51 protein-coding genes (1 of these 51 running past the window's edge) are annotated in these 57,671 nt (G+C 70.9%); 33 read left to right on the forward strand and 18 right to left on the reverse strand.

Translation table 11 applies throughout. The features are described from left to right. The first annotated feature begins 170 nt into the window (after nucleotides 1-170). The gene (locus Vlu01_RS16420) at nucleotides 171-980 is read left to right on the forward strand and encodes a serine/threonine-protein kinase (protein ID WP_204000117.1); all 810 of its coding nucleotides are present in this window, start codon (nucleotides 171-173) and stop codon (nucleotides 978-980) included. Here Vlu01_RS16420 and Vlu01_RS16425 read toward each other — a convergent pair. Beyond that, the gene (locus Vlu01_RS16425; protein WP_239095942.1) at nucleotides 961-1,596 is read right to left on the reverse strand and encodes a hypothetical protein; all 636 of its coding nucleotides are present in this window, start codon (nucleotides 1,594-1,596) and stop codon (nucleotides 961-963) included. The genes Vlu01_RS16420 and Vlu01_RS16425 overlap by 20 nt on opposite strands. After that, nucleotides 1,586-2,209, reverse strand: a complete 624-nt coding sequence (locus Vlu01_RS16430) for an RNA polymerase sigma factor (protein WP_239095943.1) — start codon at nucleotides 2,207-2,209, stop codon at nucleotides 1,586-1,588. The genes Vlu01_RS16425 and Vlu01_RS16430 overlap by 11 nt, the downstream gene beginning before the upstream one ends. Before the next feature lie 116 nt (nucleotides 2,210-2,325). Between Vlu01_RS16430 and dnaE the strand changes: the two genes are divergently transcribed. Together dnaE and Vlu01_RS16440 are read left to right on the forward strand one after the other, a co-directional pair. Next, on the forward strand, nucleotides 2,326-5,859 hold the full coding sequence (dnaE, locus tag Vlu01_RS16435) for a DNA polymerase III subunit alpha (protein ID WP_204000121.1): 3,534 nt from the start codon (nucleotides 2,326-2,328) through the stop codon (nucleotides 5,857-5,859). A 191-nt stretch (nucleotides 5,860-6,050) separates the two neighbouring features. Further along, the gene (locus Vlu01_RS16440; RefSeq protein ID WP_204000124.1) at nucleotides 6,051-7,088 is read left to right on the forward strand and encodes an aminotransferase class V-fold PLP-dependent enzyme; all 1,038 of its coding nucleotides are present in this window, start codon (nucleotides 6,051-6,053) and stop codon (nucleotides 7,086-7,088) included. A gap of 123 nt (nucleotides 7,089-7,211) precedes the next feature. Here the strand turns inward: Vlu01_RS16440 and Vlu01_RS16445 are convergent, their stop codons facing one another. The 7 genes from Vlu01_RS16445 to Vlu01_RS16475 form a co-directional block, all read right to left on the reverse strand. Next, entirely contained in the window at nucleotides 7,212-8,069 is an 858-nt protein-coding gene (locus Vlu01_RS16445; RefSeq protein ID WP_204000127.1) for an SPFH domain-containing protein, read from the reverse strand. A 139-nt stretch (nucleotides 8,070-8,208) separates the two neighbouring features. Then, on the reverse strand, nucleotides 8,209-8,907 hold the full coding sequence (locus Vlu01_RS16450; protein ID WP_204000130.1) for a DUF3618 domain-containing protein: 699 nt from the start codon (nucleotides 8,905-8,907) through the stop codon (nucleotides 8,209-8,211). Between the two features lie 16 nt (nucleotides 8,908-8,923). After that, the gene (locus Vlu01_RS16455) at nucleotides 8,924-9,325 is read right to left on the reverse strand and encodes a phage holin family protein (protein ID WP_204000133.1); all 402 of its coding nucleotides are present in this window, start codon (nucleotides 9,323-9,325) and stop codon (nucleotides 8,924-8,926) included. Next, nucleotides 9,322-9,996: a F0F1 ATP synthase subunit B family protein gene (locus tag Vlu01_RS16460; protein WP_204000136.1), complete on the reverse strand. Its 675-nt coding sequence runs from the start codon at nucleotides 9,994-9,996 to the stop codon at nucleotides 9,322-9,324. Before Vlu01_RS16460 ends, Vlu01_RS16455 begins: the two co-directional genes overlap by 4 nt. Nucleotides 9,997-10,187: 191 nt before the next feature. After that, on the reverse strand, nucleotides 10,188-10,637 hold the full coding sequence (locus Vlu01_RS16465; RefSeq protein WP_204000139.1) for a DUF3618 domain-containing protein: 450 nt from the start codon (nucleotides 10,635-10,637) through the stop codon (nucleotides 10,188-10,190). Then, nucleotides 10,634-11,065, reverse strand: a complete 432-nt coding sequence (locus Vlu01_RS16470; protein WP_204000142.1) for a phage holin family protein — start codon at nucleotides 11,063-11,065, stop codon at nucleotides 10,634-10,636. Before Vlu01_RS16470 ends, Vlu01_RS16465 begins: the two co-directional genes overlap by 4 nt. A gap of 77 nt (nucleotides 11,066-11,142) precedes the next feature. Then, on the reverse strand, nucleotides 11,143-11,379 hold the full coding sequence (locus Vlu01_RS16475) for a hypothetical protein (RefSeq protein WP_204000144.1): 237 nt from the start codon (nucleotides 11,377-11,379) through the stop codon (nucleotides 11,143-11,145). Nucleotides 11,380-11,639: 260 nt separating this feature from the next. Between Vlu01_RS16475 and Vlu01_RS16480 the strand changes: the two genes are divergently transcribed. Then, entirely contained in the window at nucleotides 11,640-12,353 is a 714-nt protein-coding gene (locus Vlu01_RS16480; protein WP_204000147.1) for a DedA family protein, read from the forward strand. Nucleotides 12,354-12,367: 14 nt separating this feature from the next. Here the strand turns inward: Vlu01_RS16480 and Vlu01_RS16485 are convergent, their stop codons facing one another. After that, nucleotides 12,368-14,287, reverse strand: a complete 1,920-nt coding sequence (locus Vlu01_RS16485; protein WP_204000150.1) for a helix-turn-helix domain-containing protein — start codon at nucleotides 14,285-14,287, stop codon at nucleotides 12,368-12,370. Nucleotides 14,288-14,304: 17 nt separating this feature from the next. Beyond that, nucleotides 14,305-15,087, reverse strand: a complete 783-nt coding sequence (locus tag Vlu01_RS16490) for a 3-hydroxybutyrate dehydrogenase (protein WP_204000153.1) — start codon at nucleotides 15,085-15,087, stop codon at nucleotides 14,305-14,307. Nucleotides 15,088-15,278: 191 nt separating this feature from the next. Between Vlu01_RS16490 and ruvC the strand changes: the two genes are divergently transcribed. From ruvC to Vlu01_RS16530, 8 genes are all read left to right on the forward strand, one after another. Beyond that, complete coding sequence (gene ruvC, locus Vlu01_RS16495) at nucleotides 15,279-15,806, forward strand: crossover junction endodeoxyribonuclease RuvC (protein ID WP_204000156.1); 528 nt, start codon at nucleotides 15,279-15,281, stop codon at nucleotides 15,804-15,806. Beyond that, nucleotides 15,803-16,405, forward strand: a complete 603-nt coding sequence (ruvA, locus tag Vlu01_RS16500; protein WP_204000160.1) for a Holliday junction branch migration protein RuvA — start codon at nucleotides 15,803-15,805, stop codon at nucleotides 16,403-16,405. Before ruvC ends, ruvA begins: the two co-directional genes overlap by 4 nt. Nucleotides 16,406-16,520: 115 nt before the next feature. Next, the gene (gene ruvB, locus Vlu01_RS16505) at nucleotides 16,521-17,591 is read left to right on the forward strand and encodes a Holliday junction branch migration DNA helicase RuvB (protein WP_204000163.1); all 1,071 of its coding nucleotides are present in this window, start codon (nucleotides 16,521-16,523) and stop codon (nucleotides 17,589-17,591) included. 138 nt (nucleotides 17,592-17,729) lie between these two features. Then, entirely contained in the window at nucleotides 17,730-18,068 is a 339-nt protein-coding gene (gene yajC / locus Vlu01_RS16510; protein ID WP_204000166.1) for a preprotein translocase subunit YajC, read from the forward strand. 266 nt (nucleotides 18,069-18,334) lie between these two features. Then, the gene (gene secD, locus Vlu01_RS16515) at nucleotides 18,335-20,233 is read left to right on the forward strand and encodes a protein translocase subunit SecD (RefSeq protein ID WP_204000169.1); all 1,899 of its coding nucleotides are present in this window, start codon (nucleotides 18,335-18,337) and stop codon (nucleotides 20,231-20,233) included. 1 nt (nucleotide 20,234) lies between these two features. Beyond that, nucleotides 20,235-21,425, forward strand: coding sequence for a protein translocase subunit SecF (gene secF, locus Vlu01_RS16520; RefSeq protein ID WP_204000173.1), 1,191 nt, complete (start codon nucleotides 20,235-20,237; stop codon nucleotides 21,423-21,425). A gap of 105 nt (nucleotides 21,426-21,530) precedes the next feature. Next, nucleotides 21,531-22,097: an adenine phosphoribosyltransferase gene (locus tag Vlu01_RS16525; protein ID WP_204000175.1), complete on the forward strand. Its 567-nt coding sequence runs from the start codon at nucleotides 21,531-21,533 to the stop codon at nucleotides 22,095-22,097. Between the two features lie 195 nt (nucleotides 22,098-22,292). Then, nucleotides 22,293-24,728, forward strand: a complete 2,436-nt coding sequence (locus Vlu01_RS16530; RefSeq protein WP_204000422.1) for a RelA/SpoT family protein — start codon at nucleotides 22,293-22,295, stop codon at nucleotides 24,726-24,728. A gap of 197 nt (nucleotides 24,729-24,925) precedes the next feature. Here the strand turns inward: Vlu01_RS16530 and Vlu01_RS16535 are convergent, their stop codons facing one another. Then, a complete protein-coding gene (locus Vlu01_RS16535) occupies nucleotides 24,926-25,759 on the reverse strand; it encodes a peptidylprolyl isomerase (protein ID WP_204000177.1) in 834 nt (277 codons plus the stop codon). A gap of 64 nt (nucleotides 25,760-25,823) precedes the next feature. Then, nucleotides 25,824-26,765 (reverse strand): peptidylprolyl isomerase, encoded by a 942-nt coding sequence (locus tag Vlu01_RS16540; RefSeq protein ID WP_204000179.1) that lies wholly within the window; start codon nucleotides 26,763-26,765, stop codon nucleotides 25,824-25,826. A gap of 244 nt (nucleotides 26,766-27,009) precedes the next feature. Between Vlu01_RS16540 and Vlu01_RS16545 the strand changes: the two genes are divergently transcribed. Further along, on the forward strand, nucleotides 27,010-27,729 hold the full coding sequence (locus tag Vlu01_RS16545; protein WP_204000181.1) for an MBL fold metallo-hydrolase: 720 nt from the start codon (nucleotides 27,010-27,012) through the stop codon (nucleotides 27,727-27,729). A gap of 91 nt (nucleotides 27,730-27,820) precedes the next feature. Beyond that, complete coding sequence (hisS, locus tag Vlu01_RS16550; protein ID WP_204000183.1) at nucleotides 27,821-29,149, forward strand: histidine--tRNA ligase; 1,329 nt, start codon at nucleotides 27,821-27,823, stop codon at nucleotides 29,147-29,149. A gap of 97 nt (nucleotides 29,150-29,246) precedes the next feature. On the opposite strand, the gene Vlu01_RS16555 is transcribed toward hisS, so the two are convergent. After that, nucleotides 29,247-30,077: an SGNH/GDSL hydrolase family protein gene (locus Vlu01_RS16555; RefSeq protein WP_204000186.1), complete on the reverse strand. Its 831-nt coding sequence runs from the start codon at nucleotides 30,075-30,077 to the stop codon at nucleotides 29,247-29,249. 246 nt (nucleotides 30,078-30,323) lie between these two features. On the opposite strand from Vlu01_RS16555, the gene Vlu01_RS16560 reads away from it, so the two are divergent. The 6 genes from Vlu01_RS16560 (at nucleotide 30,324) to Vlu01_RS16585 (ending at nucleotide 37,097) form a co-directional block, all read left to right on the forward strand. Further along, complete coding sequence (locus tag Vlu01_RS16560; RefSeq protein ID WP_204000189.1) at nucleotides 30,324-31,376, forward strand: S1 family peptidase; 1,053 nt, start codon at nucleotides 30,324-30,326, stop codon at nucleotides 31,374-31,376. A gap of 102 nt (nucleotides 31,377-31,478) precedes the next feature. Next, nucleotides 31,479-32,120, forward strand: a complete 642-nt coding sequence (locus tag Vlu01_RS16565; protein WP_204000192.1) for a hypothetical protein — start codon at nucleotides 31,479-31,481, stop codon at nucleotides 32,118-32,120. 197 nt (nucleotides 32,121-32,317) lie between these two features. Beyond that, nucleotides 32,318-34,123, forward strand: coding sequence for an aspartate--tRNA ligase (gene aspS, locus Vlu01_RS16570; RefSeq protein WP_204000195.1), 1,806 nt, complete (start codon nucleotides 32,318-32,320; stop codon nucleotides 34,121-34,123). Between the two features lie 118 nt (nucleotides 34,124-34,241). After that, nucleotides 34,242-35,051, forward strand: a complete 810-nt coding sequence (locus Vlu01_RS16575; protein WP_204000198.1) for an SDR family oxidoreductase — start codon at nucleotides 34,242-34,244, stop codon at nucleotides 35,049-35,051. Between the two features lie 67 nt (nucleotides 35,052-35,118). Beyond that, nucleotides 35,119-35,706: an ArsR/SmtB family transcription factor gene (locus Vlu01_RS16580; RefSeq protein ID WP_204000201.1), complete on the forward strand. Its 588-nt coding sequence runs from the start codon at nucleotides 35,119-35,121 to the stop codon at nucleotides 35,704-35,706. Next, nucleotides 35,703-37,097: an MFS transporter gene (locus Vlu01_RS16585; RefSeq protein WP_204000203.1), complete on the forward strand. Its 1,395-nt coding sequence runs from the start codon at nucleotides 35,703-35,705 to the stop codon at nucleotides 37,095-37,097. Before Vlu01_RS16580 ends, Vlu01_RS16585 begins: the two co-directional genes overlap by 4 nt. On the opposite strand, the gene Vlu01_RS16590 is transcribed toward Vlu01_RS16585, so the two are convergent. Continuing rightward, the gene (locus Vlu01_RS16590; protein ID WP_204000205.1) at nucleotides 37,055-37,789 is read right to left on the reverse strand and encodes a GNAT family N-acetyltransferase; all 735 of its coding nucleotides are present in this window, start codon (nucleotides 37,787-37,789) and stop codon (nucleotides 37,055-37,057) included. The genes Vlu01_RS16585 and Vlu01_RS16590 overlap by 43 nt on opposite strands. 170 nt (nucleotides 37,790-37,959) lie before the next feature. Between Vlu01_RS16590 and Vlu01_RS16595 the strand changes: the two genes are divergently transcribed. The 8 genes from Vlu01_RS16595 to mltG all read left to right on the forward strand — a co-directional run bounded on the left by Vlu01_RS16595 (nucleotide 37,960) and on the right by mltG (nucleotide 48,019). Beyond that, nucleotides 37,960-38,169: a hypothetical protein gene (locus tag Vlu01_RS16595; protein WP_093404409.1), complete on the forward strand. Its 210-nt coding sequence runs from the start codon at nucleotides 37,960-37,962 to the stop codon at nucleotides 38,167-38,169. A gap of 75 nt (nucleotides 38,170-38,244) precedes the next feature. Beyond that, nucleotides 38,245-39,771 (forward strand): replication-associated recombination protein A, encoded by a 1,527-nt coding sequence (locus tag Vlu01_RS16600; protein WP_204000207.1) that lies wholly within the window; start codon nucleotides 38,245-38,247, stop codon nucleotides 39,769-39,771. Nucleotides 39,772-42,026: 2,255 nt separating this feature from the next. Beyond that, nucleotides 42,027-42,683 carry a hypothetical protein gene (locus Vlu01_RS16605; protein ID WP_204000426.1) on the forward strand — a complete coding sequence of 219 codons (657 nt, stop codon included), beginning with the start codon at nucleotides 42,027-42,029 and terminating at the stop codon, nucleotides 42,681-42,683. A gap of 139 nt (nucleotides 42,684-42,822) precedes the next feature. Continuing rightward, nucleotides 42,823-43,284 carry a DUF948 domain-containing protein gene (locus Vlu01_RS16610; protein WP_204000209.1) on the forward strand — a complete coding sequence of 154 codons (462 nt, stop codon included), beginning with the start codon at nucleotides 42,823-42,825 and terminating at the stop codon, nucleotides 43,282-43,284. A gap of 26 nt (nucleotides 43,285-43,310) precedes the next feature. Continuing rightward, nucleotides 43,311-43,616, forward strand: coding sequence for a hypothetical protein (locus Vlu01_RS16615; RefSeq protein ID WP_099846514.1), 306 nt, complete (start codon nucleotides 43,311-43,313; stop codon nucleotides 43,614-43,616). Further along, entirely contained in the window at nucleotides 43,613-46,291 is a 2,679-nt protein-coding gene (gene alaS / locus Vlu01_RS16620; RefSeq protein WP_204000211.1) for an alanine--tRNA ligase, read from the forward strand. The genes Vlu01_RS16615 and alaS overlap by 4 nt, the downstream gene beginning before the upstream one ends. 73 nt (nucleotides 46,292-46,364) lie before the next feature. After that, entirely contained in the window at nucleotides 46,365-46,823 is a 459-nt protein-coding gene (ruvX, locus tag Vlu01_RS16625) for a Holliday junction resolvase RuvX (protein ID WP_204000213.1), read from the forward strand. Further along, nucleotides 46,823-48,019, forward strand: coding sequence for an endolytic transglycosylase MltG (gene mltG / locus Vlu01_RS16630; RefSeq protein ID WP_204000215.1), 1,197 nt, complete (start codon nucleotides 46,823-46,825; stop codon nucleotides 48,017-48,019). The genes ruvX and mltG overlap by 1 nt, the downstream gene beginning before the upstream one ends. A gap of 31 nt (nucleotides 48,020-48,050) precedes the next feature. Here mltG and Vlu01_RS16635 read toward each other — a convergent pair whose 3' ends face one another. Then, entirely contained in the window at nucleotides 48,051-49,316 is a 1,266-nt protein-coding gene (locus tag Vlu01_RS16635; protein WP_204000217.1) for an endo-1,4-beta-xylanase, read from the reverse strand. Nucleotides 49,317-49,361: 45 nt separating this feature from the next. Between Vlu01_RS16635 and Vlu01_RS16640 the strand changes: the two genes are divergently transcribed. Then, nucleotides 49,362-50,225, forward strand: coding sequence for a shikimate dehydrogenase (locus tag Vlu01_RS16640; protein WP_275409356.1), 864 nt, complete (start codon nucleotides 49,362-49,364; stop codon nucleotides 50,223-50,225). A gap of 57 nt (nucleotides 50,226-50,282) precedes the next feature. Here Vlu01_RS16640 and Vlu01_RS16645 read toward each other — a convergent pair whose 3' ends face one another. Beyond that, nucleotides 50,283-51,323: a hypothetical protein gene (locus Vlu01_RS16645; RefSeq protein WP_204000219.1), complete on the reverse strand. Its 1,041-nt coding sequence runs from the start codon at nucleotides 51,321-51,323 to the stop codon at nucleotides 50,283-50,285. 3 nt (nucleotides 51,324-51,326) lie between these two features. Next, nucleotides 51,327-51,914, reverse strand: coding sequence for a hypothetical protein (locus Vlu01_RS16650; protein WP_204000221.1), 588 nt, complete (start codon nucleotides 51,912-51,914; stop codon nucleotides 51,327-51,329). 257 nt (nucleotides 51,915-52,171) lie between these two features. Here Vlu01_RS16650 and Vlu01_RS16655 point away from each other — a divergent pair, with 257 nt between their 5' ends. From Vlu01_RS16655 to Vlu01_RS16670, 4 genes are all read left to right on the forward strand, one after another. Further along, nucleotides 52,172-53,878, forward strand: a complete 1,707-nt coding sequence (locus Vlu01_RS16655) for a glycosyl hydrolase (RefSeq protein ID WP_204000223.1) — start codon at nucleotides 52,172-52,174, stop codon at nucleotides 53,876-53,878. 234 nt (nucleotides 53,879-54,112) lie between these two features. Continuing rightward, complete coding sequence (locus tag Vlu01_RS16660) at nucleotides 54,113-56,047, forward strand: hypothetical protein (protein ID WP_204000432.1); 1,935 nt, start codon at nucleotides 54,113-54,115, stop codon at nucleotides 56,045-56,047. Between the two features lie 93 nt (nucleotides 56,048-56,140). Further along, nucleotides 56,141-56,683, forward strand: coding sequence for an acyltransferase (locus Vlu01_RS16665; protein WP_204000224.1), 543 nt, complete (start codon nucleotides 56,141-56,143; stop codon nucleotides 56,681-56,683). Then, a protein-coding gene (locus tag Vlu01_RS16670) for a lipopolysaccharide biosynthesis protein (RefSeq protein WP_204000226.1) crosses the window boundary here: on the forward strand, nucleotides 56,676-57,671 show its 5' portion. Its footprint extends 603 nt past the window's final position; only the first 996 of its 1,599 coding nucleotides appear in the window; the start codon lies at nucleotides 56,676-56,678; its stop codon lies beyond the right edge, outside the window. Before Vlu01_RS16665 ends, Vlu01_RS16670 begins: the two co-directional genes overlap by 8 nt.

The following is a 57,671-nucleotide window of genomic DNA, read 5'->3' on the forward strand; positions in this document are numbered from 1 at the left end:
CCGCCAACACGGGACCGCCCGCCAACACGGGACCGCCCGCCAACACGGGACCGCCCGCCAACACGGGACCGCCCGCCAACACGGGACCGCCCGTCGGTACGGGATCGCCCGTCGGTACGGGATCGTCCACCGGCACGGGACCGCCCGCCAACACGGGACCGACCGCCGATGTGCCGCCGTCCGCCGTCACGCCGCCTGCGGTGGCGGCGGTGCTGCGTCGGGCCACCGCGACCCGTCCGGACGACAGGTACCCGGACGCTCAGGCGTTCCGCACGGCCCTGCTGGCGGCGGTGCGGCAGACCAGCGATCCGGCCGACTCCGGTGCACGGCCCGCGTCGGTGCCCACCTCCCGTACCACCGGCAGCCCGGGACCGACTTTGGTCTCGGCGGATTCGGGTGCGTCGACCGGGGCGAGGGTGGGTACCGCCCGCAAGCCCTGGTCACGCGCGGTCGCGCTGACGGTGGTCCTGGTCGCGGCGACGGGCGCGGTGGCGGCCGACTCGGCGACGCGCAGCGGTACGGCGGCGAGTGGCCCGCTGACTGTCGTGCTGCCTGACGGTTGGCGGGCCGCCGGATCCGGGTGGGCCGGACGGTACGACGAGTCCGGCCGACTCGAACCGGCGTTCGTGATCTCACCGGAGCCGCGTCGGTGGGCCACCGATCCGAGGGTGCCGGGCGCCTTCGTCGGATTGTCGGCGACCGCGCGCCACACCGATCCGGCGGCGTTCGTCGCCGCCGCGCCCCACGCCGACTGCGTCGCCGCACCGGCACGGCAGGTACGGCGGGGTGGCCTGGACTGGGTGGTCGCCCGCTTCGACTGCCCGCAGGGACGTCCGGTCCTGGTGGAGGCCGCCGCCCGGGTCAGCGCCGGCATGCTGTACGCGCAGGTCGTACCCCCGCCCGGGGCCGGTGACGAGTTCGTCGACGCGTTGCTCGACGGGGTACGGGTACGCCGACCGGTCATCGCACGACCACCGTGATCACCTCGGTGCTCGCCGTGCGGGGGACGGACACCTCCACCGTGCCGGCCCGGACGAAGCGGAGGTCGACCACGCCGGCCGCGTACTGGCTCTCCACCAGATCCTCGCGGTCGACGGTGACCTCACCCGGGCCGATGCCCTGAAGCCGCAGCACCCCGCCGGTGGCGAAACAGAGCGACGAGGGCAACGGCCCGGGATCGGACAGCGGCAGTTCGTAGCGGACCGCGCCGAGACAGACCTCGGACGTGGTCGCGCTGGGCGACGGACTGTGGGTGCTGCGCTGCGAGGTGGGGGCCCGACGCGTCGGAGGCGGTGGCGCGGGAGCGGTCGTCACGACAGTCGGCGGCGGAACTGTGCTGCTCGGCGGGGAGGGGGTTGCCGGCGACGCCGAGATGGTGGTGCCGGGCGGGCGTACCGGCAGCGGCGCGACAGGCTCGTCGGCGCAACCGGCGGCACCTGCGAGGAGCACGACGGCCATGGCCAGCACCGCCGTCCGGCCGACCTGGGCCAGCGCCGCCGGCCGACGCCGGCCGGGCAGGCCCAGCGCCGCGTGACGACACCGGCCGGGCAGGCCCAGCGCCGCGTGACGACGCCGGCCGGGCAGGTCAGTCGGCATCGGAGAGCCGCAGCCGGACCTGCCGGCGGGCCTCGTGGATGCGGGACTTGACCGTGCCCTCGGGCACGTCGAGCAACCCGGCGATCTCGCGGTAGTCGAGTTCGAGCACGTCACGCAGGGTCAACGCCTCGGCCAGTTCGGGGCGGATCGCGTCGAGGGCCTCCAGCAGGTCCAGTCGGGTGCCGGCGACCACGCTGGTGCGGCGCGGGTCGGGCCGCTCCGGCAGCGCTTCCCCGGCGGCCTCCATCAGCCACCGTCGGCGCAGCGCCCGGTAGGTCGAGCGGGCCCGGTTGGCGGTCAGCCGGTACAGCCAGGTACGCAACGACGAGCGCCCCTCGAAGCGGTGGATGCCCTGCGCCACCGCGAGCAGCGCGTCCTGGCAGGCCTCCTCCGCGTCCTCCCGGTTCGGCAGCAGCCGGCCACACAGCCGCAGCACCTCCGGGCGGATCGCCGTCAGCAGGGCCTCCAGGGCCGCCCGGTCGCCGCGCGCCGCGGCACCGGCCAGGTCGTCGATCCCGTCCGCGAGGGTCATCGCGCCGTCCCGTGCTCGCCCGGTGTTGCGGTGGGCGTTCAGGCTACGCCGGGTCAGCCGCCGTGTCCGCTCCGTGTCCACCAGTCGACACCGCACCCGGCGTCGTACGGGGGCCGCGCGGCGTGCGGAGATCCCCGGCGTCGACGGGGTTAGGGTTAGCCCGACCGACTCGATCATTTGACCCGGGGGCGCCACGCATGGGCGATTCGTTTGCGCATCTGCATGTGCACACTGAGTACTCCATGCTCGATGGTGCGGCCCGGCTCAAGGACCTGTTCGCCGAGGTCAAGCGGCAGGGCATGCCGGCGGTGGCGATGACCGACCACGGCAACATGCACGGCGCGAACGACTTCTACAAGCAGGCGATGGCCGCCGGGGTGACCCCGATCCTGGGCATCGAGGCGTACGTGGCGCCGGAGTCCCGGTTCCACAAGCAGCGGGTGCGCTGGGGTCGGCCGGAGCAGAAGAGCGACGACGTCTCGGGTAGCGGTGGGTACACCCACAAGACGATCTGGGCGCGTAACCGGACCGGTCTGCACAACCTGTTCGCGCTGACCTCGCGCTCGTACACCGAGGGTTACTTCGTCAAGTGGCCCCGGATGGACACCGAACTGCTGGCCGAGTACGCCGACGGCCTGATGGCCACCACCGGTTGTCCGTCCGGCGAGGTGCAGACCCGGCTGCGGCTCGGCCACGACGCGCAGGCTCTCGAAGCCGCCGCCAAGTACCAGGACATCTTCGGCAAGGAGAACTACTTCCTGGAGCTGATGGACCACGGCCTGGACATCGAGAAGCGGGTCCGTGACGGGCTGCTGGAGATCGGCCGCAAGCTCGGCATCCCACCGGTGGTCACCAACGACTCGCACTACACGCACGAGGCGCAGTCCGAGGCGCACGACGTGCTGCTGTGCGTGCAGACCGGCAGCAACGTCGCCGACCCGAACCGGTTCAAGTTCGGCGGCAGCGGCTACTACATCAAGTCGGCCGACGAGATGCGCGGTGTGGACGGCTCCGACGCCTGGTTGGAGGGGTGCCGCAACACGCTGCTGGTGGCGGAGCGGGTCGATCCGAGCGGGATGTTCGAGTTCCACAACCTGATGCCGCGTTTCCCGGTGCCCGAGGGCGAGACCGAGGAGTCCTGGTTCCGCAAGGAGACCTTCGCCGGGCTGGCCCGCCGCTACCCGGAGGGCATTCCCGAGGGGCACGTGGTGCAGGCCGAGTACGAGCTGGGCGTCATCATCCAGATGGGCTTCCCGTCGTACTTCCTCGTGGTGGCCGACTTCATCCAGTGGGCCAAGGCGCAGGGCATCGCCGTCGGCCCCGGCCGTGGTTCCGCGGCCGGTTCCCTGGTCGCGTACGCCCTGGGCATCACCGACCTGGACCCGATCCCGCACGGGCTGATCTTCGAACGGTTCCTGAACCCCGAGCGGGTCTCCATGCCGGATGTCGACATCGACTTCGACGAGCGTCGGCGCGGTGAGGTGATCAAGTACGTCACCGACAAGTGGGGTGAGGACAAGGTCGCCCAGATCGCCACCTTCGGCACGATCAAGGCGAAGGCCGCGATCAAGGACTCGGCCCGGGTGCTCGGCTACCCGTACGCGGTCGGCGACCGGATCACCAAGGCGATGCCGCCGGCGGTGATGGGCAAGGACATCCCACTCACCGGCATCTTCGACCCGAAGCACCCGCGGTACGCCGAGGCCGGCGAGATCCGCGGCCTGTACGAGTCGGACCCCGACGTCCGCAAGGTGATCGACACCGCCAAGGGCATCGAGGGTCTGATCCGGCAGACCGGGGTGCACGCCGCGGGCGTCATCATGTCCGCCGAGCCGATCATCGAGCACATTCCGCTGATGCGCCGCGACGCCGACGGGGCGATCATCACCCAGTTCGACTACCCGACCTGCGAGTCGCTCGGGTTGTTGAAGATGGACTTCCTCGGCCTGCGCAACCTGACCATCATCGACGACGCGCTGAAGAACATCGAACTCAACCACGGCCGCAAGGTGGACCTGCTCAAGCTGCCGCTTGACGACAAACCGACGTACGAGTTGTTGGCCCGGGGCGACACCCTCGGCGTGTTCCAGCTCGACGGCGGGCCGATGCGGTCGTTGCTGCGGCTGATGAAGCCGGACAACTTCGAGGACATCTCCGCCGTCCTGGCGCTGTACCGACCCGGTCCGATGGGCGCCAACTCGCACACGAACTACGCGTTGCGCAAGAACGGGCTCCAGGAGATCACCCCGATCCATCCGGAGCTGGCCGAGCCGCTGGAGGAGATCCTCGGCCCGACCTACGGCCTGATCGTCTACCAGGAGCAGGTACAGCGCGCCGCCCAGGTGCTTGCCGGCTACAGCCTCGGCAAGGCCGACCTGCTGCGCCGGGCGATGGGCAAGAAGAAGAAGGAGGTCCTCGACAAGGAGTTCATCCCGTTCCGCGACGGGATGCGCAGCAACGGCTACTCCGACGAGGCCATCAAGACCCTGTGGGACATCCTCGTCCCGTTCGCCGACTACGCCTTCAACAAGGCGCACACCGCCGGCTACGGGCTGGTGTCGTACTGGACCGGCTACCTCAAGGCCAACTACCCGGCCGAGTACATGGCCGCGTTGCTGACCTCCGTCGGTGACGACAAGGACAAGATGGCCATGTACCTGTCGGAGTGCCGGCGGATGGGCATCCAGGTGCTGCCACCGGACGTGAACACCTCGGCCGGCCCGTTCACCCCGGTCGGTCGGGAGATCCGCTTCGGTCTCGGCGCGATCCGCAACGTCGGCGCGAACGTGGTCGCCGCGATCATGCGCTGTCGCGAGGAGAAGGGCGAGTACACCGACTTCTACGACTTCCTGTCCAAGGTGGACGCGGTGGTCTGCAACAAGAAGACCATCGAATCCCTGATCAAGGCGGGGGCGTTCGACTCGCTGAAGCATCCCCGCAAGTCCCTGCTCGCCGTGCACGCCGACGCCATCGACGCGTACGCGGACGTCAAGCGCAAGGAGGCCGTCGGGCAGTACGACCTGTTCGGCGCGGGCTTCGGCGACGCCGATGCGGCGACGACCACCACGGTCATGCCGACCATCGCCGAGGGGGAGTGGGACAAGCGCGACAAGCTCGCCTTCGAGCGCGAGATGCTCGGTCTGTACGTCTCCGATCATCCACTGTTCGGCCTCGAACACATCCTCGGCGCGGCGGCCGACACCACCATCGCGGCCCTCTCCGAGGAGGGCACCGTGCCTGACGGCGCGGTGGTCACCCTCGCCGGCATCCTCTCCGGCGTGCAGCGCCGGGTCACCAAGCAGGGGCGGGCGTGGGCCTCGGCGACCCTGGAGGATCTCGCCGGCGGCGTGGAGACGCTGTTCTTCCCGAACACCTACGAGGTGATCGGGCAGTACATCGCCGAGGACGCGATCGTGGTGGTCAAGGGTCGGGTCGACCGGCGCGACGACACCCCGCGCATCATGGCGATGGACATGTCCCTGCCGGACGTCAGCAACAGCACCGCGAACAAGCCGGTCACCCTCACCATCCCGGTGACCCGGTGCACCCCTCCGCTGGTGGAACGGCTCAAGGAAACCCTGGTGCTGCACCCCGGCGACGCCGAGGTGCACGTCAAACTCCTCAACGGCACCCGCGCCACCACCCTGCGCCTGAGCCCGGTCCGAGTAGCCGCCACCACCGCCCTCATGGCCGACCTAAAAAGCGTCCTAGGCCCCGCCAACGTCACCTAACAGCCCCCCACCCCCACCCCCACCCCCACCCCACCTCCCCGGATCTCTCCGTTGATCATGAGGTTATTGCCGTGGGTAATCGCTCTCTCGGGTAACAACCTCATGATCAACGGGGTGAGGCGGGGGCAGGGTGGGCCACGGAGGTGGGATTGGCGCTCTGGGGGACGGGGCGGGGCGGTTAGCGTCGGGGCGTGGAACTGGAGCAGGCGCAGAAGCTGTGGCAACCGCAGCCGGGCTGGTTGAACACCGCCAGCTACGGGCTGCCGCCCGATCCGGGCTGGGACGCGTTGCAGGGCGCGCTCGCCGACTGGCGGGCGGGTCGGGGGCCGTGGGAGACGTGGAGCGAGGCGACCGACCGGTGCCGGGCAGCGTTCGCCCAGCTGGTCGCGGTGCCGGTGGCCGACGTCGCGGTCGGGGTCACCGTGTCCCAACTGTTGGCGCCGGTCGCCGCCGCGCTGCCCGCCGGCGCCCGGGTGGTCGTGCCCGAGATCGAGTTCACCTCCAACCTCTTCCCCTGGCTCGTCCAGACCGACCGGGGCGTGCAGGTACGCACCGTGCCGCTGGACGACCTGGCCGCCTCGGTCGACGCCGACACCGACCTGGTGGCGTTCAGCCTGGTGCAGTCCGCCGATGGCACGGTGGTCGCGTACGACGAGATCGTCGCGGCGGCCCGGGCCCACGGCGCGCTCGTCGCGGTCGACGCCACCCAGGCTTGCGGCTGGCTGCCGTTCGACGCGAGCCGCGCGGACGTCGTGGTGGCCGGCGGGTACAAGTGGCTGATGGGACCCCGGGGCACCGGGTTCGCCTACCTGGCTCCCGAGGTGCGCGACCGGCTGCGGCCCGACGCCGCCGGCTGGTACGCGGGCCGCGACCCGCACGCCTCCTACTACGGGCCGCCGCTGCGGCTGGCCGAGGACGCCCGCCGGTTCGACATCTCGCCGGCCTGGTTCAGCTGGGTGGGTGCCGCCCCATCGCTGGAACTGCTGCTGGAGATCGGGGTCGAGCAGGTGCGGGCGCACGATGTGGCGCTGGCCAACCGGTTCCTCACCGGGCTGGGGCAGCCGCCCGGGGACAGCGCGATCGTCACCGTCGAGGTGCCCGGCGCGCAGGAGAAGCTGGAACGGGCCGGGGTACGCGCGGCGGTGCGGGCCGGCCGGATCCGTGCCTCCTTCCACCTCTACTCCACCACCGAGGACGTCGACCTGGCGCTGGACGCCCTTACCTCCTGACCGCGCCGTCCCGTCGCGCCGTCCCGTCGCGCCGTCCCGCCGTCCCGCCGTCCCGCCGTCCCGTCGCGCCGTCCCGCCGTGCCGGTGCGGCGGGCGGCACGTCCGGCACGACGGGCGGGCGGTTCACTTTCCGGTGATGATGCCCGGGTTGATGCAGAGGCCGGGGGAGCTGCCGTGCTTGTCCGCGATCTCCAGGCAGCGGGTCACCTTGTCCACCGTCGCGTTGGTCTCGGTGACCTGCTTCTGGATCTCGGCGTTGAGGCGGTCCTGTTCGAGGTTGCGGGTCTGGGCGAGCTTGTCCTGAAACGCCTTGATGTTGCCCTCGGTCTTGTCGTCGTGGTTGACCCGGGTGATGGTGACCGACAGGATCTCGACGTCATCGGCCAGCCGCTCTTCGGCGTTGGCCTTGATGCTCGCCGCGAAGGGCTTGAGGTCCACGTTCAGGTTGCCGGTCTTCGCGTCGATACGCTCCAACGGGTTGTAGACGGCGAAGGCGTCGTTCACCGCGCTGTCGAGCTGGACACCGACCCGCTGCCCCCGGAAGCTCTGGAAGTCGCCCTTGTAGTCCATGAACTGCTTCGGCGCGTTCTCGGGCTGAACCTGCCACTCGACCAGCACCTCCACGCACGCGTCGGCCAGCGTGCCGGTACGGACCCGGACGCACTGATCGTTGCCGATGTGGTCGTACTTCTGTCGCCCGGCGTCCCACTCACCGACCCGCTGCCACGGGGTGACCCACTTCAGGCCGGAGCCGGTGACCTCACCGGTCGGTTTGCCGAAGCTGGTGACGATGCCGACCGAACGGATCGGCACCGAGTGGGCGCTCGATGCGGCGAGCAGACCCAGCGCCACGAGCAGGGCGCTCAGCGCCACCATGGCGCTGGTCCGTCGTACGGTCTGCACCGCCCCGATGCGGGCGACGACGGCGGCGACCGCCGCGACGATCGCGGCGATGATGGCGAGGGTGAAACCGATGGGCATGTACTCGGCACCTTTCCGGCAGGGGTGTGGATCAAGGTAGCCGAGCACGGCAAACCCGTGTCGGGGCCGGGTGCGGCAAGGGTCCGCCCCGGGCCAGCTGACCCGGGGCGGACGCCGTGGCGAGCGACTGCGACGCGTGCTACGACCGCTGGGTTGCCTGCCGCGCGTCGTCGCGTACGTGCCGGGCCTGCTCGGTGCCCGTGTCGCGCACCGCGGCGGCCCCCTGCGAGGCCGTCGACCTGACCGCCTGCGACGCCTCCTGCACAGGTTCGCGCAGGTTGTCCTGGACCTGGTGCATCATGTCGCCGGCCTTCTGCTTGAACTGGTCGGCATGCTCCATGGCCTCGTGCCTGGCGCGCCCGGCGAGCTGCTGCTCCTTACTGCTGGGTGGCAGCAGGGCGGAGGCGAGCACGCCCACCCCGAAGGCGATCAACCCGGCGGCCAGCGGGTTGCCCTCGGCCCGTTCCTTCGACGCATGGGTGACTGACTTGGCGCGCTGCCCAGCCGCTCCGACGGCGTCCGAGGTCTGGTGGGCCGCGTTCGCCACGGCGCCGGTCGTCTGGTGCGCCGCGTGCGCCACCGCGTTCGACGTCTGGTGCGCGGTGTCCGAGACGCGGTGGCCGACTTCGTGGGCCTGGTGCATCGTGGCGTCCCGGGTGTCTCTCGCGGTCCCCATCACCCGGTCGACGATGCGGCTCAGCCGGCTGCGCGCCCGTGTCACCGGGACGCTCGCGATGCGGCGCGGGTTCACCTTGTAGGACAGCGCGTCGACGTCGCTGCTCAGCTCGGCTCGGGTCTGCTCAATGTCGTGCCGGATCTGGTCCGGATCGCTGGACATGATGGCTCCCTTCGGCTCAGCGGCCCCTCACTGCGTCGGGTATCTCCTGTGCCGTCTGTCTGGTGCGCGGGAGGGGTTTGATGGTGCCTAGCTGTTTGCGGGCCCGGGACGCGAGCACGGTGCCGATGACGGCCCAGATCACGGCGACGATGAGAGCGGCCCATCCCTGGTCCATCACGTTGGACAGACCCCACCAGAGGGCGTGCGACACGAAGATCAGGGTGAGCAGCCCGGCGACCGCGGCCGCGGCGAACATTCCCGCCACGGTGCCGACGCTGCGCGCCTCCTGGCGCAGCTCGGCCTTGGCCAGGTCGACCTCTTTGCGCAAGAGGGTGGAGAAGTTGCGGCTGGCATCCGCCAGCAGTTCACCGATGGATGCCTGGGTCCGGTCGGCGCCACCGCCCGCCGGGGCGCTCACGGCCCCACCTCCCGCCCGGTCGGTCCGTGGCGTACGGGCGCGACCTGGCCGGCCGGCGACAGGTGCGGCTGCTGCGACGTGGGTGGCATCAGCGGACCCTGCGGCACGGTACGCCCGGTCGACCGGCGCTGGTCGCCGCCGTCCTGCTCGGCGGTGCCCTGCTGGCCGTGGTCCTCCTGACCGCCGGTGAGGGCGCGGCCGAACCGACCCGCGAGCAGACCGGCGATCGCTGCCCCGGCGAGGAACGTGCCGGGATGCCGCCGGGCGTAGTCACGCACCTCGCGTACCAGGTCGCCGGGTTCCCGTTCGTCCAGCCAGCCGGCCGCCTGCTGGGCCGCGTCGGCACCTCGCCGGGCGACCTCGGCGGCCATGCCGTTCTGATCACCGGAGTCGGCCATGGTGCGAAGTTGGTCCCCGAGCGTACGGAGGCTCTCCGCTGCGCGATTCTGCTGCTCCTGAGCCTGGGTACGCGCCTGTACGGAAACCTCCTTGACCAGGTTGCGTGCCTGGTGGCGGGTTTCCGCGGCCACCTGTTTACCCTGCTCGACCGTCTCGTGGGCGAGTTGCCCGCCGGCCTGCGCCGTCTCCCGGCCGACCTGCGTGGCCTCCTGCCGGATCTTGCCGGCTCCGTCACCGCCCGACCTGTCAGGCGGGGAGCCGCGTTCTCCCAACCGTTGTCATTCGATCTCCCCTCTTCGGGCCCGCCAGCGACGAGCACGGGGGCGCTTACCCTCCCGGTCCCGAAGTACTCGTCCGCCTGCGGGCAGCCCCAGGTCGGCGGGGGGAAGCGGAGTCCGTGCTCGGCCCCGCAGATCGGCAGGGACGATGCTGGCGTGACGCCATTACGGGGAAAACTCGTCGATCACCTTGCCCGGCGACGCCGATAGGCCGCGAGACCGAGCGCTGCCGCGGCGGCACCGGCGGCGGTGAGGATCGGCACCGGTCTGGCGCGAACCGAGGCGCGGATGCGGGTTGCCGCGCTGCGGGCCGACGTCAGTACGGCTTTCCGTTGGCTGGACACCGTCGAGCCGGTCGTGTCAGCCGAGCGGCGGACCGTCCGGGTGAGGGCGTTGGCCCATGCGGAGGGTTTCCGACTCACTTCACGGGTCGCCCAGGTCATGGTGCTCTTCGCCACCGGCCCGGCCTCCTCGGCCTGCTGTCGGAGTCCGTCGGCGACCCCGTCGGCCTTCGCGCGGAGGCGACCCTTGACGTCGGACTTGGCGGCCAGCGCGGCGACGGTGTCCCCGAGTTGCTCACGTGTCTGCTGAATGTCCTGGCGGACCTGCTCCGGATCGTCGTTGACCGCGCTCATGATCGCCTCCGGCTCGCCGCGTTGCGGATGGTCTCTGCGTCGGCACGCACGCTGTCCCTGGTGGCGCTCGGGGTGGCCGGCATGGCCTCGGTGACCTGCTGCTTGCCGCGGCGGGCCGCGATCGCGGCGGCGACGAGCAGGACGACCCCGACGATGAGCGCGGCGAGCGCGTCCGGCATGAACGCACCCAGCACCAGGACCACGGCGGCGACGAGCGTGCCGCCGGCGTAGAGGCCAAGCATGGCGCCGCCGCCGAGCATCCCGGCACCGGAACCGGCACGTCTGCCCTTCGCCGCCATCTCCGCGCGGGCCAGCGTCAACTCGTCGCGTACGAGGCGGGTCATCTGCTCGGCGGCTCGTTGCACCAACTCGGTGACGGGTGTCTCCGGGGAGGCGGCACCCGGACCGCCACTCATTCTGTCGGCCATGTCGTCGCTACCCTTCGCCCCCGCAGAATCCAGGCGAAAACCGCTGGCCTGGCCGATGCGCAAGTGGCGTCCACTGCTCAACCCTGTTCGACCGCTACCGGTGCCCCGACCGGGGTCGGTGCGGCACGGTCGAGGCGTTCGTCGAAGCCGGCGGGGCTGGTGCCATCGGCGAATGCGGTGATCTCGTCCGCGAAGCTGGCACCGTGCCGGCCGCGACGTCGCAGCGTCAGGGCACCGGCCGCGCCGGCCAGCGTGCCTACTGCGAAAGCCAGGACCAGAGCAGGTCGCGTGTTCGGTGTTCTTCTGCGTGCCATGATCGCTCCTTGGGGCTGAAATAATCTTCTAGTCCCAATTGTCCAGTCCGCGCGGCGGGATTGCCGGGCTAATCGGCACACGTGCATGACAGGGTGAGATGCGGAGCGGCTGCCCATGCCGACCTCCGGCGCGTGCCGCAGTGGATCAGCTCGGCCCTGCCGGGCCGCGGCTGGTCGCGGCAACCAACGATCGCCTTCGGCCGTAGACTACGGGCGTCCCGAGCCCTGTGGTGGCTCGCCACTCGCACCGGAGGTCCATCGTGTCGACGCCTGTCACCACCCTGGCTCTCGGACCTGACTGGCTCTCCCCGGAACACCTGATCTCGACGTTCGGCCTGCTCGGCATCCTGGCCATCGTCTTCGCCGAATCCGGCCTGCTGATCGGGTTCTTCCTGCCGGGTGACTCGCTGCTGTTCACCGCCGGGCTGCTCGTCGCCGACGGACGCTACATCACCTATCCATTGTGGTTGGTGTGCCTGCTCATCACCATCGCTGCGATCGTCGGTGACCAGGTGGGTTACCTGTTCGGCCGAAAGGTCGGCCCGGCGCTGTTCCGCCGCCCGAACTCGCGTCTGTTCAAACAGGAGAACCTGCTCAAGGCACACGACTTCTTCGAGAAGTACGGCGCCCGCTCGGTCGTGCTGGCCCGTTTCGTGCCGATCGTGCGGACGTTCACCCCGATCGTCGCCGGGGTCAGCCGGATGAACTACCGCACCTTCGTCACCTACAACATCGTCGGCGGCATCCTCTGGGGCACCGGAGTGACGGTCCTCGGCTACTTCCTCGGTCAGGTCCCGTTCGTCAAGGCGAACATCGAGTTCATCCTGATCGGCATCGTGGGGCTCTCGGTCCTGCCGATCGCCGTGGAGTTGCTCCGGGCCTGGCTGGCCGCCAAGCGGGGGGTCACGCCGCAGGAGCGCGCGGCGGCCGAGGCGGCGATCCGCGAGACCCGCGAGCACTACGGCAAGCACTGAGCGAGCCGTACCGCTCAGCCGTCGGCGGTACGGAGTCGGTGCAGGCGCAGCGCGAGTTGCACCTCCAGGGCGCGGTCGGGACGTTGCCAGTCCGCGCCGAGCAACTGCCCGACCCGCTCCAGGCGCTGCGTCACCGTGTTGACGTGCACGTGCAGCTGTTCGGCGGCCCGGGCGAGGCTGCCACCCACGCCGAAGTACGCCTCCAGGGTCCGCACCAGCGCGGTACCTCGCCGAGCGTCATAGTCGACCACCGGTCCGATGGTCGCGGTGAGGAACCGGCTCACGTCGGCGTCGCCGCCGTCGTCGACGGCGCCCAGCAGCAGCCCGACGAAACCCAGCTCGGCGCTGCTCGCCCCCTGCCCGGCCCGGCCCAGCGCGCCGAGCGCGGTCAGGCAACGGTCCGCCTCCCGAAAGGCGGCGGCCAGCGACGAGGGATTGGTCGACGGACCGCTCGCCCCGGCGGTCACCGGCCGACCGGTGATCCGGGACAGGTCCCGGGCCACCGCCCGGGCGCTGCCACCCGCGTCCTGCCCGGGCAGCATCAGCGCCACCCGGCCGTCCCGCGCCGCGGCCAGCCCGCCCCGCGTCGAGGCGTACGTGGTGGCCCAGGAGAGCACCCGCAGCCGGGCGGAGCCGGTCGCCGCGATGGCGTCGTCGCCGACGGCCACCAGCACGTGCGGTGCGTCCAGGTCCACGCCCAACCGGCGGGCTCGACCGCGCAGCGCGTCGGGGTCGCGCAGCGGCCGGGCGATCAGGTCGTCGAGCAACTCGCCCCGGACCCGTCCCTCCGCCTCGGCGACGGTACGCCGGAACAACAGCAGCAGGGCGGTCACCAAGGCCGCCCGCTCCAGGATGCGTTGGTCGGCGTCGGCCGGCTCACCCTCGGGGCGCAGCACCAGCACGCCCAGGTTCTCCGCGCCGGCCACCACGGCGGCGTACCACAAGGCGCCCCGGCGTACGCTGCGTCCCTCGGTCCGCGACGCCGTGACCGCCTCGACGATCTCCGCTCGGTCCGGCTCGTCGATCTCACCGACCTGGGCCAGCCGCCGTCCCTCGGCGTCGAGCACCAGCAGCGCCCCACCGAGCACGTCGGAGACCGCCGCGGCGACGTCCTCCACCCCGCCGCCGCGCAGCACCAGGGCGGTCATCCGGTCGTGGGCTGCCGCGGCCCGCTCCACCGAACTGCTGTGCGCCCGGATGGTGGTGTTCGCCGAGGAGAGTTCCTCCAGCGCCGATCGCGTCTCGGCCAGCAGCCGGGCGGTGTCGATCGCCACCGCGGCGTGGGCCGCCAACGAGAGCAGCAGCGCCACCTCCTCGCGGGCGAACGGCCGCGCCGTGCGGTTGGCCGCGTAGAGCACTCCGATGCTGGTCGAACCGAGCCGCAGCGGCACGCCGAGGATGGCCACCAGCCCTTCCTCACGCACCCCGGCGTCGATCTCCCGAGTGTGGTGGAACCGCTCGTCCGCCGGATAGTTCGCGGTGACGTAGGGGGCGCCGGACTGGGCCACCAGGCCGCCGAGCCCGGCACCCATGGGCAGCCGCAGCTGCTGGAACTGGGCGGAGACCGAGCCGTCGGTCACCCGCATGTAGGTGTCGCCGCGCTCGGCGTCGTTGAGCGTCATGTAGGCGACGTCCGCGCCGAGCAGGTGCCGGGCACGGTGCACGATCGCCCGCAGCACCTCGTCCAGGTCGCGCAGCCCGGCCAGGTCGCGGACCGTGTCGTACAGGCCGGAGAGTTCGCTCTCCCGGCGGCGTCGGCGTTCCAGCAGCGCCCGGACCCGCAGCGCCACCGTCTTGGCCTGTTCCAATTCGGCGAGGCGCTCGGCGGGCAGCCCGGCGGCGCGGGCGGCGACCAGCGGTCCCTCGAACTCGACCGTGGCCGCCTCCCGGGCGAGCAGTTCCAGGAACTCCACCGGTGACGACATGACCGACATTCTGCTGGTGGCTGCCGCTAATTCGCCGTCCAGCCCCCGTCGAGGGCGATCGAGGCACCGGTGAGGAACCCCGCCGGGGGTGAGCAGAGGTAGGCCAGCAACTCCGCCACCTCCTCGGGTTCGATCAGCCGCTTGATCGCCGCACGGGCCAGCATGACCTTCTCGATCACCTCGGACTCGGGGATGCCGTGGGCGGCCGACTGGTCGGCGATCTGGCTCTCCACCAGCGCGGTCCGCACGTACGCCGGGTTGATGCAGTTGGCCGTCACCCCGTGCGCCGCACCTTCCAGCGCGACCACCTTCGACAGCCCCTCCAACGCGTGCTTCGCCGAGACGTAGGCCGCCTTGTACGGCGAGGCACGCAACCCGTGCACCGAGGAGATGTTCACGATCCGACCCCAGCCGCGCGCGTACATGTGCGGCAGCGCCCGCCGGATCAGCAGGAACGGCGCCTCCACCATCACCCGCTGGATGTACTCGAAGCGCTCGACCGGGAACTCCTGGAGAGGCGCCACGTGTTGCAGGCCGGCGTTGTTGACGACGATGTCGACGTCGGGGTCGAGCGCGTCCACCGTCGCCGGGTCGGCGAGATCGACCCCCTCGGCCCGGCCGCCGGCCTCGGCGGCCACCAGCTTGGCCGCCTCGACGTTGCGGTCGACCACCACGACCGTGGCGCCGGCCGCGGCCAGCCGCAGGGCACAGGCCCGGCCGATGCCGCCGCCCCCACCCGTCACGAGGGCGGTACGACCGGTCAGGTCGACGTTCACGACGTGGGGGACCGCCATGGGTTCTGCCGTCATGGCGCATGAAGTTACGAGCTGTGTGGTCGGGCGCACATGGGGTTGTGACACATACTCCGATCGCACACTGTGGTCGGCCCCTACACTGCTGTCCCGCCTGCCACGTCGGGCGTGTCCCGTAGCGCGGCGTGGCGGCGGCATCGGTAGGGTGTCGAACACACGTACTGCCCCGGCGGCTGGAGGGAGGCGGCGTGCGGGTGCTCGGCGTCGACCCGGGGTTGACCCGGTGTGGAGTCGGCGTGGTGGAGGGGGTGCCCGGACGGCCCTGCACGCTGATCGCCTACTACGTCGTCCACACCGACCCGGCCGACGAGTTGCCCACCCGCCTGCTGCACCTGGACCGCTCGCTGACCGACCTGGTCGCCGAGCACCGGCCGGACAGCGTGGCGGTGGAGCGGGTGTTCAGCCAGCACAATGTGCGTACGGTGATGGGCACCGCCCAGGCCAGCGGGATCGCCGTGCTGGCCGGGGCGCGCGCCGGGTTGCCGGTGCAGACGTACACCCCGAGCGAGGTGAAGGCGGCGGTGACCGGGTCCGGCCAGGCGGACAAGGCCCAGATGACCGCGATGGTCACCCGGCTGCTGCGGTTGTCGGAGCCGCCCCGGCCGGCGGACGCCGCGGATGCCCTCGCGTTGGCCATCTGCCACGTGTGGCGCGGCGGCACCCGGTCGAAGCTGGCCGCCGCGGCGGACCGGGCCAGACGAGGAGGAGCGAGATGATCGCCAGTGTGCGAGGCGTGGTGACCGCCGCCGGACCAGACCACGCGGTGATCGAGGTCGGCGGGGTCGGCCTGGCCGTGCAGTGCGCCCCCGGCACCCTCGCCGACCTGCGGGTCGGTCAGCCGGCCCGGCTGGCCACCAGCCTGGTCGTCCGGGAGGACTCGCTCACCCTCTACGGTTTCGCCGACGACGACGCCAAGGCGCTGTTCGAGCTGTTGCAGACCGCCAGCGGGGTCGGCCCGCGCCTGGCCCAGGCGGTGCTCGCCGTGCACACCCCGGACGCGGTACGCAAGGCCATCGCCAACGCCGACACGGGGGCGCTGACCCGGGTCCCCGGCATCGGCAAGAAGGGCGCCGAACGGCTGGTACTGGAGTTGCGCGACCGGATCGGCCCGGTCCCGGTGGGTGTCGACGGCGCGGCTGGGGTGACCGGTGGCGGCTGGCCCGAACAGGTCCGCCAGGCGTTGATCGGGCTCGGCTGGACGGCCGGGCAGGCCGACCAGGCCGTCACCGCCGTGGCCGAGACCATCGACGGTCCCACCCCGCCGGTGCCGGTGCTGTTGAAGCAGGCCATCCGGCTGCTGGGTCGTACCCGATGAGCGCGAGGAGTGAGCCGGGTCTGCGAGCCCCGCAGTCGCGACTGAAGGACATCCCGAGGAGCGCGAGGAGTGAGCCGGGTCTGCGAGCCCCGCAGTCGCGACTGAAGGACATCCCGTGACCGGCCCCGACGGCGGACTGGTCTCGGCGTACGTCGACGACGCGGAACGGGACGCGGAGGCCAGTGTCCGGCCGAAGCGCCTCGCCGAGTTCATCGCGCAGGATCGGGTCCGCGATCAGCTCGACCTGCTGCTCCAGGGCGCCATGCGGCGCGGCTCGCCGCCCGACCACATCCTGCTCTCGGGCCCACCGGGCCTGGGGAAGACCAGCCTGGCCAACATCGTGGCCGCCGAGTTGGGCGCCGGCATCCGGGTGACCAGCGGGCCGGCGATCGAACGCTCCGGGGACCTGGCGGCGATCCTGACCAGCCTGGCCGAGGGGGACGTGCTCTTCATCGACGAGATCCACCGGATCGCCAAGCCGGCGGAGGAGTTGCTCTACAGCGCGATGGAGGACTTCCGGGTCGACGTGGTGGTCGGCAAGGGGCCGGGCGCCACCGCCATTCCGCTCGACGTGGAGCCGTTCACGCTGGTCGGCGCGACCACCAGATCGGGTCTGCTCACCGGTCCGATGCGGGACCGGTTCGGCTTCGTGGCACACCTGGACTTCTACGCACCGGCCGACCTGGAGACGCTGCTGCACCGCTCGGCGCGGATCCTCGGGGTGCCGATCACCGAGGAGGGAGCGGCGGAGATCGCCGGTCGGTCCCGGGGCACGCCACGGATCGCCAACCGGCTGCTGCGCCGGGTGCGGGACTTCGCCGAGGTACGCGCCGACGGTGTGGTCACCATCGAGACCGCCCAGGCCGCGCTGACCGTGTACGACGTGGACGCCCTCGGCCTGGACCGGCTCGACCGGGCGGTGCTGACCGCACTTGTGGATTCCTTCAAGGGTGGTCCGGTCGGCCTGTCGACGCTGGCCGTGGCGGTCGGGGAGCAGCCGGACACGGTCGAGGAGGTCTGCGAGCCCTTCCTGGTCCGGGCCGGGCTGCTGGCGCGTACGCCCCGGGGGCGGGTGGCCACCGAGGCGGCCTGGCGCCATCTGGGTCGTACGCCACCGAATGGTACATTTGCGGCAGAAGCTACTCCTGCACCCGATCTGTTCTCGGTGGACATCGGTGAGCCGTGATCTGTTCGTGATCTGTGTGGCATTCGGCGTTCCCAGACAGAGCGACTAGACTCGCCGCGGTCTGTACAGGACGTGCAAATCCGCCTCCGCTCCGGTGCCAACGCGCCGGCCCGGCGGCCAATGGGAAGGTCGACAACCGTGCAATACGCAGCAGATGGCGGCGGAGCGGGAGGCTTCACGCCGATCCTCATGATCGCTCTGCTCTTCGGCGTCATGTACTTCATGATGATCCGTCCGCAGCAGAAGCGCCGCCGCGAGGCCGAATCGATGCAGGCCAACCTCTCCGCGGGCGACGAGGTGGTCACCATCGGCGGGCTCTACGGCACGGTCACCGGTGTCGAGGACGACAGCGTCCTGCTGGAGGTCGCTCCCGGAGTGCAGACCCGCTACGCCCGGCCGGCGATCGCCCGGGTGGTCACCCCGGCGGAGCGGCCGGTCGAGGCGACCCCCGAGGAAACCGACTCGGTCAAGGACTGACGTCGAGTCCCGTCCGGGTCGCCGGCCCACCGGCAGCTCGGACGGGGCATCCGCCCGCGTCCCCGGGTGGGTGTCATCCTCGAACTGCGCATTGAGATAATTGGATAGCAGGCCGCCGGCTCGTACCCGGTCTACGCGCCCGCGCCGACCACCCGAGGCGGCGGCACCAGCCCGGGCACCGTCGGGAGGCAGGCCGTCGGCCCGGGGATTCCGGCCGACCCGCCGCCGCGCCCGCGGCGGCGTGACCACAGGGAGACAGGACAGCCGTGGCACCACCTCAGGGACAGATGCGCCCGGGACGGCAGTTGGCCGTACTCGGGGCCATCTTCGTCGTCCTTTATCTTTTGGTGTTTTTCTCGGGCGGTGCCAGCGGTAGCTGGAAAGATCGGCTCGAACCCCGCCTCGGTCTTGACCTGGTCGGTGGCACCCGGCTGACGCTGGAGGCCACCAACACCCTGGACGGCCGGGCTCCGACGGCCGACAACCTGGAGCGCGCCCGCCAGATCATCGAGAGCCGGGTCAACGCGTACGGCGTGGCCGAGGCCGAGGTGGTCACCGAGGGCGACCGCAACATCGTCGTCTCCCTGCCCGGCGAGAACCGCGAGCTCAACGAGGTCGGGAACGCGGCCGAGCTGCGGTTCCGCAAAGTGCTGAAGATCGTCGATGGCAGCGGGTCGATCCCGTCACCGGCGCCGACCGAGAGCCCCGAGGCGACCCCGTCGGGCACCGCGAGCCCGCAGGCCACGCCATCAGGCACCGCGAGCCCCACGCCCGATGCCGAGGCCAGTTCGTCCCCGTCAGCCAGCGCCGGTGGTCAGGGCGGTGGCGCCCCGACGCCGACGCCCTCGGAGAGCCCGTCGCCCACCCCGTCGGCCACGGCGAGCGAAGAGGTGACGCAGAGCGTCGAGGAGCAGCGCCGCGCCGTCGAGCAGAAGGTCGGTGCGGAGGCGTGGGCCGCCGCGAGCGGTTTGCAGGCGCCGGCCGACCTGAGCGCCGACCCGTCGCTGGCCGAGAAGCTCAAGCCGTTCGGTGAGCTGAGCGGGCGCGAGGTCGCGGTGCTGCCGGCGCTGATGCAGTTCAACGTGCCGACGATCAGCTGTGTTCAGCTCGACGACCGGCCTCCGGCGTCCATCTCCGACCCGGACCAGCAGGTCGTCGCCTGCGAGGGTGGCTACGCCAAGAACCTGTTGGACGTGGCCAAGGTGCTCGGCACCGACGTCTCCGACGCCAACGCGGTGCGTGACCAGACCAGCCAGTGGGTGGTCAGCCTGAACTTCACCAGCTCCGGCCAGCAGAACTGGACCGCGCTGACCCGCGAGGCGTTCAACAACGAGGGCCAGGCCTGTGACGCCTCCGCGCTCGGCGACGAGGGCAAGTGCCGGGTCGCCGTGGTGCTGGACAACGAGATCATCTCGTCGCCGCAGATCCAGGGTGTGCTCACCGGCAACTCCCAGATCACCGGTAACTTCAACAACGCTGAGGCCAGCGAGCTGGCCGGTTACCTGAGCTACGGTGCCCTGCCGGTCACCTTCGAGGCGCAGGAGCAGCAGAACGTCACCGCCACCCTGGGCGCCAGCCACCTGCGGGCCGGTCTGCTCGCGGCCGGTATCGGCATGCTGCTGGTCATCATCTACTCGTTCTTCTACTACCGACTGCTGGGCTCGGTGATCTTCCTGAGCCTGATCCTGTCGGCGCTGCTGCTCTTCGGCGCCCTGGTGGTGCTCGGCCGGCAGATCGGCTTCACGCTCACCCTCGCCGGCATCGCCGGCATCATCGTCTCGCTCGGTGTGGCGGCGGACTCGTTCGTCATCTACTTCGAACGACTCAAGGACGAGATCCGGGAGGGGCGCAGCCCGCGCAGCGCGGTACCCCGGGCCTGGATCCGGGCCCGCCGCACGATCATCTCCGCCAACGCGATCACGATCATGTCGGCCGTGGTGCTCTACGTCGTCTCGGTCGGCACGGTGAAGGGCTTCGCCTTCGCCCTGGGCCTGGCGACGGTGCTCGACCTGCTCGTGGTCTTCCTCTTCCGGCATCCCATCATGACGATGTTCGCCCGAACCAAGGCGTTCCTGTCCCCACGGGTCAGCGGCCTGGGCCGGGCTCTTCCCGCCCGCCCGTCGGAGCAGGCTCAGCCCCGCAACCAGCGTGTCAAGGAGGCCTGAGATGGCTGAGACTGGTCTGGCAGCCCGCCTCTACCGAGGTGAGGCCGGCCTCAACATCGTCGGCCGACGCAAGGTGTGGTTCACCATCGCCGCCGTGCTGGTGGCGGTCGCGCTCGGCAGCGTCATCTTCCGCGGCTTCAGCCTCGGTATCGAGTTCGCCGGCGGCAACTCGTTCCAGGTCCCGACCAGCGTCGGCACCCTGGAGCAGGTGGAGCAGCGCGCGGGCGAGGTGATGGCCAGCACCGTCGAGGGCGGCAAGGTGGTCACCACCCAGCAGGTCGGCGGGGGCGGTGGCGAGTTCTACGAGCTGCGCACCACCGAGCTCGACTCCGAGCAGGCCGAGGCGGTCCGGCTCGAGTTGGGGCGGGTGTTCAACGTCGACCCGGCGGAGATCGCGAGCAACCGGGTCAGCGAGGCCTGGGGCAGCCAGGTGACCAACCGGGCACTGCTCGGTCTGGTGATCTTCCTTGCGCTGGTGACCGTATACCTGGTGCTGCGCTTCGAGTGGCAGATGGCCGCGGCGGCCGTCTTCTCGCTGGTGATGAACCTGTTCCTCACCGCCGGCCTCTACTCGATCGTCGGGTTCGAGGTGACCCCGTCGACGATCATCGGATTCCTCACCATCCTGGGCTTCGCCCTGTATGACGTGGTGGTGGTCTTCGACAAGGTGCAGGAGAACACCCGAGGGATCACCGCGAACAACAACCAGACGTACGGTGAGGCCGCCAACCTGGCGGTCAACCAGAGCCTGATGCGGTCGATCAACACCTCGGTCGTCGCGCTGCTCCCGGTCGGTGGCATCCTGTTCATCGGTGCCGGCCTGCTCGGCGCGGGCACCCTGAAGGACCTCGGTTTGGTGCTCTTCGTCGGTATGGCGATGGCCTTCATCACCTCGATCACGCTGGCCACCCCGCTGCTGGTGGTGCTGAAGAACCGCGACCCGCGGTTCATGGCGCACAACAAGCGGGTGCAGGCCCGGCGGGCCACGGTTGGCCGGGGTGAGACTCCGGCCAAGGCGGCTGACACCCCCAGCCCGGCCGAGCGTGCGGAGGAACCGGTCACTGCGGAGGCCGGCGCCCTCGCCGGTGCCGCCGCGCCCAAGGTGGGCGCACGACCGGCGGGTAAGCGTTCCGGCGGCGCCCGGGGCGGGCGTCCTGGCGGCAACCGTCCGGGCGGCGGAAAGCGACGCTGAGGACGCCGGGGACCACCTGGTAGGAACAGGTATCGGCGGCGTCCTGCATGCTGTGCGAGCAGTGTGCGGGACGCCGCCGTCGTGTGGAAGGGAAGCGGAACTGCCGTGACGGAGACCCACAGCATCGGGGTACGCGGAGACAGCGGGCCGGAGGTGGCCCGGCTGGTCGCCAGCCGGGTGCTCGACGTGCCCGATTTCCCCAAGCCCGGCGTCATGTTCAAGGACCTGATGCCGTTGTTCGCCGACGGTGACGTCTTCCGGGACGTGATCGACGGGATCGTCGCGTACCACGGGCGGGAGTCCTTCGACACCGTGGTCGGCATCGAGGCGCGGGGGTTCGTGGTCGCCGCCGCGATCGCGTACGCCACGGGAGTCGGGGTGGTGCCGGTGCGTAAGGCCGGCAAGTTGCCCCGGCCGGCCTACGCCGCCTCCTACGAACTGGAGTACGGCGAGGCCACCCTCGAGGTGCACCAGGACGCCTTCACGGCGGGTCACCGGGTGCTGGTGGTCGACGACGTGCTCGCCACCGGTGGCACGGCGGCGGCGACGCTGGACCTGGTGGAGCAGGCGGGTGGCACGGTGACAGGCTTCACTGTGTTGCTGGAGTTGTCGTTCCTCGGCGGGCGTGACCGACTGGCTCCGCGTCCCGTGCATGCCCTGTTGACCGTTTGAGTCGATGGTGGCTCCGGACGGGCCCGGCACGGTCCGTCCGGCGGAGCGGCACGGCACCCCCGGTGGGGGTAGCATTGCCCATTGCTGACCGGGCGGTGACCCGCCTGTGCGGCGTCAGACCAGACCGGCCGACGCACGGTCGGTTCGTCCCGGCGAGCGGTGAGGAGGCCGGTGTCCCACGAGGTCGTCCCTCCGGTGGAGGGCACGGTGCATCCGACAGGTGACGCGGAGGGCTCGTTGACCGGCCGTAACGGCGCCGCACCGGCGTCGGGTGGCGGGTCCGGCACGGCGCAGCCGACCGGTGAGAGCCTTCCTCCGGCCGTCGGTGCCGGCGATACTGGTGATTCCTCGGCGGCCGGTGGATTCGCCCTGTCTCACGCGCCCACCGGGCGGCGGGTCCGGGCACGGCTCGCCCGGTTCAACGCGCCATGGCAGTCGTCGCAGGTCAGCGAGGTGCTGGAGCCGCTGATCGCGTCGCATCGGGAAAATCACCCCAAGGCTGACGCGCGGTTGTTGCAGCGGGCCTTCGACACGGCGGCGCGTTGGCACTCCGGCCAGTACCGCAAGTCCGGCGACCCCTACATCACCCACCCGCTCGCGGTGGCGACCATCCTGGCGAACCTGGGCATGGACACCACCACCCTGGTCGCCGCGCTGCTGCACGACACCATCGAGGACACGGAGTACTCCCTCGACCAGATGCGTGCCGACTTCGGTGGCGAGGTCGCCCTGCTGGTCGACGGCGTCACCAAGCTCGACAAGGTCAAGCTCGGTGATGCCGCCAAGGCGGAGACCATCCGCAAGATGGTCGTCGCCATGGCCAAGGACCCGCGCGTCCTGGTGATCAAGCTGGCCGACCGGCTGCACAACATGCGTACCCTGACCTTCCTGCCCCGACCGAAGCAGGAGCAGAAGGCGAAGGAGACGCTGGAGATCCTCGCCCCGCTCGCGCATCGCCTCGGTATGAACACCATCAAGTGGGAGCTGGAGGATCTGGCCTTCGGCACCCTGTTCCCGAAGCGGTTCGAGGAGATCAATCGGCTGATCGGGGAGCACCAGCCGCAGCGGGAGGCGTTGCTGCGCCAGGTGACCCAGAAGGTGCAGACCGACCTGAAGGCCGCCAAGATCAAGGCGGAGACGACCGGGCGGCCGAAGCACCTCTACTCGATCTACCAGAAAATGATCGTGCGGGGGCGGGACTTCAACGACATCTACGACCTGGTGGGTGTGCGGATTCTGGTCGACACGGTGCGGGACTGCTACGCGGCGCTGGGGGTGATCCACGCCAACTGGCAGCCGGTGCCGGGCCGGTTCAAGGACTACATCGCGATGCCGAAGTTCAACATGTACCAGTCGCTGCACACCACGGTGATCGGGCCGACCGGCAAGCCGGTGGAGATGCAGATCCGCACGTACGCGATGCACCGCACGGCGGAGTTCGGTATCGCGGCGCACTGGAAGTACAAGGAGCACAAGGGCACCCAGATCGTCGGCCCGCCGGCGCACATCGACGAGATGACCTGGCTGCGGCAACTGCTGGACTGGCAGCGGGAGGCGGCGGACCCGAGCGAGTTCCTGGACGCGCTGCGCTTCGACCTGTCCAGCCAGGAGGTGTATGTCTTCACCCCGAAGGGCGACGTGATCCCGTTGCCGACGGGGTCGACGCCGGTGGACTTCGCGTACGCGGTGCACACCGAGGTGGGGCACAAGTGCATCGGGGCGCGGGTCAACGGCAAGCTGGTGCCGTTGGAGTCGACGCTGTCCAACGGTGACGTGATCGAGATCTTCACCTCGAAGTCCGACACGGCCGGCCCGACGCAGGACTGGCTCGGCTTCGTGAAGAGCCCCCGGGCGCGGACGAAGATCCGGCAGTACTTCAACAAGGAGCGCCGCGAGGAGGCGATCGAGGAGGGCAAGGACGCGATCGTCAAGGCGATGCGGAAGCAGGGCATGCCGTTGCAGCGGATGCTCACCTCCGACAACCTGATGGCGATCGCCCGGGATCTGCATCTGCCCGACGTGGCGTCGCTGTACGCCGCGGTCGGCGACAGTCAGGTCTCCGCCCAGTCGGTGGTGCAGAAGCTGATGGCTTCCTACGGCGGTGAGGAGGGCGCGGCGGAGGACATCGCCGAGACCGCCGTGGCCACCCGGCCGCCGCGCAGCCGCTCCTCCAGCCACGACCCGGGTGTGGTCGTCCGTGGCGTCAGCGATGTGTGGATCAAGCTGGCCCGCTGCTGCACTCCGGTCCCGCCGGACTCGGTCTTCGGTTTCGTCACCCGCTCCGGCGGGGTGAGCGTGCACCGTGACGACTGCGCCAACGCGGAGGACCTGCGCGCCCAGGGCGAGCGGGTGGTCGAGGTGAACTGGAAGCTCACCTCCGCCTCGACGTTCCTGGTGGCGATCCAGGTGGAGGCGCTCGACCGGCACAAGCTGCTCGCGGACGTCACCCGGGTGCTCTCCGAGGAGCGGGTCAACATCCTCTCCGCCACCGTCACCACCACCCGCGACCGGGTGGCGGTCAGCCGGTTCAGCTTCGAGATGGCCGACCCCAAACACCTGGGCCACCTCCTCGCCGCCGTCCGCAAGGTCGACGGCGTCTTCGACGCCTACCGCGTAACCTCCGGCGCCTAACCCCACCCCCCTGCTCCCCCTGTCCCCCCCTCCCACCCCCCTGTCCGGGTTGATCATGAGGTTGTTGTCGCGGCACCGGCGTGTCGCGGGCAATAACCTCATGATCGACGGCTTCAGGGGGGAGGGGGGAGGAGGGGGGAGGGGGAAGGGGAAGCGCCCGCCGGGGTGGTCGGCGGGCGCTTCGGGTGGTGCGGGGGTTAGGCCTCGGTCATGGTGAGGTCGGTGATGATGACCTCCTTTTTCGGGTGGCCGCCGCCGGCCTGCTGGGCGAACGCGGCGTCGTCGCCGGCCTCCGCGACCTGCTTGACGATGTCCATGCCGCCGGTGATGGTGCCGAGGACCGTGTAGTTCGGGTCCAGCGGCGAGTCGCCGTACACGATGAAGAACTGGCTGCCGCTGCTGGACGCCTGGCCGGAGTTGGCCATCGCGATGACGCCCTCCGGGTACGGCGGCCGCTTGTCGGTCGGCAGGTTCTCCTCGGCCATCCGGTAGCTCGGGCCGCCGGTGCCGTCGGTCTCGCGCCAACCCTCGCCGGTGGCGCTCGGATCGCCGCACTGGAGCACCTTGATGCCCTCGGTCACCAGCCGGTGGCACTTGGTGTTGTCGAAGAAGTCCTTCTCGGCCAGGTGCGTGAAGCTGCCCGCCGTGCACGGCACCGCGGACCTGTCAATCCGGGCGGTGATCGGGCCGAGGTTCGTGGTGATCGTCATGGTCTGGACGCCGACCTTGCTCTGCTCGGTCGGCGGCAGCCCGACGTCCTTGACCTGCGGGGTCCGTTCGGCCCCGGCCAGCTCCACCCAGTCGCACTGCACTGAGTTCGCGCCCTGGGCCGTGTTGTCGCTGCCGCTGTCGTCGCCGAGCATGTTGCTGGCCAGCCAGGCCGTGCCGGCGACCACCAGCAGCAGGGCCACGCCGACCCCGACGACCGCCTGCGTCTGGCGGCGCTTACGGGCCCGAGCGGCCCGCTCGGCCATCTCCTTCTCGAGCCGGGCGCGGGCCGCCGCGCGCTGCCGCTCTCTGGTGGACGTCACGCCTCGATCCTCCTGGACTGTATGTGGTTGCCGCTGTGGTGGGGTGGGCCCGGCCATCCGGTGGTCAGCCGGCGCTGGCGCTGGCCTCGGGCGCGCCGGAGGCTTCCGGACTCGGCGTGCCCGAGGGAGCCGGATCGGCGGTCGACGCCGGGTCCAGCACTGGTTCGCCGACGGTCAGGCTCTGGATGACCACGTCGTCGTCCTCCGGCTTGACCTTCTCCCCGGCCCCATTGTCCACGGTCGGCAGGGCACCGATCTTCTCGACGACGTCGAGGCCCTCGGTGACCCGGCCGATGATCGGGAACTTCGGCTCGGCGGTGGTGAAGTCCTTGAAGAAGATCAGGAACTGGCTGCCGTTGGCGCCCGGCGGGTTCGCGATCATCGCGACCGTGCCCTTCGGGTACGTCGGTGGCTCATCCGGTGACGGACTCGCCTCCGGCGACGGGCTGGCCTCCGGTGACGCGCTCGCCTCCGGTGCGGTGGGCACGTTCTCGTCGTAGAACGAGTAGGCCGGGCCGCCCATACCGGTGCCGCTGGGGTCGCCACAGCGCACCGCGCCGTCGGCGGTGATCTCGTGGCACTTGGTGTTGTCGTAGAACGACTGGCTGGCCAGGTGGGCGATGCTCGCCGCGGCGCACGGGGCGCTCGCGAGATCCAGCTCCACGGAGATCGGCGAGCCCTGGTTGGTGGTGATCGACATCGGCCGGACGCCGGTGACCGGGAGCCCGGTGGTGGGGGGCTCGCCGACATCCTTGAGGTTGCTGTTGCCCTCGGTGTTCTGCGGGGTCCAGAGGCAGACCTCGTTGGTCGCGGTGTCCTCCACCGGTTCACTGTCGAACGCGCCGAGTGCCCACGCCGAGCCGGCGACGACCAGCGCGAGGATCAGGACGGAGCCGACGCCGGCCTGGATCCGTCGGCGACGACGGAGGGCGGCGGCCCGCCGGGCCATCTGCCGGTCGAGCTTGGCCCGCGCCAGTTTGCGCTGCCGGTCCCTGCTGGAAGCCACCCGTGCTCCCCTTCCTCTACCCTGGTCGTGACCCGGTGGTCGTGTACCTGTCGGGCGGCAGGTGCGCCACGCCACACGCCCGCCAGAGTGTACGGGTACCGACTGGGAAAGTGGTGTACGAGGTCGGTGCCCATCTTCATCGGGATTCGTCAGTGCCTCACCCGGTGCCGGTGGGTCGGGCGGTCCGCGGCGTGACGCCGGTAGGCTGCCCGGTGAGGATGCCTCGACGGAAAGGGGAGCGGACGTGCTCGTGGCCGGCTTTCCCGCGGACGCCTTCGGCACCAACTGCTACGTGGTCGCCGCCGGGCCGGGGGAACAGTGCGTGGTGGTCGACCCCGGCATCGGGGTCATCGACCGGCTCGACGCGCTGCTCGCCGAGCATCGTCTGCACCCGGCCGCAGTGCTGCTGACCCACGGCCACCTCGACCACACCTTCTCGGTGGCACCGGTCTGCGGGGCGCGGGGGATCACCGCCTACGTGCACCCCGATGACCGGGAGTTGCTGGCGGATCCGACGAAGGCGTTGTCGATGGACCTCACGCAGCTCTTCGGCGGGCGGCTGCCGTACGCCGAGCCCGAGGACGTGGCCGAGCTGACCGACGGTACGACGCTCGCCCTCGCCGGGCTGGAGATCACCGTCGACCACGCGCCCGGCCATACCGGCGGGTCGGTGCTCTTCCGGCTGCCCGGCGCGGGCTCGCCCTGGGAGGCGGAGCAGATCTGCCTCTCCGGTGACGTGCTCTTCGCCGGCTCGATCGGCCGCACCGACCTGCCGGGCGGCAGCATGCCGACGATGCTCACCAGCCTGCGGGACAAGATCCTTCCGCTGGCCGACGACACCGTCGTACTGCCCGGCCACGGCCCCGAGACCACCATCGGCCGTGAGCGCGCCACCAACCCGTACCTCGCCGAGGTGGCGGGGATGGGCGGCGCGCGACCGGCGGCACCCACCCGCGGCCTGTAGCGGTCGCGTACCGAAAACTCACCGCGCCCGATCGCGCGGGATCGCCACCAGACCCTGCCGCGCCGCGACGCGGCTGCCGAGGGAGTACGCCATGAGCAAGCCCACGCCCATCTCCGGTTTCCCGGAGTGGACGCCCGCCCAGCGGATGATCGAGCAGTTCGTGCTCGACCGGATCCGCGCCACCTTCGAGCTGTACGGATTCGCGCCGCTGGAGACCCGGGCCGTCGAGCCGTTGGACCAGCTGCTGCGCAAGGGGGAGACCTCCAAGGAGGTCTACGTGGTCCGGCGACTGCACGGCGACCCGGACGGCCCGGCCGGGGACGACACCCTCGGCCTGCACTTCGACCTGACCGTGCCGTTCGCCCGGTACGTGCTGGAGAACGCCGGCACGCTCAACTTCCCGTTCCGCCGCTACCAGATCCAGAAGGTCTGGCGCGGCGAGCGACCGCAGGAGGGGCGCTACCGCGAGTTCCTCCAGGCCGACATCGACATCGTCGACCGGGACACCCTCGCGCCGCAGCACGAGGCGGAGATGCCGCTGGTCATCGGCGACGCGCTGCGTTCGTTGCCGATCCCGCCGGTACGCATCCAGGTCAACACCCGCAAGATCTGCGAGGGCTTCTACCGGGGTATCGGGCTGACCGATCCGGAGGCGGCGCTGCGGGCGGTCGACAAGCTCGACAAGATCGGCCCGGCCGGGGTGGCGGAGCTGCTGACGACCACGGCGGGGGCGAGTGAGGCGCAGGCCAAGGCGTGCCTGGCGCTGGCCGAGATCTCCGCGCCGGACGCCTCCTTCGCCGACGCGGTACGGGCGCTCGGGGTGAGTCACCCGCTGCTCGACGAGGGCGTCGAGGAGTTGGTCCGGGTGGTGGAGACCGCAGCGGCGCACTCGCCCGGCCTCTGCGTGGCGGACCTGCGCATCGCTCGCGGTCTGGACTACTACACCGGCACCGTCTACGAGACGCAGATGATCGGGTACGAGCGGTTCGGCTCGATCTGCTCCGGCGGGCGGTACGACAACCTGGCCAGCGCCGGAAACGTCCGCTTTCCCGGGGTAGGCATCTCGATCGGGGTGACCCGGCTGCTCGGTCTGCTCTTCAACGCGGGCGCGCTGTCGGTGTCGCGGGAGGTGCCGACCTGTGTGCTGGTCGCGGTGACCAACGAGGATCTGAGGACGGCCAGCAACTCGGTTGCCGAGGCGCTGCGTTCCCGGGGCATCCCGACCGAGGTGTCGCCGAGCGCGGCCAAGTTCGGCAAGCAGATTCGGTACGCGGAGCGCCGGGGCATCCCGTACGTCTGGTTCCCGGGTGTGGACGGCGCCGCGGACGAGGTCAAGGACATCCGTTCCGGCGAGCAGGTCCCCGCCTCGGCGGGGGAGTGGAACCCTCCCCGCGAGGACCTCAAGCCACTGGTGAGCTGAGTCCGTGCCCCCGCGATCTCGCCCGTCGTCGGCCGCCGTGGGGGTACGGCGGCGTGACGCGACGCAGGCGGCGAGATCGCGGGGGTGACCGGGCGGGCTACCAGGCGAAGCCGGCGGGGTAGGAGACGCTGGCCAGGACCTGCTGGCCGGTGGTGTTGGGGTGGAAGTAGTCCCAGCCGGAGAGCTGGGCGAGGGTGAACGGGTAACCGAAGACCGCGTTGCCGTCGTACCGGCAGTTCGACCCGTACGCGGCGCAGGCCGCCGCGAGCTGACCGTTGAAGTCGATCACCCGCTGGCGGACCCGGTTGCGCCGGTCGACGTCCGCCTGGGCGGTGGAGGTCGGGTTGACCAGGATGGACTGGCAGATGCCAAAGACCGACCAGGCGGTACGGGCGCTGGCGCTGCCCTTGCCGACCGACCAGAGCCGGTGCACGTCCGGGATGCTGATCACGAAGATCTTGGCGTTCGGCAGGCCCGTCTTCAGCCGGTTCAACGCTGAGTCGATGTTGGCGCGGAAGGTCGCCGGTGAGGTCATCGTCGACTCCGAGCCGGTGCAGGCGTCGTTCGCGCCGATCAGGATCGTCACGTAGCCGACGCCCTGGCTGATCGCGGTGCCGGCCTGGCCGTACAGGTCGGCCGACTTCGCGCCGGTGCGGGCGGCGTTGTGGTTGCGTCCGTTGATGGCCGGGGCGATCCGGCGGATACGCAGGTAGTGACCGTTGACGGTGGCGTCGTCGCCGGTGCTGAACGAACGGCTGGTGCAGTCGACGTACCACCCGCAGGCGTTGAAGCCACGGGTGATGGAGTCGCCGAGGCTGGCCATCGAGGTGGGCGGTGGGCCGGGGTCGGCCGTCGCGGGGCTGGTGACGAGCAGGACGAGGGCGGTGACGCCGGCGAGGGTGGCCAGCGTACGTCGGACGAGGGTCATGGTGGCCTCCGGTTCACGGGTGCCGGACAGCGGCGGTTACCGGAGCGTATAGATGACTTTCTGTGTCCACAATGTTGCGCTGGAGTTACCTGGGGCCGGCGGGTGAATTCGGGCAAACAGGGGTCTTGCTTACGATCTTAAATATGTGAATACTTTCCCTCGCTTGGCCATTTCCCCAGGTGGCCGAGTTGCCCCCGCTCCTGTCGGCATGACAGGGCCCTCAACCCCCAAACGGGAGGCTGTTACATGCGACCCACAAGGTCAATGCTGCGTCGAGTCGTCACCGTCGCTGCGGCCGGAACCCTGGTCGGCGGCCTGCTGGCCGGCGCGCCCGCGCAGGCGGCACCCGGATCCGCCTCACCCGACGCCGCCGCCGCTCTCGCCGAGCGTCTCGGTGACCGCGCCGCCGGTGCCTACGCCGACGCCGCCGGCAAGATGGTCGTCGCCGTCACCGACGCCGTCGCCGCCCGCCAGGTGGCCGCCGCCGGTGCCACCCCCAAGGTGGTCAAGCGCGGCGCCAAGGAGCTGAACCGCGCCACCGCCGAGCTGGACCGCTCGGCCGCTGTCCCCGGCACCGCGTGGTGGGTCGACCCGGCCACCAACCAGGTCGTCGTCTCCGTGGACAGCACGGTGACCGGCGCCAAGCTGGAGCGGGTCAAGGCCGCTGCCGCGCGCACCAACGGCGCGGTGCGCATCGAGGCCGAGGCCGGGGTGCTGAGCACCCGCATCTCGGGTGGCCAGGCCATCTACGCCCAGGGCGGCGGGCGCTGCTCGCTCGGCTTCAACGTCCGGGCCGGCAGCACCTACTACTTCGTCACCGCCGGGCACTGCACCAACATCGCCGCGAACTGGTACAGCAACTCGGGCCAGACCTCGCTGCTCGGCTCCCGTACCGGCAGCGTCTTCCCGGGCAGCGACTACGGCATCGTGCGCTACAGCAACCAGAGCACCGTGCAGCCGGGCAACGTCTCCCTCTACAACGGCAGCTTCCGCGACATCACCGGCGCCGCCAACGCGTACGTCGGACAGTCGGCGCAGCGCTCGGGCAGCACGACCGGTCTGCGCAGCGGCTCGGTGACCGCGCTCAACGCCACCGTCAACTACGCCGAGGGCCAGGTGCGCGGCCTGATCCGCACCAACATCTGCGCCCAGCCCGGTGACAGCGGCGGCTCGCTGTTCAGCGGCGGCACCGCGCTCGGCCTGACCTCCGGCGGCAGCGGCAACTGCTCCACCGGTGGCACCACCTACTTCCAGCCGATCATGCCGGTGCTGAGCCGCTACGGCGTCAGCGTGTACTGATCCCTGCGTACGGGAGAGTTTTCTCTGCCCGCGGGCCGCCGGATTCCTCCTCCGGCGGCCCGCACTCTGTTCGGCTTCGGTGCCATCACGTACGGTCATTCAATGGTCGTACGATTCCTGGCGCAGCTGCGCCCGCTGGTCGTCGTGGCTGGACAGCTGTTCACGTGGCTGCTGCTCGTCGTGGACGCGCGTCGCGAGTGGAGCCCCTCCTGGTTCGTCGGGCTGCTCCTGCTGCTCGGCGCGCTCGCGGCGATACCAGCGGCAGTGGTCGGCGAGCCTGAGTTCCGGCTGATCGCCCTGGTCACCTACGCCATCGGCGCCGGTATCGTGGCTCTGGCCCTGTACGACACGGCGGACAAGCGGGCGCTGTGGGTGTACGCCCTGACCGCCCTCGGCGCGGTGGCCCTGCCGACGAGTCGACCGGCGATCGGTCGGGCGACCGTGACCGGTGTGGCGGTGGCCCTCCTGCTCACCATCGGCGTATCGGCTCCAGCCCTGGCCTGGAGTGGTGGGTCGCCCGAGGTGACGGTCTGCGTGGCGTCGGAGGAGGCCCTCGACGAGCTGGTGCGCGAGGGCCGCCGCTTCGACCCCCGGCACGCGATCGCTGGCTTCGGACTGACCGAGTCGGGTCCGCCCTGCTTCGAGGTGCTCTTCGATCCCGGTGCCACCGCTGGTGACGCCGACGACGTGGCACGCCGCTACTCCGTGGACCCGATGGTCGTCTCCGTGAGCCGTACCCGCTGACGGACGGACTGACGCCCGAGGTGGGGCGCTCGCCGGTCCTGCTCAACCGCTCCCGCAAACGTCAGCCCGACCTGGTGTTAGGAAGGGCCCCTTCCTCTACCGCAGGCGTTAACAAGGGGCCCTTCCTTACACCCGGGGAACGGGGCGGGGCAGAATGCGGGAGCACAGACGTTGAGCAGACGAGGGAGACGCACGTCGTGATCCGTACCCATGACGCCGGCAGCCTGCGCGCGACGGACGCCGGCACCACGGTGACGTTGGCCGGGTGGGTGGCCCGCCGGCGCGACCACGGCGGTGTCATCTTCGTCGACCTGCGCGACAGCTCGGGCGTGGTGCAGGTGGTCCTCCGCGAGGAGGACGCGCACGCGCTGCGTAACGAGTATTGCGTCACCGTGGTCGGTGAGGTCACCCGGCGGCCCGAGGGCAACGAGAACCCGGAGCTGCCCACCGGTGAGATCGAGGTGACGGCGGCGCAGCTGGAGGTGCTCTCCGAGGCCGCGCCACTGCCGTTGCCGGTCGACGACCAGGTGGTGGCGGGCGACGACGTCCGGCTCAAGTACCGCTACCTCGACCTGCGTCGCGGCGGCCCGGCCCGGGCGATGCGGCTGCGGTCGCGGGCCAACCAGTTGGCCCGCTCGGTGCTGCACGAGCGGGACTTCCTGGAGATCGAAACCCCGACGCTGACCCGGTCCACGCCGGAGGGGGCACGCGACTTCCTGGTCCCGGTGCGCCTGCAACCGGGCAGCTGGTACGCGCTGCCGCAGTCGCCGCAGCTGTTCAAGCAGCTGCTGATGGTCGGCGGTATGGAGCGTTACTACCAGATCGCCCGCTGCTACCGCGACGAGGACTTCCGCGCCGACCGGCAGCCGGAGTTCACCCAGCTCGACATCGAGATGTCCTTCGTCACCGAGGACGACGTGATCGATCTCGGTGAGGCGATCGTCGCCGCCCTCTGGTCCGATCTGGCCGGCTACCAGATCCCCCGGCCGATCCCGCGCATCACCTGGCACGACGCGATGGCCCGGTACGGTTCGGACAAGCCGGACCTGCGCTACGGCGTCGAGCTGACCGAGCTGACCGACTACCTGCGCGGCACCCAGTTCCGGGTCTTCGCCGCAGCGATCGACGCGGGCGGCTACGTCGGCGCCGTGGTGATGCCCGGTGGCGCGTCGCAGAGCCGCAAGGAACTGGACGGCTGGCAGGACTGGGCCAAGGCGCGTGGCGCCAAGGGCCTGGCGTACGTGGTGCTCGACGCGGAGACCGGCGAGGCGCGTGGGCCGGTGGCGAAGAACCTGTCGGCCGAGCATCTGTCCGGACTGGCCGACGCGGTCGGCGCGAAGCCGGGCGACGCGATCTTCTTCGCCGCCAGCGGGCAGACCCGTGAGGCACAGGAGCTGCTCGGTGCGGCCCGGATCGAGATCGCGCGGCGGGCCGGCCTGATCGACGAGAACGCCTGGGCGTTCTGCTGGGTGGTCGACGCGCCGATGTTCGAGAAGACGGACGAGGGTGGGTGGACCGCCGTGCACCACCCGTTCACCTCGCCGAACTCCGAGTGGGTGGACCGGTTCGAGGAGGCCCCGGACCGGGCCTTGGCGTACGCGTACGACATCGTCTGCAACGGCAACGAGATCGGCGGCGGCTCGATCCGTATCCACCGGCGTGACGTGCAGCAGCGGGTCTTCGACCTGCTCGGCATCACGCCCGAGGAGGCGCAGGACAAGTTCGGCTTCCTGCTGGAGGCGTTCAGCTACGGCCCGCCGCCGCACGGCGGTATCGCGTTCGGTTGGGACCGGGTCTGCATGCTGCTCGCCGGCGCCGACTCGATCCGCGAGGTGATCGCCTTCCCGAAGACCCGGGGTGGCTTCGACCCGTTGACCGGTGCCCCCACCCCGATCACCGCCCAGCAGCGCACCGAGGCCGGCATCGACGCCAAGCCCAAGCCCCAGGCGGCCCCCCACACCGGCACCGCCGGCCCCGCCGCCCCGGTAGCCGACCCCACCTGACCCACCCGGCCGACCCGCCCTCCGCGTTGATCAAGAAGTTTGCGTCGTGATCGGGGTCTTTCGGTGACGCGAACTTCTTGGTCAACTCTGCGGAACGTGGACGTGGGGGAGGCGGACTGTGCGGGTGTTGGTGGTGGGTGGGAGTGGATTTCTGGGGCGGGAAGTCTGCCGGCAGGGGGTTGCCGCCGGATGGCCGGTGGTGGGGACGTGCCATTCGGGTGACGTCCCGGTGCCGGGCGTCGAGGTGCGTCGGCTGGACGTGACCGATCGGTCCGCGGTGGTGCATCTGGTCGCGGAGGTACGCCCGGACGCCGTGGTCGCCACCTCCTACCGGTACGGCGACTGGGCGGTCACCGCCGACGGGGCGGCCCACGTCGCGCATGCCGCCGCCCGGGTGGGGGCGCGCCTGGTGCACATCTCCAGCGATGCGCTGCACGCCGGGCGACCCGAGGCGTACGCCGACGACGACCCGCCCACGCCGATCTTCCCGTACGGCGCGGCGAAGGCCGCCGCCGAGACGGCGGTGCGGGGGATCGATCCGACCGCCGTGCTGGTGCGTACCTCGCTGATCCTGGGGGAGGGGAGCAAACAGATCCAGCTCTGCCGGGACGCCCTGGCCGGTCGGGCGACCCTGTTCACCGATGAGCGGCGCTGCCCGATCGACGTCGGCGACCTCGCCGCCGCCGTGCTGGAACTGGTGGACTCCGATGTCGCCGGGCCGCTCAACGTGGCGGGTCCCGACGCGGTCAGCCGGGCGGAGCTGGGTCTGCTGGTGGCCCGGCGGGAGGGCATCGACCCGGTAGGCCTGAAGATCACCACCGGGGCCGCCGCCGGTGTGGTGCGCCCCACCGAGGTACGCCTCGACTCCTCCCGTGCTGCCGACCTGCTCCGCATCCGGCTGCGCGGCGTCTCCGAGCTGTTCGCCTGAGTTCACCCGGAGCACCAACCATGCACAGAACTTGTGCAAACAAACTGTGCATAGATATTGTGTATCCATGGAGTCCGCCAGAGCGAAGCCGAGCGTCGTCAACGTCAACGCGGCGCAGATCCGGGCGCTGGCCCATCCGCTGCGCGCTCGGCTGCTCGGTGCGCTCCGCGTGAGCGGGCCGGCCACCGCGACCGACCTCGCCGCCGAGCTGGACACCAACACCGGGGCGACGAGTTACCACCTGCGGCAGCTCGCCGAGGTGGGTTTGGTCGTCGAGGAGCCGGCCGAGGGTGGCGGACGGCGGCGGTTCTGGCGTGCCGCTCATGACGTCAGTTCATGGCAGACGACGGACTTCGAGGACGACCCGGAGGCCCGTGCCGCATCGGACTGGGTGCAGGGCAATCACCTACGACTCATGGCCGAGTTCGCCCAGCGGTGGATCGCCGTGCAGCACGAGCGGCCACGCGAGTGGCGCGAGGCGGTCGACTTCAGCGACGCGCTGCTGACCCTGTCGCCCGCCCAGTTGCGGGCCCTCCACGACGAGCTGTGGGCGGTGCTGAAGCGGTACCGCGACTCCGACGCACCCGCCGAGCCCGACGCCGAGCAGGTCATCCTGTTCATCGCCGGCTTCCCGTACGTGGCGACCGCCCGATGAGTGCCCTCACCGTACGCCAGATCCGGCGTCGGTTCCTGGTCCTGCACGGTCTGCGCTGGCTGCCGACCGGCCTGCTGATCCCGGTGTTCATCCTGCTCATGCAGGAGCGGGGCCTGACGTTGACCCAGATCGGCCTGGCCGTGGCCGCCCAGGGCGTGGTGGTGCTCGCCCTGGAGCTGCCGACCGGTGGGTTCGCCGACGCGTTGGGCCGCAGGCCGGTGCTGGTGGTGGCCAGTGTGATCGGCCTCGCCTCGCTGGCCCTGCTGGTGGTGGCGGACTCGTTCGCCCTGCTGGCGGCGGTCTGGGCCTTGCAGGGTGTGTTCCGTGCCCTGGACAGCGGCCCCCTCGAATCCTGGTACGTCGACAGCACTCTCGCCGTCGACCCGGACGCCGCGTACGAGACGGGGCTCGGTCAGGGCGGCACCGTGCTCGGCCTGAGTATCGCGGCCGGCGCCCTGCTCAGCGGTGGCCTGGTCGCGCTCGGTCCGCTGGGTCCGCTCAGTGCCCTGACCCTGCCGGTGGTGGCCGCCGTGGGCCTACAGGCAGTCGCGCTGGTGGGCCTGCTGACCCTGATGGTGGAACGGCGACCGGCCAACGGGCCTGGTGCGGTGCGGGCGTCGGTCCGCAACGCTCCGCGCATGGTCGGCGAGGCGTTCGGCCTGCTGCGTCGCTCCCGGGTGCTGCTCGCCCTGGTCGCGGTCGAGTTGTTCTGGGGCTTCGGCATGGTCACCTTCGAGAGCCTGCTGCCGGTCCGGCTGGCCGAGGTGATCGGCGACGCCGACCGGGCCGCCGCCCTGCTCGGCCCGGCCAGCACGGTGGCCTGGCTCGCCTCGGCCGGCGGCGCGGCGTTGACCCCGCTGCTCATCCGGTGGCTCGGTGCCGCGCCCGGCGCCGCGCTGCTGCGGATCGTGCAGGGTGTCACCGTGGTCGGGATGGCGTTGCTGGCCGGCCCGGTCGGGGTGCTGATCGCCTTCTTCGCCTGTTACGCCGTACACGGCGCGTCGAATCCGCTGCACATGGGGCTGCTGCACCGGCAGGTCGACGGCCCGTACCGCACCAGCGTGATCTCGGTGAACTCGATGGTCGCCCTGCCGGCCGGCGCGCTCGGCGGCGTGCTGCTCGGCCTCATCGGTGACCGGGCCGGGGTGAGCACGGCGATGCTGGTCGGCGCGGTCGCGCTGGCGGTCGCCGCGCCGCTCTACCTGCCCGCCTGGCGGGCCGACCGGGCCGCCGGTTCGGTCGCCACCGATCAGGCAGGCCGGGCAGGGAGCACCCCGTCCACCGATCGGGCAGAGGGCGGCCCGACCGCGGATCAGTCAGGCCGGGCAGGGAGCGGGCCGTCCGCGGATCAGGCGAAGCGGACCGAGGTGAGCGGGAACATGCCGGTGTAGCCGAGCCGCCGGTAGAGCCGGGCCGCCGCGGTGTTGCTGGGGTAGACGCCCAGCGCGACCATGTCGTACCGGGTCAGCAACGCCCGCGTCATGCCGGCGGTGAGCGCCGCACCCAGACCACGACCCCGGTGCCGCGGCGCCACCGTCAGCCCGGCGAGGAAACCGACCTCGCCCCGGGTCCGGTCGGCGCCGCAGGCGATCAGCTCGTCGCCGTCGCGGATGCCGTACCAGTCGAGCACCTGCGGGTTACCGGGGCGGGCGGTGCTGGTCGGAAACGCCTCGTCGATCAGTGCGTCGAGGGCCGGATGGTCCGCCTCGGTCAGCCGGACCACGCGCTCCTGGCCGGGCTGCCTCGGCGGCGCGCCGGTCGCCCAGAGAAAGTCCCAGTCCTCGTGCTCGGCCACGGCCGGCCAGATCGGCGCGGGATCGGTGCGGGGCAGGTGAACCCAGCGTCCGGCGGCGAACCGCCGCTGCGCTGCCAACTCGCTGACCAGGTCGATCGCCGTGGCCGGCGCTCCGATCACGCCACCGATCGGCCCGATCTCGCCGGCGAGGAGCCAACACACGGCGTCGGCACGTCGCCAGCCCCGCGCCGGCTCATGACGGGGCAGCGAGTGCCGGACGAACGGGTGGTGGCCCGTGGCGGCCAGGACGGCGTCCCGCCCGTCAAGGACCTCGTCGGCGATGATCATGTCATCAGCGTAGGCCCTGCCCTGTGGATCACGCCGGTGGTCGCCGCAGCCGATGAGGGTCGACAGAACCGGGCCCCGGGCAGGCCAGGTGATCCACCGTGGAGATTGGCGAGCCGACCGATCGGGTACATCCCGCGCCGACCTACTGGCACCCCCACCGGAGGAACGTCATGCTCGCCATCGCCGCAGCCGTGGTTTTCGGCTTCGCCCTCTTGCTCGACCTGCTGGACACCAAACTCGGTGCCCCGGATCTCTTCAACTGGAACACCCTGGTTCTGATCGGTCTGCTGCTGCTCTCGCTCTACCTGGCCGGTGTCGGCCGTGGCCCGGGCGGCGGAGGTGGTCGCTGGTACCGGGGCCGTCGGCCGGGACGTGGCTGACCGGAAACGATCATCCCGGGCTCGGCTGGCGGCGCGATTCCGGCCTTGCCAGCCGAGCCCGGTACTGTTCTCGTGATGGAGTCCGACGCCCTCTTCACCCTCGGTGAACCCGCCGCAGCACCCCGTGCGCAGGCGGGTTCCGGTGGTGTCGGCGGCTTCACCCCGGTCGGGTCGGACGCGCCGCTGCCGGTCCGGATGCGCCCGGCCGATCTGGACGAGTTGGTCGGTCAGGAGCACCTGCTCAGCCCGGGTGCGCCCCTGCGGCAGCTGGTGGTCGGCAACGCGCCGATGTCGGTCATCCTGTGGGGGCCGCCGGGCAGTGGCAAGACCACGATCGCCCATCTCGTCGCCGCCGCCACGGACCGACGGTTCGTCGCCATGTCCGCGCTGACCGCCGGGGTGAAGGACGTCCGTGCGGTGATCGACACGGCCCGGCGACAGCGACGCTCGGGTGGCCCGCCCACGGTGCTCTTCATCGACGAGGTGCACAGGTTCAGCAAGACCCAGCAGGACTCGCTGCTCGCCGCCGTGGAGGACCGCACGGTCACGCTGCTGGCGGCCACCACCGAGAACCCGTACTTCTCGGTCATCTCCCCGCTGCTCTCCCGTTGTGTGCTGCTCACTCTGCGACCCCTCGACGACGAGGCGGTGCGCGGGTTGTTGCGCCGCGCGCTGGTCGACGAGCGTGGCCTGGCCGGGGCGCTCACCCTCGCGTCCGAGGCCGAGGAGCACCTGGTCCGGTTGGCCGGCGGGGACGTCCGCAAGGCGCTGACGGCGTTGGAGGCGGCGGCCGCCTCGACGACCGCGCTGGGCAAGGACCAGATCGACCTGGCCACCGCCGAACGTGCGGTGGACACCGCGGCCGTCCGCTACGACCGGGCGGGGGACGCCCACTACGACGTCACCAGTGCCTTCATCAAGAGCATGCGTGGTTCCGACGTGGACGCCGCGCTGCACTGGCTGGCCCGGATGCTGGTCGCTGGTGAGGACGCCAGATTCATCGCCCGGCGGTTGGTCATCTTCGCCAGCGAGGACGTCGGCATGGCCGACCCGGGCGCGCTCGGTGTGGCGACCGCTGCGGCTCACGCCGTGGAGTACGTCGGCTTGCCCGAGGCGCAGCTCAATCTGGCCCAGGCCGTGATCCACCTGGCCACCGCGCCCAAGTCCAACTCGGCGACCACCGCCATCGGGGCGGCGATCGCCGACGTGCGGGCCGGACGGGGTGGGGCGGTGCCCCGGGGTCTGCGCGATGCCCACTACTCCGGTGCCCGGGGCCTCGGGCACGGCATCGGCTACCGCTACCCGCACGACGACCAGCGGGGCGTGGTCACCCAGCAGTACGTGCCCGACGACCTGGTCGGCACCGACTACTACCGGCCGAGCCAGCACGGTGCGGAGCGATCGGTGGCCGGCCGGCTGCCGTTGCTGCGCCGGATCGTCCGCGGGCTGCCCACCCCTGCCCGCACGGACGAGCCGGCGAAGGGCGGTCGGCCGGACACGCCGACATCGTCCGGGGGAGACGACGGAGACCGTCGTACGGCCCCGGACGCCCAGGTGGCCGAAGAGGTCGGCGCGAGCGCCGACGGGAGGGGTCAACAGTGAATTCGTCGGACCGACCGGACGAAGGCCCGGACGCGCGACGCGGCAAGGGCCGGCGCTGGGGTCGGGGCAGATCCGAGCCCGCCCCGGAGGAACCGGGTGCCGGCGAGGATCTCGGCTGGATCGACGACCTGCGGTCGGCCAAGCAGCAACGTGGCGAGCTGGGCCCCGACGGCGTGGCCGTCGAGCCGCCCGCCGGAGCGCGGAGCGGGCCGGTGCGTCCCGGTCAGGAGCCGCCTGTACGACCCGGTCCAGTACCGGGCAGTCTTCCCGGGCCGGACGGGCCGGTACCGCCCGGACGCGGACCGGCCGAACCGCCACGAACGCGTCCGGTCGGCGGTCCCTGGCCGGGCACCCCGGTTACCCGGCCGCCTGCCGGCCCGCCACCCGTCGGACGGGAACGACCACCGACGCCCCCGCCGTCGCCGGCCAGTGGCCGCCACGAGCCCGGTGCGCCGAACAACCCGCCGGCAGGCTGGCCACCGCAGCCCGGTGTCGCCGGGCCGACCGCCCGGCGACCACATCCCGGTGAGCCGGTTCCGGGTGGCCCGACCGGACCAGTTCCGGAGGCCGGCCCGGTATCCGGTGCGCCGAACGGCCCCGGTCGGCCGGTGTCAGGTGCGCCCGTAGGGCCCGGATCGGGCCCACCCGGGCAGCGTCGAATCCCCGGGCTGGGCCGACCTCGGGTGGCCGACGCTCCGGTAGGAGCACCCCCACCCGGTGGTCCGGACCCGACGCCCCCGCTGGCCGCCCGACGCGCCGCACCGGATCCCGTCGGTCCGCGGGGTTCCGAGCGGCCCGGACCGGCCACCACCCCCGGTTCGGGGGCGCCAGGCATGATGCCCGCCGCCGGTCGGCCGGGCGCCGCTCCGGCCGATGGTCAGCGCGCCGGTCGGCGGCGGGCCGCCGAGCCGGAGCAGCAGCGGCCCGTGGTGCCGCTGTCCGGCAACGCGCCACCGATCCCCGGCGTACCCTCCGGCCCCCCGACCGCTGGACCCACTCGTACCGCACCCACCGGGCGGAGCGAGCCGGTCGTTCCGACGGCTGCGGACCGGGATCGCCGGGTCGCGTCCGGTCCTGCCGGTCCGGACGCAACCGCCGACGCGACGTCCGGTCGTCGAACGGTCCCCGCACCGCCGCCGTTCGGTCAGCGGCCCGCGGACGGGCCGGTCGAGCCGCCGCGGGGACGCCGCACGGCCGATGCGGACGACGCACCACCTCGGGGCCGGCGTCCCGCAGACGAGGAGCCGTCCGGACGGCACGGGGTGGCCGGTGCCGGCACCCAGACGCCTCCCGCCGGTCGGCCGGGCGAGGGCAGGGCCGGACGGCCGGAGCGGCCGGCCGACTGGCTCCGGCAGGCCGGACGGCCGCACCACACGGACCCGGCGTTGCCGACGATCAGCAAGCGACCCGCCGCACCGCCCGGCGCGCCGTCCGGACGTGTGGTCGGCACTGCCTCCGGCGGTACGCCGACGGTCGGCGAGCGACGTGGCGTGGACGCCGCCGGCCCGCCCGGTCGGGCGGGAGTCGCACCGACCGACGGACGCGGTGTCGAGCCGGGCCCGGAACGTCCGGGCGTCGGCCCCGCCCGCCGCGCCGACGGGCCACCCACCGGCCGTGGCCGTACCACTCCCATACCGGGCCAGGCACCCGTGGCGGGTGGACCCGAGCCGACCGGACGGGCCGGCGCCCTGCCGCGGATCGGCGGCACCGGTCCGGTCGCCCGACCCGACGGCCCACCCGGTGGCCCGCCGCGTGGTGCGGCGCGGCCTGACGGTGTGCCTGCGGTGCCGCCGCGTGGTGCGGCGCGGCCTGACGGTGTGCCTGCGGTGCCGCCGCGTGGTGCGGCGCGGCCTGACGGCGCGCCCGCTCGTCCGGGTGGACCGCCGCCGGGACCTGCCCGTGGCGCGGTCCGGCCGGACGCTGGCCCACAGCGGCCGGACGCCGGCCCGCCCGCCGACATCGCCCGGGGCGTCCCCACCGGACCAGCCGGTTCGCCGGTCACGGCTCGGGCGGGCGCGCCGGTGCGTCCGGAGGACCGGCTCACCGGCCGGGCGGCCCCGCCGCATCGGAACCCGGCGCGCCCGGAACCCTCCGGTGTGCCACCGGTGCCCGCGACGCCGGCCGGCGAGGCTCCGGCGGTGGCCCGCGCGGCTGCCGTGGCACCGGTCGACCGGGCCGGGCCGAGGCCCGGGGAGCCGGTGGTGCGACGTCCCGACGCCCCGGGCCTCGGCGAGGTCGACCGTTCCGAAGGCGACCTGTCCGGCGACGGCGAGCCGCGCCGGCAGACGCCGGACAACGTGCGCCTGCGCACCGCCGTCCTGGTCCTGGCCAGCGTGCTTCTGCTCGGTGTGCTCCCGGCGATCTTCGGGGTGCAGACCATGAACCGGGACCCGGTCTTCGCCTCGCTGGACAAACTGGAGGTGCCGTCCTGGGCCTCGGTCGACCCGGTCGATGACGTCAGCGGCAGCCAGTGGTGCCTGCTCGACTGCCGGTTGCGGGAACGCACCGCCACTTCCGACCGCTCGCCGGACGAGACCGCCCAGGCGTACGAGGCCGCGCTGAGCCGCGACGGTTGGCAGCGGTGGACGCCCAACTACTGCCCGGAGCAGGAGGAAAAGGGCAGTTACACCTGCTGGCGGCTGGACGAACTCACCCTCGACCTGTGGGTACGGGAACGGACCTGCGTGCCGCCACCCGTGGACGGCGAACCCGCGGTGGTACCGGCTCCCGACCCGTCCACCGCAGCAGAGGCCTGCCCCGGTTCGTTGGTGTCGGTGAAGGTGCGCAACGCCATCGACGACGAGCGGACGCGGCCACAGCCGAGCACCGATCCGTCGCTGACCGGCGAGGATCCCTTCCCGACACTCACCGAGGACCCGTTGGGTGACCTGACGCCGTCACCACCGTCCTGAGCCGATCGTCATCACGGACGGTAGGGTCAGGTGCTGGTGGTGACCGGTCGTCGGCCGGGCACTCGACGTTGGCGTGGGCGAGACGGTCGTGCGGCTCGGGGACCTTGCGCCCCGAAAACACTGTTCGAGGAGGACTGGCGTGGGCTTTTTGGAGGTCGCGGCACTGATCGCGGCGATCGCGTTCGCGATGCTGGTGCTGATCCTGATGCTGCCCATCCTGCGGCTGCGGCATACCGTGGACGCCGCCACCCGCATGATCAATGACATCAACGACCGGACGGGGCCCCTGCTTGGCGACGTCAACACCACGGTCCGCAACGTCAACGTGACGTTGGAGCAGGTGCAGACCTCCCTCGACGGTGTGAACCTCCAACTGGCCAAGGTCGACACCATGACCAGCCACGCGCAGAACATCAGCGCCAACGTCGCCAACCTGGTCACCGTGGTTTCCGCGGCCGCGGCCAACCCGCTGGTCAAGGTGGCCGCGTTCGGCTACGGCGTGCGCAAGGCCGCCGCCACCCGCCGGCACGCCGAGACTGAGCGCGAGGTGCGGGACACCATCAAGGCTCAGCGACGCGCCGCCCGGCGCGGGAACCGCTGAACCCGACGGCACCGGGAGGTACGAGCATGAGGCGCCTTTTCTGGCTGGGGATCGGACTGGCTGTCGGTGTCGTGGTGGTACGCAAGGCGACCCGCGCCGCGCACGCGTACACCCCGGCCGGTATCGCCGACAACCTGTCGCAATCCGCTGGCGGGCTGGTCGAGGAACTGCGTAGCTTCGTGGCGGACGTACGTGCCGGGATGGCCGAGCGGGAGCACGAGATCCACGAGGCGTTCGCCCAGGGCGAGGCGTTCGACGACCAGTTCGCCGAGCTGCGGGAGGACCCGCGGATCGGTGACCGAGAGATCTTTCCGGAGGAACACCAGCGATGAAGACGGCGGAGATCAAGCGGCGGTATCTCGCCCATTTCGAGGCGAACGGTCACACCGTGGTGCCGTCCGCTCCGCTGCCCGCCATCAGCGACCCGAACCTGCTGTTCGTCAACGCCGGCATGGTGCAGTTCGTTCCCTACTTCCTGGGTCAGCAGACGCCGCCCTACCGGCGCGCGGTCAGTGTGCAGAAGTGCATCCGGACGCCGGACATCGACGAGGTCGGCAAGACCAGCCGGCACGGGACGTTCTTCCAGATGAACGGGAACTTCTCGTTCGGTGACTACTTCAAGGACAACGCGATCCCGCTCGCCTGGGACCTGGCCACCAAGTCCGTGGACGCCGGCGGGTTCGGGCTGGACCCGGAGCGGATCTGGGCGACGGTCTACCTCGACGACGACGAGGCGTACGAGATCTGGCGTCGTACCGGGGTGCCCGAGGAGCGCATCGTGCGCCGGGGCAAGAAGGACAACTTCTGGTCCATGGGCATTCCCGGCCCGTGTGGCCCGTGCTCGGAGCTGTACTACGACCGGGGTCCGGCCTACGGCGCCGAGGGCGGCCCGGAGGTCGACGAGGACCGGTACCTGGAGTTCTGGAACCTCGTGTTCATGCAGTACGAGCGGGGTCCGGGCACCGACAAGGAGAACTTCCCGATCCTGGGTGAGCTGCCGGCGAAGAACATCGACACCGGCATGGGCCTGGAGCGGATGGCGTCGATCCTGCAGGGGGTCGACAATCTCTACGAGATCGACGAGGTCCGGCCGATCCTGGACCGGGCGGCGGAGTTGACCGGCAAGCGGTACGGCGCGCAGTCCGGTCAGGCCGCCAACCAGTCCCACCCGGACGACGTGCGGTTGCGGGTGATCGCCGACCACGTGCGTACCGCGTTGATGCTCATCGGTGACGGGGTGACCCCGTCCAACGAGGGCCGTGGGTACGTGCTGCGGCGGATCATGCGCCGGGCGATCCGGGCGGTGCGGCTGCTCGGCTGGCAGGAGCGGGCCCTGCCCGAGTTGCTTCCGGTGGCGCGGGACTGCATGGCCCCGTCGTACCCGGAGTTGGCGGCGGACTTCGACCGCATCTCGGCGTACGCGTACGCCGAGGAGGACGCCTTCCTGGCCACGTTGCGGGCCGGCACCACGATCCTGGACACCGCGATCACCGAGACGAAGTCGGCGGGCAAGCCGGCGCTCTCCGGTGACAAGGCGTTCCAGTTGCACGACACCTACGGCTTCCCGATCGACCTGACCCTGGAGATCGCCGCCGAGCAGGGGCTGAAGGTCGACCAGGAGGGTTTTCGCCGGTTGATGGCCGACCAGCGGGCCCGCGCCAAGGCCGACGCGCAGGCGCGCAAGACCGGGCACACCGACCTGTCGGCGTACCGGTCGGTGCTCGACGCGGGCGGTCCGGTGACGTTCACCGGCTACACCGAGGTGGCCCGGGAGTCGACGGTTCGCGCGGTGCTCGGCACCGACGGCCCACGGACGGCGGCGGTCGAGGGCGACACGATCGAGCTGGTGCTCGACACCACCCCGTTCTACGCGGAGGGCGGTGGCCAGCAGCCCGACCTAGGCATGATCACTGTCGGTGGGGGGCAGGTCGAGGTCCTCGACGTGCAGCAGCCGGTCCCCGGCCTGATCGTGCACCGGGCCCGGGTGCTGCGGGGCGAGGTGCGGGCGGGAGAGACCGGTTACGCCGAGATCGACACCAGCCGGCGGCGGGCCATCTCCCGATCCCACACCGCGACCCACCTGGTGCACCAGACGATGCGCAACTTCCTCGGCGAGTCCGCCACCCAGGCCGGCTCGCTGAACGCCCCGGGTCGGCTCCGGTTCGACTTCAACACCGCCACCGGCGTCGCTCCGAGCGTGCTGCGGGACGTGGAGCAGCAGGTCAACGAGGTGCTCCTGGCTGACCTGGAGGTGCACGCCTTCGTCACCTCGCTGGACGAGGCACGACGGATCGGCGCCATGGCGCTCTTCGGCGAGAAGTACGGCGAGCAGGTCCGGGTGGTCGAGGTCGGTGACTACGCCCGCGAACTCTGCGGCGGCACCCACGTGGCCCGCTCCGGCCAGCTCGGCCTGGTAAAGATCCTTTCCGAGTCGTCCATCGGGTCCGGCGTACGCCGGGTCGAGGCGCTCGTCGGCATGGACGCGTTCAACTTCCTGGCCCGCGAGCACCTGCTGGTGGCCCGCCTCGCCGAGCTGTACCGGGTCCCCTCCGAGCAGGTCGCCGATCGGGTCGAGCAGACCGTCACCCAGCTGCGCGACGCGGAGAAGGAGCTGGAGAAGCTGCGTGCGCAGCTGGTGCTCGGTGGTGCGGCGGCGCTCGCCGCTCAGGCCAAGGACGTGCGTGGCGTCGCCTACGTGGGCACCGAGGCGCCCGAGGGCGCGGCCGGCAACGACGTACGCACCCTCGCCCAGGAGATCCGGGGCCGGATCGACGCGTCGCGGCCGGGAGTGGTCGCGGTGGCCGCCCGGGCCAACGGCAAGGCGTCGCTGGTGGTAGCGGTGAACCCGGCCGCCCGCAGTCGTGGCATCGCCGCGAACGACCTGGTCAGAGCCGCGTTCTCCGGTCGGGGCGGCGGTAGCCCGGAGCTGGCCCAGGGCGGCGGGCTGCCCGAGTCGGAGGTGCCGCGACTGCTGCTCACGGTCGAGAAGGCGCTCGCCGACGCGTGAGTCGTCAGCGCAGCGGATCAGGGCGGGCCGGGGCGGCCCGCCCTGCGGCGTCTGTCGGGGGAGGTGACACGGCGTGAGTGAGCTGACCCGGGGAGTACGCCTGGGAGTGGACGTCGGGCAGGTCCGGATCGGGGTCTCCCGGTCCGATCCGCACGGCATCCTGGCCACCCCGCTGGTCACCCTCGCGCGGGAACAAAAGCCCAGGCCAGGGGCGGTACCGTCGGATCTCACCGAACTCACCGCGCTGGTCGCCGAACACGAGGCCGTCGAGGTGGTGGTGGGCCTGCCGGTGAACCTCGCCGGCAAACTTGGCCCCGCAGCCGAACAGGTGAAGGCGTACGCTCAACTACTGGCCGACGTGATAAGTCCTGTCCCGGTGACGCTCACCGACGAGAGGATGTCCACGGTCGTGGCGAGTCGTAGGCTTGCCGAGCGAGGTGTCCGGGGGAGAAGACAACGTGCGGTGGTCGACCAGGCCGCCGCGGTGGAAATTCTGCAGAGCTGGCTGGATGCGCAGCGGAGGCGGACGTAATGATGGACGATCTGGACCTCGGGTTCGATGAGCAGGAGCGGGGGGAGAAGGGCAAACACCGCCGGGGGCGCCGCAAGGGTGGTCGGTCCGGTGGCGGACGGGGCAAGACCGTCCTGGCCCTGCTGCTCGCCGTGGTGCTGCTCGGCGGCATCGGCGGGGGCGCCTTCTACGGCTTCGACCGGATCCAGAGCTACTTCGTCACGCCCGACTACGACGGCGGGGGCACCGAGGACGTGACCGTCCAGATCCCGCAGGGCGCGTTCCTCGCCGACATGGCCGTGGCGCTCTACGACGCCGGTGTGGTCAAGAGCACCAAGGCGTTCATCGAGGCGGCCAACGACAACTCCCGCAGCCGCAACATCCAACCCGGCACCTACAAGCTGCGTAAGCAGATGAGCGGCGAGCTGGCCCTGAACGCGATGCTGGACCCGCAGAACCGGGTCGTCAACGGGCTCACCATCCCCGAGGGGCGCACCGCGAAGAGCATCTTCAAGCTGCTCAGCGATCACACCGAGATTCCGGTCAAGGAGTTCGAGGCCGCCGCGAAGAACCCGGAGAAGCTCGGCGTGCCGGACTGGTGGTTCAAGCGCACCGACGGCAAGAAGCCCAAGAAGTCGATCGAGGGCTTCCTCTTTCCGGACACCTACGAGATCCCGCCGGACGCCACCGCCAAGGAGATCCTTGAGCAGATGGTCGACCACTTCCTCACCGTCACCGGTGAGATGGAGTTCGCCGACCGGGTGCAGAAGGAACGCGGCGGGATCAGCCCGTACGAGGCGCTGATCGTGGCGTCGCTCGCCCAGGCCGAGGCCGGCACCAAGAAGGATCTCGGCAAGGTCGCCCGGGTCGCCTACAACCGGGCCTACTCCGGCACCTTCGACTGCGGCTGCCTGGAGATGGACGTCACGGTCAACTACTACCTGGAGTTGACCGGGCAGAAGACGAAGACGTCGGCCGAGATGACCCGGGACGAGCTGCTCGACACCAAGAACCCGTACAGCCGCAAGCTGCGCGGCATGATCCCCACCCCGATCAACAACCCCGGCAAGGACGCCCTCGAGGGGGCCATGGATCCGCCGAACGGAGACTGGCTCTTCTTCGTGGCGATCGACAAGGAAGGCAACTCCGCCTTCGCCGAGACCTACCAGGATCACCTGAAGAACGAGGCCAAGGCCCGGGAGGCCGGCATCATCTGACCGGTTACGGCACTCCCGGGCCCGGGTCGGGTCAGGCCAGGTCGACCGTCGCGGTGGGGTTGGCGGCGTCGATGGTGAAGCGCGCGGTGCGGTCGCCGGCGGTGACGGTGTAGTCGCCGAGGAAACCCGCGACGGTGACGGTGCCGTCCGCGTCGGTGCGCAGCTCCGTCGGCGGCAGCCACCACTCGCCCTTGACGAGCGCTTTCAGGGCGTCGTACGACGGCTTGGGGCTGCCGTCCGCGCGGACCAGCCCGGCGGGCGCGCCGAGCCACGCTCCGTGGTCGGTGATCCCCCAGTAGTTGATGGCCTGGACCGACGGGTGGGCGAGCAGCAGCCGGTAGTGCCGCTCGATCTCCTCGGCCTGCCGGGCCTCACCCTCCGGGGTGCTCGGCCAGTGCGGGATCTGGTAGTCGTTGAGATCCACGATCTCGGGCGGCATGAGGTGACCGGAGACCAGCGTCGTCTCGGTCAGGTGCAGCGGCAGCCCGTACCTGGCGAACCGGTCGAGCATCTGCTGCATGTACTCCTCGCCGCGGTAGCCCTGGTGCATGTGGGTCTGCAGGCCGATCGCGTCGATGCGTACGCCCGCTTCGAGGACCCCCTCGATCAGGCACTCGTAGGCCGAGCTGAGGTCGAAGTCGTTGAGCACCAGGGTGGCCGCCGGGTTGGCCGCCCGGGCCTCCTCGAACGCCAGCCGCACCATGTGGATGCGCCCCCGCGCCCGGGCCAGCGGCGTGATCGCGTTGTCGCCGTTGTCGAAGACGGGCATGATGACGGCCTCGTTGATCGCGTCCCAGGTGTCGATGAGGCCGGCGAACCCGCCGACCAGGTCGCGGATCCGGGCCCGCAGCAGTCGCTCGACCTCGTCGAGATCCTCCTCAAGCAGCCACGAGGGCTGCACGGTGTGCCAGACCAGCGGGTGTCCCTTGACGGTGACGCCGCGCTCGGCCAGCCAGCGCGCGGTGGCGGTGAGCCGTTCGGTGTCGGGTGCGCCGCGTCGCGGCTCGTAGCGGCCCCAGTAGAACGGCAGGGTGGCGGTGTTGAACACGTCCAGCCACAGCTCACCGAGCCGGTCCAGGTCCAGACGATCGGTGCCACCGAAGCTCTCGACATCGGTGCTGCCCTCCGGGCCGGGGCCCCCGACCAGGTCGACGAAGTCGAAGCCGATGTTGCCGAAGGCGAAGGCGTGCCGGTCCTGGGCGACCGTCACCACCTGGTCGGTGAGCGGCTGCCGGTCGGGGCCCTGGACGGTGAGGGTGATCTCGCCCTTGCGGTGCCGCAGACTGCTGTCAGACATTGTTGGATGTTAGGCGACGGATCTGTCTGCTGGTGAGGAGCGACGTTGACCGGGTCAGTACGTGAGGGGTCGGTGCAGCGGGCGGCGGTGCTGGGTAAGCCGATCGCGCATTCGCTCTCGCCGGTGATCCACAACGCGGGTTACGCCGCCGCCGGCCTGACCGGGTGGTCGTACACCCGGATCGAGTGCGCGGCGGCGGAGCTGCCGGCCCTGGTGGCCGGCCTGGGCCCGGAGTGGGCGGGGTTGTCGGTGACCATGCCGGGCAAGGAGGCGGCGCTCACGGTGGCCGCCGAGGTCTCGCCGGTCGCCGCCGCCGTGGGCGCGGCCAACACGTTGGTACGCCGTCCGGACGGCTCCTGGTACGCCGACAACACCGACGTCACCGGCATGGTCGAGGTGCTGACCGAGGCGGGCGTACGCCCCGGTGCCACCGTCACCGTGCTCGGCGCGGGCGGTACCGCGCGGGCGGCCCTCGCGGCGGCGGCCCGGCTGGACGCGGCCGGGGTGACCGTCATCGCCCGTCGCCCGGCGGCGCTCGCCGAACTGGAACCGGTCGCAGCCGCGCTCGGCGTGACGATGACCAGCGTGCCGTGGCCGCAGGCGTCTGCGCGGTTCGAGTTGTCGCCACTGGCCGGCACCGACGTGGTGGTCAGCACGGTGCCGAAGGGCGCCGCCGACGAGGTGGCCGACAGCGTGCGCTGGCGAGCGGGAACGGTGGTCTTCGACGCCATCTACGACCCGTGGCCGACTCCGCTTGCCGCTTCAGCCGCGGCTGCCGGTTGCCTAATCGTCTCCGGCCTGGACCTGCTTCTCGCCCAGGCGATCGGCCAGTTCGAGCAGTTCACCGGCGTTCCCGCTCCCCGGCCGGCGATGTCCGCCGCCCTCGCCGCCGCCTGCGCGGGCGGCTGAGCGGAGGTCGAGCGCCCGATGGGCCTCGCGGTCCCGCAGCGTGACAAGCGGCGGGCGTCACGCCGGTCGCCATCCCTGGCGGGTTCGTCGGGCCCGGTTGAGCAGAACGAGCGCTACACCGGTGATGCCGACCGCACCGGCGATGCCGAGCAGCAGCGGCAGGTGTGAGCTGATCGTGGCGGGCAAGCCCCAGGCTCCCTGGTTGTCGGGGAACGTCAAGGTGCCGGTGAAGGTACGCCGGATGCGTCCGCTGGTGAGGGTGAGTTTGGCGTGCCACGGCCCGTTGGACAGCTGTTCGTCGATTTCGACGATCACCTGGCCGACCCCGCCGGGCATGAGCGTGGCTCGCTGCCGCACCTCGAAGGGGCCGGCGTTGATCTTGCCCTTCGTGTCGGAAAGCCACAACTGGCCGTCGATGTCGAGGGCCCGCTCTCCGGTGTTGCGCACGTCCGCTCGGACGATCGGGTGTCCGTCTTCGGTTCGGCCGGGGACAAGCCGCTCGATCATGAAGTCGGACGGGGGGTCGCCACCAGGTCCGACATCGAGATAGATCCGAACGCCGACACCGTTGACGATCTGCACATTGCCGGCGGTGCCGGGAGTGGGTGAAGCGATCGAGGCGACGAGGACGCCATAGCGCTCGCCTCGGGGAGCGGCCGAGGGCACGGCGATGGTGGCGGTGAGTTCGACGCGGCTGTGTGGCGGGATGACCAGGTCGGGTCGATCGACGGTGATCCAGGTGGGCAGTTCGTTGGCATCGGGGTCCGCCGACGGCACGAAGGTGTTGTCCCGGATTTCCGCTGTCGAGACCCGTAGGAGCACCTTCTGTGTGGCGCGCGAGTTGTTGGACACCGCGAAGCGGCGGGTGATTGTCGTGCCCGGGTTGACATGGTCGACTATGTACAACTGGGCGCGGGGATCATCGCGGCGGTTCGACGAGACCTCGAGCAGTCTGATGCCGAGGGTGTCGTTGTCCGCCCGGTGGCCCGGACGCGACGCGTCCGGGCCACCTGCCGCCGCCGCGGTTCCGACGAGCGCGGTGATGAGAAGGAGCGCTGTGAGCCCGGCGCGGCGGGCCAGACCGGATCGTGCTGCCATGCGTCAGGCGACGGTGTGGCTGATGGTCCCGGTGTAGGTACCTGCCACCTTGCTCAGGCCGATCTCGGCGGTCAACGACGGCTCCCAGGTGGCGGAGTTGTTGCCGCTGCCACCGGTGTGGCTGAACGCCGTGGGTGTGCCGTCGATGGTGGTGCCGGCTGCCGGTGGCGGTGGCGCGAAGACACCGGGTTGCCCGGGGGTGAAGGTTCCGTCACCTTCGGTCGTGGTGGCGTTGCCGGAGAAGTAGTAGATGTCGCCGGTGGAAATGGTCTCCGGTGCGGTCGCGCCGCCGGTGGTGAAGTCAGCGCCGGCGACGGTCACCGTCCAGGTGGGGGTGAGTGAGGCCCGGGCGTCCGTGACTGTCACGGCGCCGAGGGAGCCGTAGGCGTAACCACCGGGAGTTCCATCGTTGGCGAGATCCGCGGTGTCCGGAACAGTGATCTCCAGATCGCCTGCCGTCACGTCGAAGGTGGTGGTGGTCTCGCAGGCGGTGTCCTCGGGGCAGGTGTCCGCCTGCGCGGGTGCCGCGTTCAGCAACCCCGCTGCCAGGGCCACCGTACCGACGAGTGCGATGCTGAGCTTCTTTGTCACCTGACAACCTCCCAAGTGCCGTGAACGATGTCAACTCAGGGTAATTGTCGGTTATGTCGCATTACTGCATGTCTGGCACCTTGTTCCCCTTTTGGGGGAGGTGGATCGCCTCGTGCCGCTGCCGCCGCCCAGTGGCGAGCCTCAACGTCGGCTTAGCCGAGTTTTAAGACGCGCTTAGGTCCGGTTGTCATCCGCACGCTCTGTTGTGTACGCGGATACGCTGCTCAGCGTTGTTGCCGTAGACACGAGGAGTATCCGTGGCCAGTCGCGGACTGCACCGCATGATCCCGCACCGCCGCCCACGGCGTAAGGCCATGGTGCTCGGCGTCATCGGCACCACGGTGGTGCTGGGGCTCGGCGCGACCATGGTGCCGCTGCTCGCCGATGACGACCTGTCGATTCCGGTGGTGGCCGACACCACCGCCACGATGGTGCCGCAGGACGGCGACAACAGCGTCAAGACGACGCTCGCGACCTGTCCCGCGCCCTGCGACGGCAACCCGCGTGGCGCCCGGGAGGCGGTGCTCACCTTCCTGGTCACCACGCTGCCGGCGAACGCGGTGAACGTACGGGCCACGCTGCGGGTGCACGCCTGGCAGAAGTTCGACGCGACGGTGACCGCGCACGAGTCCCGGCTGGACGCCCGGGCGGCCCGTCCGGCGCCCTCGCCGCTGGGCGCGGCGCTGGACACGGTCACCGGCGTCGCCAAGGGATTCAACGAGTGGGACGTCTCGGGGCTGGTCACCGGTAACGGCATCTGGACCCTGTCGCTGGCGCAGGCCGGGCTGGGCAGCCGCATCTACTGGGCCTCAGGTGAGAACCGCAGCGCCGACCTGCGTCCGCGCCTCGCGCTCAGCTACGGCGTGGGTGCCCGTCCACCGTCGTCCGCCTCGCCCAGCGTCTCGCCGACGCCGTCGGCCTCGCCCAGCCGCCCTCCGGCCTCGCCGAGTGTTTCGCCCAGCGTGAGCCCGTCATCCGCCCGGCCCAGCCCCACGTCCCCGCCGCCGCCGGTGTCGGACAAGTGTGGAACGGTCTCGGCGAAGCTGGTCCCGGCCTGCGGGGCATGGTGGGGGATGTACTCGCCGTCCAGCGCGTCCACCGGGTGGGACCACGGTAAGTCGATCACTGATGTGGAGAAACAGGTCGGTCGACAGTTCGACATCGTCCACCGCTACCACGACTTCTCGAACACCGGCAGCAACGGCGCCTTCCCCGACGCCTTCCAGCAGCAGCAGATGCGCGACGGGCGGCTCATGTTCTTCGCCTGGGAGAGCCGGATCTTCTCGTCCGGCACCGTGCTGACCTGGAAGGACGTCTACAGCGGGCGGTACGACTCGACGATCGACGCGGTTGCCGGCCGGATCCGTGCGATCGGTCAACCGGTCTTCATCGGGTTCGACCACGAGCCGGAGGACGAGCCGGCCAAGGGTAGCGACGCGGAATTCGTCCGGGCCTGGCGGTACATCCACGACCGGTTCGCCAACGCCAAGGCCGACAACGCGGTCTGGGTGTGGACGATGATGGGCTGGTCCGGTCACTACGACCGGTACGCCGGGCTCTACCCCGGTGACAGCTACGTCGACTGGGTGGCGTGGGATCCGTACAACTTCCACGTCTGCAACGGCAGCACCCTGTGGAAGAGTCCCAGCACCACCATCGGCTCCTTCTACCGGTGGCTCGACGAGAACGGCATCGGCACCGGCAAGCCACGCATGCTTGCCGAGTTCGGCACCAACATGGACGCCTCCGACCCGAACGCGAAGCGGCGCTGGTTCGAGGAGTTCCCGGCGGCACTGAAGGCCCACCCAAAGATCAAGGCAGCGATCTACTTCAACTCGGCGGGAATGACGAAAACGACGAACACCTGCAACATGATGATGAATCAGGATGCGGCCTCGGTGGCCGGATTCGCTGCGGCGGGACGCGACAGCTACCTACGGCAGCCGACCGGAGGGAGCCGCTGAACGGGGTGAGCCGAGCCACAGAAACGGGCCCCCGCAACGGCTGTCGGAAATCCGACTCTCACTGAGGTTGTCCGTTTCCTGATCCACCCTCCGCCCAATCGGCGGATGCCGCCCTCCAGCGTGGAGCGGGCACGCTACGTGCATTCTCGTCCACTCTGGAGGCGCAGCGTGCCCAGATTCTCCTTGTCGTGGCGTTCCATCCGTCGGCATCGAAGCGGGGCCGCGACGGTCGCGATGGTGACCGTCGCGGCCGTACTGGCGGTGCCCACCGCGGCGTCCGCAGCCGTGGTCCCGGTGCCCGAGCCGGCGACCCTGGTCTCGGCCAACCCGGCTGACCAGACCCCACATGCCCGTGATGGCGAGGCTCGCGCCTTCGCCGAGATCGGAAACACGGTCTTCGTCGGGGGCAGTTTCACGCAGATTCGTCAGACGGCCAGCTCGGCCTGGACCGCCCGCAGCTACCTCTTCGCGTACGACCGGACCAGCGGGACGATCTCCACGGCGTTCCTGCCGGTGCTCGACGGCGCGGTCAACTCGCTCATCGCCGGCCCCGGCGGAACCCTGATCGTCGGCGGGGCCTTCAAGAACGTCAACGGTGTGTCGCGCCGCAACCTGGTGGCACTCGAACCCTCAACCGGCATGATCATCGACAGCTGGGTCGGTCGTTCCGACGGCGGCACGGTGCGTGACATGGTGCTGCACGGCAACTGGCTCTACGTGGCCGGAGCGTTCAACTGGCTCAACGGCACCGCGCACGCGGGGCTCGGCCGGTTGAACGCCACGACCGGAGCCATCGACCCGAGCTTCAACATCAACACCAGCGTCGGCCGGCACGGCACCAGCATGTACGTCTGGGCCATCGACGTCTCCCCGGACGGCGGCACCCTCGTCGTCGGCGGCAACTTCCTCTACGTCAACGACCTGTCGCGCAACCAGATGGCGCTGGTCGACCTCACCGGCACGCCGAGCGTCATCGACTGGAGCACCGAGCGGTTCGTGCCGCCCTGCGCCAGCCCGGCGACGTTCGTGCACTACGTGCAGGATGTCCGGTTCGGCGGTGACGGCACCTGGTTCGTCGTCGGCACCAACGGCGGCTCCGGTTGGCCGAGCGCCTACTGCGACGCCCTGGTGCGCTTCGAGACCGCCGCCCGGGGCCCCAACCAGGTCGCCACCTGGGTCAACTTCACCGGCAACGACACCATCACCTCGGTCGAGGTCGCCGACAACATCATCTACCTCGGCGGGCACTTCCGCTGGTTGAACAATCCGAACGCCAGCGACCGGGCCGGCAACGGCGCCATCGACCGGCTGGGCATCGGCGCGGTCACCCCGGCCACCGGAATGCCGGTGAACTGGAACCCGCGCCGCAGCGGCGGTTCCGCCCTGCCCTCGGGGGCCAGTTCCTGGGGGTCGTCGGTGCCGGTGCTGTGGCGGGGCACGCACGGCCTCTACTTCGGTCACAACTCCGACGGCATGGGCAACGAGTACCATGGCCGGCTCGGCGTGTTCCCGCTCAACGGCGGGCGCACGATCACGCCGAAGAACCCGCCCACGGGCAGCAGCGGCCACCTCCACCTGAACGTCGGCTCCGGCGAGGTGGCTCGGGTGCCGTTCGACGGCACCGCGCTGGACGCCGCCAACGCCACAGTGGTCAGCCAGGCCAACTACACGGACGCGGGCGCGACCTGGCTGGTCGACGACCGGATCTACTGGTCCCACACGGTCTCCGGCACGCCGACCGGCAGCCGGATCGACATCTCGCTGTTCAACGGCACCACGATCGGCGGGCCGTGGGAGGCCTCCGGCTACAACGACTGGTACAACCCCGCTCTGTTGACCGGCGCGTTCTACCTGGACGGCCGGCTGTACTACACCCGCAGCGGGGCCAACAACCTCTACTACCGCTACTTCGAGATCGACGGCAGCTACCTGGGCGCCACCGAGTTCGTCCTGCCGACCACCGGCGTGACCTGGTCCGCCGTGCGTGGCATGGCCTGGGTGGACGGGAAGATCGTCTACGGGGCGACCAACGGGTCGCTGCGCAGCGTGCCGTTCGATCCGACCCTGGCTCCCGCCGCGGCGGTCACCGGCGCCGAGTCGACGCTCATCGCGGAGGCGACGCCGGAGCTGAGCTGGTCGACCGCCTCGATGTTCTTTTCAGTTCCCTAGCGTTCACCGTTCGTAACGAAACCTCGGTAGTTTGTTCACCTCGGGTCGGCGCGCGGTATCCCGCCGCCGGCCCGAGGAAAGTGGGGAGGCTCGTTGACCGGCATTCGGCGTGGATTCGTCGTGCGTACCGTCTTCGCGGTCAAGCGTGGCTGGTACCGGTTGCGCTATCCGCGACTGCAACTGGGCGCGGGGGTGGAGATCCGGGGTCGGATCCGGCTGCGGCGTGGCGTACGGGTCAGCATCGGCGCGCACACCCGACTGAACAAACTGGTCCGCTTCGCCGGGCCCGGGGAGGTGCGCGTCGGCGCCAACTGTCTGCTCAACGCGACCTGGATCGGCAGTTGGACCTCGGTGACCATCGGCGACCGGTGCCTGCTGTCGGACTGCGAGTTCCTCGACAACGACTTCCACAACCTTGCCCCCGACCGCCGGCACGACCCGCCCGGCCCCGCCACCCGGGCGCCGATAACCGTCGAGGACAACGTCTGGATCGGCGCGCACGCGCTGGTCATGAAGGGGGTGCGGATCGGCCGGGACAGCGTCGTTGGTGCTGCGGCGGTGGTCCGTACGGACGTGCCGCCCGGGGTCGTGGTGATCGGCAATCCACAACAGATAGCGAAGAAGTTTCATGACTGATGCCGCGCCCAGCCCCTGGACCGGTGACGGCTCCACCGCCGCCCCGCCCCGCAGTGTCACGATCACCGACATGGTGCGGGTTCCGCTGCACCGGATCCGGCTCGTCGCGGCGGTGGCCCTCTGTGGACTGCTCGCCGCGGTCGGCTACGTGCTGGTGGCGCCGGGCACGGTGACGGCGAACGCCGTGGTGGCGGTCCGACCGGTGGTCACCGACGCCTTCACACCCAGTGGCGCCGCCGCCGACCGGGCGGTGAACATGAACGTGGAGAGCGGGATCGCCACCGGCACCGAAGTCGTCGCGAAGCTGGCCGCCACGTTCGATTCGGATCAGCGCACGGTACGCGACAGCCTTGAGGTCGAGGTGCCCGCCGGTGGCCAGATCCTGCGCTTCATCTACCAGGCCGCTGACGCCGAGGAGGCCGTGGCGGGTGCCAACCTGGCCGCGCAGAGCTACCTCGACGTCCGGCGCGGCATGTACGAGAAGCAGCGCGAGGAGATGCTGCGGTCGTACGACGAGAGCATCGAGAAGATCATCGCCCAGCGGAACACCGTGCAGCGCAGGATCAACAACGCCCGGGACACCGCCGCCACCAACGCCGCGGTCGCCGAACTCGGCGGAATCAACAACCAACTCACCCAGCTCAGCTCCGCCCGGACGGAGATCGCCGCGGTCGACGTGAACCCGGGCTGGGTCACCCGGAGCGCCGAGCGGACGCTGGCCACCGCAGCCGGCAACTCGTCGCTGCTGCTGGCCGGCGGACTCCTCGGTGGGACCGTGGTCGGGTTGGTTCTCGCCTTCCTGTGGGAGTCGGTGGACCGACGTATCCGCAGCGTGGCCGATGCCCGGGACAGCACCGGCCTGCCGCTGCTGGGCACCGTCCGCCGGTCCGGGCTGCGCGGTCGGGCGGTCGACGCCGACGTCCGTTACGTCGCGATGGCCGTCGCCGAACGGGTCCGCCAACCCGCCCGGGTCGCCGTGCTGACCGCC

The organism is Micromonospora lutea (assembly GCF_016863535.1).
Classification (GTDB): Bacteria; Actinomycetota; Actinomycetes; order Mycobacteriales; family Micromonosporaceae; genus Micromonospora; species Micromonospora lutea.

Excerpts from the sequence above, each read along its gene's own strand:
- Vlu01_RS16425 (WP_239095942.1), bottom strand. The coding sequence starts at position 1,596 with ATGCCGACTGACCTGCCCGGCCGGCGTCGTCACGCGGCGCTGGGCCTG.
- dnaE (WP_204000121.1), top strand. The coding sequence starts at position 2,326 with ATGGGCGATTCGTTTGCGCATCTGCATGTGCACACTGAGTACTCCATG.
- Vlu01_RS16445 (WP_204000127.1), bottom strand. The coding sequence starts at position 8,069 with ATGCCCATCGGTTTCACCCTCGCCATCATCGCCGCGATCGTCGCGGCG.
- Vlu01_RS16450 (WP_204000130.1), bottom strand. The coding sequence starts at position 8,907 with ATGTCCAGCGATCCGGACCAGATCCGGCACGACATTGAGCAGACCCGA.
- Vlu01_RS16465 (WP_204000139.1), bottom strand. The coding sequence starts at position 10,637 with ATGAGCGCGGTCAACGACGATCCGGAGCAGGTCCGCCAGGACATTCAG.
- Vlu01_RS16470 (WP_204000142.1), bottom strand. The coding sequence starts at position 11,065 with ATGGCCGACAGAATGAGTGGCGGTCCGGGTGCCGCCTCCCCGGAGACA.
- Vlu01_RS16475 (WP_204000144.1), bottom strand. The coding sequence starts at position 11,379 with ATGGCACGCAGAAGAACACCGAACACGCGACCTGCTCTGGTCCTGGCT.
- Vlu01_RS16485 (WP_204000150.1), bottom strand. The coding sequence starts at position 14,287 with ATGTCGGTCATGTCGTCACCGGTGGAGTTCCTGGAACTGCTCGCCCGG.
- Vlu01_RS16490 (WP_204000153.1), bottom strand. The coding sequence starts at position 15,087 with ATGACGGCAGAACCCATGGCGGTCCCCCACGTCGTGAACGTCGACCTG.
- ruvA (WP_204000160.1), top strand. The coding sequence starts at position 15,803 with ATGATCGCCAGTGTGCGAGGCGTGGTGACCGCCGCCGGACCAGACCAC.
- secF (WP_204000173.1), top strand. The coding sequence starts at position 20,235 with ATGGCTGAGACTGGTCTGGCAGCCCGCCTCTACCGAGGTGAGGCCGGC.
- hisS (WP_204000183.1), top strand. The coding sequence starts at position 27,821 with ATGAGCAAGCCCACGCCCATCTCCGGTTTCCCGGAGTGGACGCCCGCC.
- Vlu01_RS16555 (WP_204000186.1), bottom strand. The coding sequence starts at position 30,077 with ATGACCCTCGTCCGACGTACGCTGGCCACCCTCGCCGGCGTCACCGCC.
- Vlu01_RS16560 (WP_204000189.1), top strand. The coding sequence starts at position 30,324 with ATGCGACCCACAAGGTCAATGCTGCGTCGAGTCGTCACCGTCGCTGCG.
- Vlu01_RS16565 (WP_204000192.1), top strand. The coding sequence starts at position 31,479 with ATGGTCGTACGATTCCTGGCGCAGCTGCGCCCGCTGGTCGTCGTGGCT.
- Vlu01_RS16580 (WP_204000201.1), top strand. The coding sequence starts at position 35,119 with ATGGAGTCCGCCAGAGCGAAGCCGAGCGTCGTCAACGTCAACGCGGCG.
- Vlu01_RS16585 (WP_204000203.1), top strand. The coding sequence starts at position 35,703 with ATGAGTGCCCTCACCGTACGCCAGATCCGGCGTCGGTTCCTGGTCCTG.
- Vlu01_RS16590 (WP_204000205.1), bottom strand. The coding sequence starts at position 37,789 with ATGATCATCGCCGACGAGGTCCTTGACGGGCGGGACGCCGTCCTGGCC.
- Vlu01_RS16595 (WP_093404409.1), top strand. The coding sequence starts at position 37,960 with ATGCTCGCCATCGCCGCAGCCGTGGTTTTCGGCTTCGCCCTCTTGCTC.
- Vlu01_RS16600 (WP_204000207.1), top strand. The coding sequence starts at position 38,245 with ATGGAGTCCGACGCCCTCTTCACCCTCGGTGAACCCGCCGCAGCACCC.
- Vlu01_RS16615 (WP_099846514.1), top strand. The coding sequence starts at position 43,311 with ATGAGGCGCCTTTTCTGGCTGGGGATCGGACTGGCTGTCGGTGTCGTG.
- alaS (WP_204000211.1), top strand. The coding sequence starts at position 43,613 with ATGAAGACGGCGGAGATCAAGCGGCGGTATCTCGCCCATTTCGAGGCG.
- mltG (WP_204000215.1), top strand. The coding sequence starts at position 46,823 with ATGATGGACGATCTGGACCTCGGGTTCGATGAGCAGGAGCGGGGGGAG.
- Vlu01_RS16635 (WP_204000217.1), bottom strand. The coding sequence starts at position 49,316 with ATGTCTGACAGCAGTCTGCGGCACCGCAAGGGCGAGATCACCCTCACC.
- Vlu01_RS16645 (WP_204000219.1), bottom strand. The coding sequence starts at position 51,323 with ATGGCAGCACGATCCGGTCTGGCCCGCCGCGCCGGGCTCACAGCGCTC.
- Vlu01_RS16660 (WP_204000432.1), top strand. The coding sequence starts at position 54,113 with ATGGTGACCGTCGCGGCCGTACTGGCGGTGCCCACCGCGGCGTCCGCA.